Source organism: Poseidonocella pacifica, from assembly GCF_900111875.1.
Lineage (GTDB): Bacteria > Pseudomonadota > Alphaproteobacteria > Rhodobacterales > Rhodobacteraceae > Poseidonocella > Poseidonocella pacifica.
Genome location: NZ_FOJU01000002.1, coordinates 230,687 through 287,457 on the forward strand (window position 1 = coordinate 230,687; position 56,771 = coordinate 287,457).

Below are 56,771 nucleotides of genomic sequence, written 5' to 3' on the forward strand. Positions count from 1 at the left end.
AATCCGCAAGTCCTCGTGCTCGATGAGCCGACCGCGGGGGTCGACATCGAATTGCGGCAGATGCTGTGGGAGAATGTGCGTCGCCTGAATCGCGAACGCGGCATGACGATCATCCTGACAACACACTATCTCGAAGAGGCCGAGGAAATGTGTGATGAGATCGCGATCATCAACCACGGCGAAGTGGTTGCCCGCGACAGCACCGCGAACCTGCTGGGCGCGCTTGATGCAAAGACGATGGTGATCCAACCCGAAGGAGGGGTTTCCCGCTTGCCCGAGGGCTTGGGGCTGGAGGTCGAGCGGCGCGAAGGCGGCGCCATCGCCATTTCCTATCACTCGCAAGCCACGCCGGCAGAGGCCGTGCTGCAATCAGTGCGCGATGCGGGGATTCGAATCGATGACGTTCGGACCGAACAGGCGGATCTAGAAGATGTTTTCCTCGCTCTGACCCGGTCGCGCTAAGGGTTTCGTCACGGTTTGCTGCCATGGATGAATCCCAATTACGCGGATGAGGGCCGATGCGACCATTCTATCTCCATATCGGCACGCATATGGCCGGGACCGCAGGGCTGCACGGATGGCTGCACGATGCCGCACCGCGTCTTGCGGCCAAGGGCACGGGGCTTTTCATCGAAGGCCCTGCCGCCTCCGCCGGAACGCTTCCGCTTGCAAACGCAGTGCTGCGCCCCAGCCTTCGCACGCCTGCGCGCATGGCTGGACGAACCAAACCGCCGGGTCTTTGGGGGCGGCTGAAAGTGCTGGCCCGGCTCCGGGGCCTCTGCGCCAATCCAGACATCAAACGCTTTGTGGCAAGCGCAGAGTCGCTCTGTTTTGCCCGTGAAGATGTAGAGGCCGAACGCCTCCGCTGGTTTTTCAAGGTTGCGGATGTACAGATTGTTCCCGTCGTCTGCTTTCGCAACGAAATGCATTGGCGCGCCATGTGGGAACGCGAACTCCTGAAACATGGCAGTCACTGGCGATACGGCCTTGGCATGGATGATATCCGTGAAGACTGGGTATTTGATCGCGAGGAAATCGTGCGTTTCTGGCGTCGCTTCGGCTCTGTCCGGGTGGTTGATTACGACCGGGAAATTGAAGAGCGCGGAACAGTCCTCCCTGCTCTGCTCAATGCCGTCGGGGTAATGACCGAAGCCGACCAAGGTCGCATGTACTTGGATCGAAGCGCCTGACCACCTTTTTGCAAAGGTTCCTTTGACGAAGCCGCTGCAAGGCTTATTCTCGTTGCACGACCCCGGTGCAAGGAGCCCGACCATGCCCAACTTCAACAAAATGTTCGAACTCGACTTAGAGGATATCCGGCTGATCGAAACCGCCCTTCGGCATGCTGCGTCATCCGAGCGGGAAGACGGCATCGATCCCAAGGCAGCGCAATCCCTGCTTGGCCGGTTACACAACCAGAAAATCTTTTATCGACCGAAATCCGGGGTCTATATCTCCGGATAAAGGATCAGAGCCCGGCGTCAGCCTCGATCGCCTTGCGCGACTTTCGCGCGCGTTCGGTTGCGGACTTGAGCTGCCCGCAGGCCGCCATGATGTCTTCTCCGCGTGGCCTGCGAATGGGGGAGGCATATCCGGCGTGATAGATGATGTCGGCGAATGCCTTGATGCGATCCTGATCGGAGCGAACATAAGGGGCGCCGGGCCATTCGTTGAATGGGATGAGGTTGATCTTGGCCGGAATGCCCTTGATCAGGCTGACCAGCCGACGCGCATCAGCATCGCTGTCGTTCACATCCTTGAGCATGACATACTCAAAGGTGATCCGCTCGGAGTTGCTCAGGCGCGGATACTCCCGAAGCGCATTCAGCAAGGCTTCGATGTTCCATTTCTTGTTGATCGGCACGAGCTTGTCGCGCACTTCGTCCGTCGTGGCGTGGAAACTCACGGCCAGAAGGCACCCGATCTCCTCTGCGGTCTTGGCAATTTCGGGCACAACCCCGGAGGTAGACAGCGTGATGCGGCGGCGGGAAAGGCTGATCCCCTCCCTATCCATGGCGATTTTCATCGCGTCGCGCACGTTGTCGAAATTATAGAGAGGCTCCCCCATGCCCATCAGGACGATATTGGAGAGAAGACGCGTTTCATCCTTGGGCGCGCCGGGCTCTGGCCACTCCCCAAGATCGTCACGGGCCATCATGACTTGACCCACGATCTCGCCGGCTGAGAGGTTGCGCACCAGTTTCTGCGTACCGGTATGGCAAAAGGAACAGGTCAGCGTGCAGCCCACCTGCGATGAGATACAAAGCGTACCGCGATCCGTCTCGGGGATATAAACCACCTCGACCTCATGCCCCCCCGCAATCCGGACGAGATATTTCCGCGTGCCATCATTGCTGACCTGACGGGAAACCATTTCGGGGATCTCGATGACGAAGTTCTCCGCCAGTTGCGCGCGAAACCCCTTGGCGAGATTGGTCATGGCGTCAAAATCGCGTACGCCCCACTGATAGATCCATTGCCAAACCTGATTGACCCGCATCTTGACCTGTTTCTCGGTCACGCCAATCTCCAGCAGCGCATCCCGAAGCTGGGGCCGGGTCAGACCCACAAGATTGCGCCGCCCGCCCTCTGGGGACTTGCGGGGAATGGTCAGGACATCCTGCGTGATGGGGGCGCTGGCGGTCATGTCGGTCCTCCGGGACGGCGTGCAAAATGCCCCGGCGAGTATGCCCGGGCGCTAAGAGATAGCTCACATATAGGATTCGATGGGAAAGTCCAAAGGGAAACAGGTCAGGCCAGCGCGACCCCAAGCCCGACCTGCTCATCAAGATGGCGAATTGCTGCTTCAACTTTTAGCAGGTGAACGGCATCCAGGGGAAGAACAGGGCGCGGGGGCGCGAGACCCGTCAGGCCGACATGGGGCGCAATCGCGTAATTCACGCGGAAGCTGCCGAATTCCCGAAAAAGCGACCAGAGAGGTTCAAAGCCAGCTTCAAGCCGCATCACCTCCGCCCGATCTTCCGCTATGGCGGCCCGCGCCAAAGCAACGGCGGGCACCGGCAGCATCCCGGCAATTACGCTGAACCAAGCATCCGCACCAGCCAGCAGTGCCTTGGACGCCTCCCAATCCCCGCTGTAGCCGATCGTAAAGCCCTCTGGCAGGCGCGCGCGGAGCGATCCGATCTCACCGCGCACATCGCGCGAGGCGGGAAAGGGCATTTTCACAGCAACGACGTTAGGAAGCTCCGCCAGTCGGCCAATCAGCTCCTCGCTGAAAGTAAAACCAGTGGTCGTGGGATTGTTGTAGATGCAAATCGGCAGCGACGTCGCCGCGCTCAGATCGGCGAAGAGGCCATGGACTTCGGCACTCGTGAGTCGCTGATATGAAACCGGTGCCAGCAACACGCCATCCGCGCCGCCCTCTTCGGCATCACGCGCAAGGGCCGCGGCGTCTTGCGTGCCCATCGCCCCCACCCCGACGATGAGCGGAACCTTGCCGTCAATGACTTCGGAGGCGACCCGCAGGACCCGGCGTCGTTCCTCGGGGGTGAGGTAGACGTAACTTCCGGTGCTGCCCAAGAGTCCGACGGAATCAGCGCCGGCCGCCACAATACGTTCAAGGAGGATCGCCAAGCGCTCGGGGCGCAAGCGAAGCCCCTCGTCGCTTGGCGTCATCGGAAAGGCGGAGAGGCCGCGAAACAAAGCGGCCCCTTTCGTGCTCACTTGCACCGGCCTTGTGCTTCTTCCAACGCTGCGGTGAAGCCAAGAAGGGAGAAGGTGTCCTGCGTCTGGGTCCCACGGGAGGACCGCGCCGTCAGCACGGCTTCTGCCCCGCGCTTCATCGCCGCGACCATTTTGGCATCTTCTGCCGGCGACGTGGGCCAAGCCCATCCCACCAATTCGCCGCCCTTGTCGCGAATGTTTTGGGTGAACATCTCAAATTTCGTTCCACCGATATCGACCGTGACATTGGACCCGTCCGCGAAGGGATATCCGCCGGTGAAGGTGACCTGCCCCTCGGCCCCGGCTTCGGGACGATAGAAGACGAACAAGAGGATGTCTCCACGGCTCACCGATACGACGTTGCCGTTGCGGGTGTTGACCGTCTTTTCCGGTGCCGACACGCTCCAGCATGCCTTGGGGGTTTCTTCCATGAAGACCGCCCAATCGGTCTTGGCGGCGACTTGGTTGTCGCTCTGCTGCGCCCCAGCGATACTTGCCTGCAACCCAATGGTCGCCGCGACCACCGCACCTGCCACTCGTGACATCATGTGTCCTGCCTCCGCTGCCTTGCCTCAAATGTCGGGCCCGGCGCAGATATGCCGTTTGGCCCCTTTGCTCATTGCCATCGTTTGAATAGCCTGAAACACCGGAACTGGAAAAGGGCGATTGGCAGAAAATTGCCGAGCACGACGGAAAGGTGGCACATGACCGATTCAGTACCCCTCGTAGAACTCTGGCGCGGTGAATTTCTCGAGAGCGTGCACGCAGGCCATGCCGTGATAAGCGATGGCTCCGGCACCGTCGTGGAGGCTTGGGGGAACGCGGATGCGGTCATCCTGCCGAGGTCATCGGTAAAGATGATCCAAGCGCTTCCCCTTGCGACATCTGAGGCGGGACGAGGGCTGTCCACCCGCCAACTCGCCTTTGCCTGTGCTTCACACGATGGTGCCGCCCTCCATACAAATCAGGCCCTCAAGTGGCTGGAGGATTTGGGCCTTGCAGAGAGCGATCTTCGTTGCGGCCCGCAATTGCCCGCCGACCACAAGGCACGGCGCGATTTGATCTGTTCGGACGGTGCGCCGAACCAGACCCACAACAACTGTTCGGGGAAACACTGCGGGTTCCTGATGCTGAATCAGCACTTGGGCGGCGATGCAGAGTATGTCGACCCCTCCCACCCGGTTCAGCGCGCCGTTCGTGACGCTTTCGAAGAGGTTACTGGCGAAAACAGTCCCGGCTTTGGGATCGACGGATGCTCCGCCCCGAACTTCGCGACGACAATGACCGGACTTGCACGGGCGATGAGCCGGTTTGCCTCAGCCCGCGAGGGCTCCGGCGCGATGGCTGACGCCATGGTACGGTTGCACGGCGCCATGGCGCTTCATCCCGACCTCGTGGCCGGCGAGGGCCGCGCCTGCACCGAATTGATGCGGGCGATGGATGGGCGCGTTGCAATCAAGACCGGTGCAGAAGGTGTCTATACTGCCATGATCCCCGAGAGAGGGCTTGGCATAGCGGTAAAGATCTCCGACGGCGCTACCCGCGCGGCCGAATGCGTCATCGCGGCGCTACTGGTTCGGCTCGGGGTTCTGGCCCCGGATCATCCCGCGACCTTGCGGAGAATGGATGCCCCCCTCGTCAATCGGCGGGGGATCGACTGCGGTGCGATCCGCCCTGTGCAGGGCCTGTGGCCCTAGGCTGCAAACTCGTCGCGGGAATAGCCCTGTAGATAGAGCAGCGCCGACAAATCACCGTGGTTCACCCGCACGGCGCACTGTGCGGCAACGCTAGGCTTGGCATGCAGAGCCACACCCAATCCCGCCCGGCCGAGCATCCCCAGATCATTGGCGCCATCGCCAACTGCAATCACATCGGCGGGACCAATTCCAAGGTGTTCCGTGCTCTCGACCAACGCAGCGACCTTGGCATCGCGCCCAAGGATCGGCTGGGCGACCTCTCCGGTCAAGTATCCTTCTTTGACAAGGAGCGTGTTTGCGCGGGTCTCATCGAACCCGAGGGACGCGCCCACATGAGCGGTGAACGCTGTGAAACCGCCGGAGACGAGTACGCACCGCGCGCCGCGCGCCTTCATAGTTCCCAACAGCGCCCGCCCGCCGGGCATGAAGCTGATGCGCGTGGCAAGCACGTCGGTGATGATGCTCTCCGGCAGCCCCTTCAAAAGAGCGACCCGCTCGATCAGGGCCCCTTCGAAATCGAGTTCACCGTTCATCGCGCGGGCCGTGATCTCCCGCACCTTCGGGCCCACGCCCGCGACCTCGGCAAGCTCATCGATGCACTCCTGCTCGATCATCGTGCTGTCCATATCCGCGAGCAACAGGCGCTTGGCACGGCCCTGCCCGGTCACGATATTCAGGTCGATCCCCTGCCCGTCCAGTTCGGCGCGAACCGTATCGACATTGCCGGGGACCGCGCCGATTGCGAATTCGGCGGCTTCATCCGGCGCGAGCCAGATCAGATCACCGCCTCCCCACGCATTGCGCAGCGCCTCCGCCATTGCAGGGGCAAGCTCGCCGGGTCGCGCGATCATTGAAACCATATGCATGGGGCATCCCTTCCTCGTCACATCGCGGGACGATAAAGCACGCGCTCCGCGTCAGGACCAGACCCTGTGCAACATTCCCGCGTAGACCCTCTTGCAACCTGACCACAGTTGCGGATAAAGAGCGCCCCACGGACAGTTGGCCGAGTGGTCGAAGGCGCACGCCTGGAAAGTGTGTAGGCGGGAGACCGTCTCGAGGGTTCGAATCCCTCACTGTCCGCCACCTTTATCTCTGTTCCTCTTACCGCATACCTGCTCGCGCCCAGCGGCGGGGCGTTAAACTCGGCTGCACGGCTGAGGATGTAAACCAAGACCGAGCGCTAGAGAGATTTTCGATCCCAGTTCGAAGTGACATGGGCGCACCACCATGTGAACTCGTGAAGCGCCCACCGCCAACAGCCTCCGCTACACTCCCCTGACTTATCTATGCGGCACATGCTACCGGCAGCGCGGGTGTCGATCGCCAAGCGAACGCGCGCGATACTGTGCCGTCTATAGATTGCTCGCGCTTTTGTGCGCGTCTCGCGTCGCGCCGCGCTGGCATTTGGTAAACATTGCGGCGTATGGCATCACGGCATTCTGGTGCACAACCGCGTTGCCATCATGCCTAAACCGACACTCACGCGTCTTAAGAATTTTCGACGGAAGTGCCATGGGGCGGCGTTAAATGCCAGGTTTCAGACCGCCCTCAGGCGGAGATAGGTATTTGTCCGTTGCGAAAATTCGTCCTACTTCCCGTGTCACTCGGCATCTTGGTCGTCGCATACTTTGTGACTTTCGGCCTCCCGGATCAGGTTTCTCGTCTGATTGGGATCGCCACTGAGGAAACGGCTTCGGCGGACGGCGCGGCACAGGGCCGCGAGGGGGCGAGCCAGGGCCGGATCGCGCGGGCAACATCGGTGGTCATGGAACCGCTACAGTCCAGCAGCTATGCCCTGACCTTGCGCACCGTCGGCAACGCGACCTCGGCTCAGCGGGCCAACGTGACCATGAGCGAAACCGGCGAGGTGGTTGAAACCTTCCTGGAGGCGAATGCCGAAGTCGAAAAAGGCGATATCCTGCTTCGGCTCGACGATCGGACCCAGCATCTCTCGCTGGACATTGCGCAGGCCGAACTGGATCAGGCGCGGGATACGGTCGAGCGCTACCAAGCGCTTCAGGCGGGCGGCAACCTGACCATTACCGGCGTAACGCTGTCCGAGGCAGAGGTCGCCCTGCGGCTGGCCGAAGCAAACGTCGGGATGGCGGAACTCGCGCTCGAAGAACGCACCGTACTTGCGCCGATCTCCGGACGGCTGGGCCTGAGCGATGTGCAGGTGGGCGATCTGGTGTCCTCGGGCGAGGTCATCGTGACGATCGACGATTCCACATCACTCGTTGTCGAGTTTGAGGTGCCCGAACGCTCCATCGGTCTGCTGTCTGTCGGAAAGACCGTCCTTGTGGGAACGCCGACCTATGCAGGGCGCGTATTCGAGGGTCAAATCACCGCCTTCGATAGCCGGCTGGACAGCGTCACCCGAAGCGTGACCGTCAAGGCCTCCATCGACAATTCCGACAAGTTGCTCTGGTCAGGCATGACCTTTCTGGTGCGCATGATCGAAGAAACCGCTCCCCTCCCCTCCCTCCCGGCGACCGCCGTCACTTGGGACAGATCCGGGGCGGGTATCTGGGCTGTCGAAGATGGTCGCGCGATCCGTCATCCAGTCACCATCCTCTACCGCGAGGGCGATCGCGTCTGGCTTCAAACCGAGATTCCTGAGGGAACACAGATCGTCACAGAGGGCGCGTCGAAGCTACGCGAGGCCTCGCCAGTTACCGATGCCGATGCTCCCGAAGGTCCGAGCACATGAGTCTGGAACGACAGGCCCGAAAGGCCGGGTTCGCGGATATCTTCGTCGCCCGCCCGATCTTTGGCATTGTACTGAATCTTCTGGTCATCATTGCGGGTCTGGCGGCCCTGAGCAGCGTTGATGTGCGTGAGATGCCCGATGTGGATCAGCCGGTCCTATCCGTCCGCACCGATTATGAGGGGGCCGTCCCCTCCACCGTGGATACCCAAGTTACCCAAGTGCTGGAAGACGCGCTCAGCGCGCTCGAGGGGCTGAGCTATATCGAGTCTGAATCCGCGTCCGGGTCGAGCCGCATCACGATCGATCTTTCGGACGGCACCGATGTAGACGTAGCGGCCAACGAGGCACGAGAGATTGTCTCGAACACAATGAGATCGCTGCCGGACGATGTGGATGATCCAACCGTCTCCAAAAGCGACAGCAACTCCGACGCGATCATCCGGCTCGCTCTTTTGGGTGACGCGAGTTTTGATGAACTGACCCGCCTTGCGGAAGGTGCCGTCTATGAAAAGCTGTCAACCATCGACGGCATCGCCGAAGTTACGGTGCGTGGCAATCGGGCAAACGAATTCCGCGTGACGGTGGATATACCGTCGCTGATGAGCCGGGGCCTTACCGTTTTCGACGTCAATCAGGCCCTCTCGAGCCTGCGAGACGATACGCCTTTGGGTGAACTGGAAAGCACATCCCAGACGCTCGCCCTGAGTGTCGGCAATGAAGACGTCACGGTCGATACCATCAAGTCCTTGCGGATCAACGCCGCCACGTCGATCGCGGACGTGGCCTTGGTCCAGCTGTTGCCTGAAGAAAGCACGGTTTTCACACGGGTGAACGGACAGTCTGCCGTGAGCCTCGATATTACGCGGCAATCCGTCGGGAATACGCTGGATATTTCACGCGCGGTCAGTATCGCCGTGGAGGAACTGCAAGCGCAATTGCCTCAGAACGTCCAACTGGTCACGACCTCCGATGATGGTATCTTTATTGAAGGGTCCATTCAGGAGGTGGTCAAATCCATCCTGCTGGCCACCTGTATCGTGATCGCTGTAATCTTCCTGTTTTTGCGGTCAGTCCGCGCGACGCTTATTCCCGCGGTTACGATCCCCGTCGCGCTCATCGGGACGTTGGCGGCAATCTGGCTCGCAGGGTTTTCCGTCAACACCATCAGCCTGCTCGCCATGGTTCTGGCCACTGGCATGGTGGTGGACGACGCTATCGTTGTAATCGAGAACATCGTGCGTAAACGTAAAAGCGGCATGGGCGCCTACGCGGCCGCGGCGGCGGGTACGAACGAAGTTTTCTTTGCCGTCATCTCAACTACCGCCACGCTTGCTGCGGTGTTCATTCCGATTTCCTTTCTGCCCGGCCAAGCTGGCGGCGTATTTTCCGAGTTCGGCTTCGTCCTTGCCTTTGCCGTTACGCTTTCATCCGCCACGGCTCTGACGCTCGCGCCCGTGTTGGCCGCTCTTCTTGATCCCGGAAAACCCGGGAAAGGAGCCCCGATCGAGCCTGCCCCTCCGACCCGCTTTGCACGCGGGTTTGATGCCGTGATGGATTGGGCGATCAGGACACCGCTGTTTGTCTTGGCCGTTGCGATTGCTTTTGCGATCATCGCGTTTGGCGCTGCCTCCTCCCTGCCGTCCGCTGTGACCCCCTCGGAGGATCGCGGGTTCTTTCTCGTGCAGGCGCGGGGCGCTTCCGATACCACCGTGGACTATCTCGACGAACAGGTTGCCCAGATCGAGGAAATCCTCGCCCCGTATCAGGACCGGGGTGAAATCAGAACCGTGCAGAGCATCGTCGGCATTGGTGGCGGCACCAGCGCCTTCATCATCGTGCGCCTGCCCGACTGGCAAGAGCGTGATTTTGCACAGCAGGATCTGATCACCAAGATCAGCGGTCAGCTCAACTCTGTCCCCGGTGTTCAGGTCAGCGCACGCTCAACCAACTCCCTCAACATTCGCGGGGCGGGCAGCGGCCTTGGACTCGCGGTAACGGGCACCGATATTGAAGATATCACGGCGGCCGCGGATGCCCTCGTCGCGGCGATGAGTCAGGATCCGACATTCCTGAACCCACAACTGTCGAACGACAGTGTGGATGCCCAGTTGGAGGTAACCGTGGATGACGACGCAGCCAATGACATGGGCCTGTCTCCTTCCGAGGTCACGTCCCTGATCAGCGTCTTGGTTCGCGGAAACGAGGCCGTGACCGTATTTCAGGATGACACCGAAATCGCCGTCAACGTCGTCCCGGGCGGCCCCCCGATCGATGATCCCTCAGACATCGAATCGATGTCCATACGGCTCGATAACGGCTCTTTCGTGCCCCTTTCCACACTCGCAACACTGGAGACCGTAGTCAGCCAGGCCCAGATCGAACGGCACGGCGGCGCACTCTCCGTGGCGCTGCAGGCCAACCTCGGAGCGGGCGCGGACCTGTCAGATGCGATGAGCCGGGCGCAGCAGATTGCACAGGAGGTTCTGCCAGAGGGGATGGCCCTCATCTTCACCGGTGAGGCCGCGACACTCGATGAGAGCAACTCCTCCATCTACGTGGTGTTCGGGGTTGCGCTTCTGGTGGTGCTGCTTGTTCTTGCGGCGCAGTTCGAAAGCTTCGCCAGCGCAGTAGTCATCATGATGACAGTGCCCTTCGGCCTCGCCGCTGCCATTCTTGCGATTTCGATCACGGGGGGATCCCTGAACTACTACAGCCAGATCGGCCTCGTGATGCTGATCGGGGTGATGGCAAAGAACGGTATCCTGATTGTCGAATTTGCCAACCAGCTCCGCGAAGCCGGAGAGGATATCGACACCGCCATTCGGAGCGCACTGCGCTTGCGCATACGTCCTGTGATGATGACGATGGTCTCTACCGTCTTTGGCGGCCTCCCGTTGGTGCTCACCTCCGGCGCAGGGGCGGAAGCGCGCGTCGCCGTGGGCTGGGTCATCGTCGGTGGGCTTGGGTTTGCCACGGTTTTCACGCTGTTCCTGACGCCGATCTTCTATCGCTGGATCGCGGTCTGGGGTGCCGAACCCGGCGCGGCCGCCAGCCGCCTGCGCGCAGAGACGGAGCGGCAAGCCGCGCAAATTCCCGCCGAATAGCGCACGGGACTATGGCGGCTCGTCCCCGATCGGGCCGCCACCTTACCGGTCGGCATGTGGTGTGAAACCCTGATGCTGAATCGCTGGGCGACCACTGCTTGGCCGCCGGCATCGCGATCCGGCTTATCTTGCCTTCTCTCCTTGGCTACACGATGATGAAGTGCGGCCGGGCGATGGCGTCGCCAGCACCTTGGTGCGTTGCCGCAATCTCTTTCCTGAACGCCGGGACCTTTCTTTGCTGCAGGCATCGCGGGGCAAGGCTGGCTCCTTTGATGCGACAACAGCATTCGGATCTAGGGAGCCATGCAATGGATCGTCCAGAATTTCTCAGATTTCACCAAGGGGAAAAGGTACTCCCCTTCGCGCCGGCGGAGTATGAGGCGCGCCTCTCGACGCTGAGAGCAGAAATGAATGCGGCCAACGTTGATGCCTGCGTTTTCACGTCGATGCACTGCGTCGCTTACTATAGCGGCTTTCTCTACTGCTCGTTCGGAAGGCCATACGCGCTGGTCGTAACCCCATCTGAATCCGTCACCTTCAGCGCGGGGATCGACGCGGCCCAACCGTGGCGTCGGTGCCACGGGGACAACATCACCTATACCGACTGGCAGCGAAACAACTATTGGCGGGCTATTCGTTCCGTCGTCGGGACCGGCAAGCACGTTGGGTACGAAGCCGATCATCTGACCCTCGCGCAAAAGTCGCTTCTGGATGAATTGCTAAACCCCAAGTCAACGACCGACATCGCCCCTGCCGCCATGCGACAGCGCATGCATAAATCCGCCGCAGAGATCGCCCTGATCAAAGCGGGGGCTCAAATCGCCGACGTCGGGGGCTATGCAATCAAGGAGGCAATCAGGGTCGGTACGCGCGAGATCGATGTGGCGATGGCCGGGCGCGACGCCATGGAACTGGAAATCGCCAGACGTTTCCCCGACGCGGAATACCGGGATACCTGGGTTTGGTTCCAATCCGGCATCAATACCGATGGGGCGCATAACCCCGTCACCAGCCGCAAGTTGGAAACGGGCGACATCCTGAGCCTGAATGCCTTCCCGATGATCAACGGATACTACACTGCCCTCGAACGCACCCTCTTCGTCGGCACCGTCGATCCCGCGAGCCTCGGCATCTGGAACGCCAATGTCGCGGCGCATGAATATGGGATGAGCCTGCTGAAGCCGGGCGTGAGTTGTGCGGAGGTCACCGAACAGATCAACGCCTTCTTTGCGGAGCGTGACTTGCTGTCTTTCCGAACCTTCGGCTACGGGCATTCATTCGGCGTCCTTTCGCATTACTACGGGCGTGAAGCGGGGCTTGAACTGCGCGAGGACATCGACACGGTTCTGGAGCCGGGAATGGTGATCTCCATGGAACCGATGCTGACGATCCCCGAGGGCACTCCGGGCGCGGGGGGCTATCGGGAGCATGATATCCTCGTGATCACCGAAGACGGCCATGAGAACATTACCGGGTATCCCTACGGTCCGGAATTCAACGTGATCTAGGAAAGCGCGTGAGGGGGCAGTGCCCCGTGCCCGGCCGTTAATTGTCGTTTTCTTCCAGCCGGTTGTATCGGAGCATAGCTTGCCATACGCAAAAGGCCACGCTCAGTGCGTGGCCTTTCTCGAATACTTGGTCAGAACTGTCTGGGGGGCCGGGCTACGCGTCGCCGCCGATGCCGGTAGCGGCGCGTAGCGCCACCAAATCGGTCTTGATGTCGACAGACAGCCCGCTTTCCTCTTGGGGGGCGGGTGTCAACGTGATGCGTCGGATCAGCGCCGACATGTGCTCGTTGGCTTGAACGACGGTTTCGGGGCTCCCCAGGAGAGCTTCGAGTTCCTCAAGGGCCTGCGCAAAGAGCGCGGGCATGTCCGGAGCCGAGCGCGCCTTGGCCGCCTCGCGAACTTTTAGGCTCTCGAGATGGGCTTCCAGCGCCTTGCCCTCGGCTTTCAGCTCCTTGTCGCGCTCGCTATAGTCCGCGAAATCAGCACCGCCTTCGATGGCGGCCATGATGCCGCGGCGCGCTTTCTGGACGCCGGCGAGCTTGCGCGCAGTTGTCTTCAGGGCGGCCTTCGTGTCCTCACCCTCGAGTTGTTGCATTTCGGCGCGAAACGCTTGTTCGAAATGCTGTATCAGGTCCGGCGCCGACAGCACCTCCCTTAGCTGCTTGAAGGTCTGTCCTTCGATCGCAGCCTGAGCAATGGTCACGCGATTTCCACAGGCATGCTTGCGCGCCTCGCGGCATCCAAAGCGGTACTTGCCGACTTTCACGTAGCTATGCCCACAGGAGCCACAAAACATCAGACCCGACAGCAGATGCTTCGAACGGCGCGCCGACTGTGGGTTGCCCGAAACCCGGGCGCTGCGCGTTCGTTTTGCAGCTTCTGCCTGCGCCGTGTCCCAGACCTCCTGCGGAACGATGCGCAGGGCCTCAAACACCTTCACCTCGGCGTCTTTGGTGGGGAATACCGCCTTTTCGCCCGTCTCGGGATGGTAGCGTCGTCCGATTTTGCAGACTGACGCTTCACCTATGTAGAGCCGGTTGTTCAGGATGCCTTCGTGACGCGCCTTGTTTCCCCGGATCGTCGAAGCATCCCAGGTGCCGCCCCGCGGCGCCGGGATGCCGTCCTTGTTGAGGGCCACAGCGATGGACTTGGCGGAATGGCCCTCCGCGGCCTCGCGGAATATCCGACGCACGATTTCGGCTTCGGCCGGATCGACCTCGCGGTTCAGGCCTTTGTCGGTTTCAATTTTCCGATAGCCATAGGCACTGGTATGCAGTCGGCCGCGGGTGAGGCCGCCCTGCATGCCGCGCCGTGTATGCTCGCCGATCATTTCGGAGAACTGCTGCGCGGCATAGCTCCGAAGCAGCACGTTGACGAAATCCTGTGGGCCCTCGTCGAGGGAATAGAGTTCGACACCGCCAAACTGCGTCAGGTCGAAGAAATTCAGAGAGTCGACAACGCGCCGTCCGAGGCGGTCCATCGCTTCGACGATGATGATGTCGATTTCGCGACGCACGAGGGCTCCCTTCAGCTCAATCAGGCCCGGGCGACGCATGTTGCGGCCACTCATCTCGCCATCGGTAAAGATGGATACGAGTTCGTAGTTCTGGGCAGCGCAGTATTTTTTGCCTTTAGCGATCTGGTCCTCGAGCGAAGTCGGCTGTTGCAGTTTGGACGAATAGCGGGCGTAGAATGCGGCGCGCTTCATGGCTGCGCACTCCGAGAAGACGGTGCGCACGTCAGGTTCGCCGGCTCGATGGCCTCAGCAAGACGGCGCGCCTGGCTGCGCGCGAGAAGCCCGATGAGGCCGGTGATCGCGAGAGTGGCATCGCATGAGGGGCCAACGTCATTCGCGGCGAGAAGGGTGAGGGGCTTGGCATTGGTCATTGGTCTTGTCCTTTGGGTTCCGCCACGCTCACGGCGTGGCGAACAGGAGTTCGGTTCATTGGCGAAGAAGCGGAAAAGCTATGGTTCCGAGGGTCATGTGAGCTTCGACATCGTCAGAAGCAGAGCGATCCATCGGAGCGCCGGGCGCATGTCAGGTCCTTTTGTGTCGGCCACTCCAATCGGTGGCAGACGGAAAATCGGACCTCGGTAGCGATGACGTCGGAAGTTTTTCGATGGGGTGCAGATCTCCCCTCCGCCGTGCGCCCCATGACTAAATTCAGCTACAATTCAGTCAGCAGGAGCGCCGCGTGAGCCAGAAGAAGAATGAGGATCGCCACGCGGACGACGACATTGGGGCGGCGGCGAAAACAGAGGCGGCTCCGCCGGATGAAGTTCTTCATGAGAAGCTCCATGTCAGAGGTCAGATGGCGCGCCGGCGTCCTCGTAGCAGCGAAGGAGTGGTGATCATCACCGGCGCGCCGAACGACGGGGGATCCAATCCCGGCGCCCGGGGGCTTTGCGGCCCCTCAAGGAACGGCGCCCGAACGGGCGCCGTCGGTTTACTCGGCCTTGATCATCCGAATGCTCAGCCTGATCGCCTCGGCGAAGTCGACCGCCCTCCGGGCGGCCTGGTGCAGCTGCTCCAGACGCGGCAGCGCTGCTTGAAGCGCTTCCGCCTCGGGCGTGAGCCGCCGGTGCCGGTCGAAGGCGACAGAGCATCCGATCAGGCGCTCCGGAGGAATCGCGACCTTTTCCTCATATGTCCCGGCGGTGATCTCCTGGCGGGTTGCCCCGATGGCGTGATCGAGAACTGAGGGGAGGCTGCTGTCGATCCCGGTCTCCTCGTCGAGAAGCGCGATCACTTCCTCGACTGCCGCACGGGCGTCAGCCCCGACATGCGGCAGGACCTTGCTAGCCAGGTGCCGCGACATGCCAGGCCGCAGCTCGAGAACGACACGCACGAGTTCGACCTGCTGCTCGACCAGCGTATTCGGCGGAAGCGCGGTCATTGCTGCACCGCCTTCCGGGCCGCGGCCCCGCGACGCGGGGTTCGGCGCTCGGCCGTAAAGCTGTGCCCCCGCGCCACGGCCGCCCGGGACCGGCGCTCGGCCCGGCGGTCGGAAGCAATGTCGCGCTCCGCATGGATGCGGCCGCGGACCGCGTTCATCGCCGTGAACGGCGCCCCGCTGATGCGCCCGAGCACCGCCGAACCGGTGGCCCCGCACACGGAGAAGCCGCTGTGGTTCAGCGGAACGAGGAGCCGGCGCGCGCCGACGAAGCGGGTGGGCTCGTTGAGCCCCGCCGCGAGGTAGTCCGCCCGGCGACGGACATGCACCTCGTAGCCGATGTTGGACCGGCGCCGGGAGGTGGTGCCGTAGGCGAGTAGCGCGTAGCGCTTGCCGCCGTGCTCCTCCAGATCGAGCACGAGGCAGGGACGCGCTTTCGGGCGTCCGCTGTGGCCCTCCTCGGCCAGCGGGAAGCGGAACGAGACGATGTCGCCCGGGGTGATGAGATCGCGCCAGGCCGGCGTCATGATGAGGGTCGTCTGAATGCAGTCGAGCATTGTCGGTGTCCTTTGAATGGTTGGTGTCCGACGCGCCCGATCTTCTCCCTTCCTATCGGCCGGGCCCGTCCGTCGTGCGCGTCACAAGGCGCGCGCACGGCGGAAGGGGCTGGCCCTGCTCCCCTGCGTCGTCTTCCTGCGTGTGCTGTCGGGGAGAGCGTCGAGAGGGTGTCCCTATCGACCTCGTCTGGAGACGAGCAGAGATGGGCTCGGGAAGAGGTGCGGAATGCGCTTCCCGGGAGCGGGGGAGGTTCGGAGGCGAGCGCGGAGCGGCATCCTCCGGGAGCAGGGGGTGTTGGGGGAGTGCGGAACGATGACCCGAGCCTGTCAGGAGACGCCAGGGGGTGCAGGGGGAGTGGCGAACGACGACCCTGTCCTGGGTGTCCAGAGGGGCGGCGCGTCTTCTGGTCCGGCTGAGGGCCCCTGGCGGGTTCGGGAGGGCGGAGCGCCTCCCGAGCGGCGTGTCAGCGCCGCTGGGGTCCGGGGGCGTCAGCCCCCGGCGAACGGGTAGCCCGAGCACAAAGGCCCGAAGGGCCGACTGCGCGGGCTACTTAGTGAGTAGACAGGGAGGCGCAGCTATCGCTGCCGCAGAACTCTCCGACCAAGGTTTCCGCACTAGAACGGCCGCTTCGTTTGCCTGGATCGATGTTCAAATCCGTTTCCCGGTCGGCGGGGTAGATCGGACTAGACTGGCCAAGCCGGATGTGGGTCGTGTCCGCAAGGTGGGAGAGGGCGGGAAGCGGACCTTCTCTGCGTGTGCGAACGCTCCCTCGCCGGGATATGGAAGCGGCCCTTCCGCCAGGATCACGCCGCTGAACCCGGTGTGACCTACATGGCGGGCGGGAAGAGGAAGTTCGCTCCAAGCGCGAGCATGCTGGCGGTAAGAGTGTAAGGACATCTGGCAGTGAACGGATTTGCGCAACCGAACCGCTCTCCACTAGTAAACTATCGCTTGATTTCCAATACTCGCCAACGGAAGAGTGGTTTTGAATTGGACTGAAGGATAGTGTCTTGCCGCCGAAGAAAGATTTGAAGCTTGAGCTGCCGCATGCCCTGGTTGAGGCCGTGAAGGATAAGCGAGTTGTTTTGGTATTTGGCGCAGGGTCGTCAAAAGAAAGCACAAATGAATTTGGAAGCACGCCACCAGATGGCAACCAAATGCGGGACAAACTGGCCAAAAAGTTCTTGGGTAAGAATAAAGACGAAAGAGACCTGCAAACTGTTTCGGAGATCGCAATTTCAAGTGGCGCGGGGCAACCTCAAGTCTTTGAAGAAATTGCAAAAATGCTGTATGGATTCAAATCTTCTGCTGCGCATAGGTCAATTTCACAGTTCATGTGGCGCGGGATCGCTACTACCAATTATGATAAACTGATTGAACTCGGGTATTCTGACAGTCCAGATAGTAAACAAGTGTGCTTGCCGTTCGTAAAAGATCTTGAACCATACGATGATCGTTTAGATGCCGAGCAAAATCCCGTTGCACTACTCAAGTTGCATGGGTGCATAGACCACCGGTTGGACCGAGAAATACCTCTAGTGCTCTCACACGCTCACTATCATCGCCTTTCAGATAACCGCAAACTGCTAATGCAAAGATTACAAGGCTGGGCACAAAATTCGGTTCTAGTCTTCATAGGTTACAAACTTGCCGACAGTCATGTTCGGGCTTTGGTCTACGATATTGATCCCAAAAATCGCCCGCAGTGGTTTATGGTAACCCCGGGAGCGGACGAATTCGACATCAAAGATTGGGCAACTAGGGGCGTAGATGTAATACCCGCAACCTTCGGTGAATTTGCGAATGCACTCGAACGCCAGATCGATCCACTCTTCAGATCACTTTCAGCATTAACTTCTCAGGGTGATCAACCCTACCAAAAACACTTCCGAACAGATGACAAAGGCTCCGACTTTTTTCGCCAGTCTATTGTGGATGACTTAGAATATGTCTCTTCGGGTATACCGTTTGATGAGGTCGAACCAAAAAAGTTTTATTCCGGCTTCGATCACGGCTGGTGCGGGATTGTCAGGCAGTTGGACTTTCGTCGCATAGCTTCGGAGCGAATGCTCTACACGGCTTTAGCCGTCGAGAAAGACGAGCTGCTAAAGTTTGTTCTCCTCCAAGGCTCCGCAGGTGCCGGAAAAACGATTGCCCTCAAACGAGCGGCTTACGATGCGGCCACCGCGCTCGACGAAATGGTCTTTTGGCTGTCGTCAAATGGTAGCCCAAGGCCGGAGTTCTTTTCAGAATTGTTTAGCTTGACCGGAAAACGAGCCATTTTATTTGTTGACCAGATTTCATTGCACTCTGAAAAAATTCGGAGGTTGCTAGAGAGTGCTTCTTCTACGGGCATCCCACTCACAATCATTGCGGCAGACCGGGAAGCAGACTGGGGAAGCTACTGCAACGAATTAGAAGCAGAATTCCCCCCAGAAATTTTCAGCTTGCGCGGTTTGTCGGAGACAGAAGCAGAGGATCTTGTCGAACTGCTTTCTCGACACAAATGTCTAGGAATGCTGAAAGACAAAGAAAAAGGCGAGCAGGTCGCTGCATTTTTGGATGCGGATCGGTCCGATCGTCAGCTACTTGTGGCGCTTCATGAACTCACACTTGGCAAACCTTTTGAAAACATCATTCTCGAAGAATACCAGCGGGTTTTGCCCGCTGCCGCGCAGCGTCTCTATCTAGACATTTCGACCATGCATCAGTTTGGAGTTACCGCACGTGCTGGTGCAATCTCAAGGATAAGTGGAGTTCGATTTGAAGAATTCGAGAGTGATTTTTTCGAACCACTTCGAGACATTGTCAAGGTTACAACGAATAAAGGAACGGGTGACCGTGGATACCAGTGCCGCCATTCTAGGGTGGCTCAGATTGTTTTTGGTGTCGCTTGCGAAACCGATGAAGCAAAGGCAAGTCAGCTCAGTCGAGTAATCTCGGGCCTTGACGCTGGTTTCTCCTCTGATGCCCGAATAATAGAGGGCGTTTGTCGTGGTCGAGATATTGCTAATCAATTTACATCGATTGTTCCAGCGCGTCGGATATTTGAGATGGCATGCGAGACGTCGCCAAACTCTGCATTCCTTTTCCAGCAAGCAGCTATTCTAGAATATTCTCATCGACATGGTTCGCTCGTTGCTGCCGAGGCTCTGGCCAAGCAGGCACGAGAGAAAGATGATAACAATCATATTTACATTCATACTCTTGCGGAAATCTCGCGGCGCCAAGCGGTCGATGCCGATACGCGTGTTCGGAAAGATCAACTTCGCAGTCATTCCCGGACACTTCTTAACGAGATTTGGTTAAAGAATTCCCGCAAGGACCTGACATTTTGTAAATTGTTGGTGGATGAAGCTATCGATCTCCTCTTGGCACTGTCTGATGAACCAAAAGATCATGAGATCATTGAATTCGACGCCAAGGTAGATGATGCATTGGAGAGGCTGCAGCGGGCGTCACAGGACTATCCCGATCACGCCGAGTTCTCCGCTGAAGAGGCGAGATTATGGGAGCGACTGGGAGATGGTTCGAAAGCCAAGGGTGCCCTGAGAAAAGCGATCCGAGCTAGACCACGTAACGCCGGGGTTTTTCTAAGGTTGGCTAAGCTAGAGAAGAAAGAGGACACTGCGGAAAAATCTCTTACAGCCCTGCGGGAAGGTCTCGAGAAATTTCCAAATGACAAGTCGTTGCACCTCCAAATGGGGCTGAGGTTGCTGGAATTATCAGATACCCCATCTCAAGATGTCGAATTCCATCTCCGGTCTAGTTTTTCTGCAGGAGATCACAACTTTGACGCCCGCTTCTACTACGCAGGATACTTGTTTTGGACTGGTCGCGTTGATGAAAGCCAAATATTGTTTGAGGAAATCGATCGTAGATCAAATCAAGACTATCGAACTTCGGCTCCACGTTACGAAGATGTGGTTACAGTAAAGCTTGGAAATTTCTATGGGACGATTGAAAAGAAGAAGGAACGTTATTTCTTTGTTAGGTATGGCGGGTATCCTAAAGCTCTGTTCGGGCATTGGCGCTCTTTGCAAAATGAAGCGTATGACCTGTTGGCCGTCAATGACCCAGTTGCATTTCGAATAAGGTTCAATCGTAAGGGACCGGTAGCTGTAGAGGTAAAGAAGAACCCGACACCGAGAACTTAGGGATTTTAGAGGTCATGAAGCTGCGATGCCTTGTCTTTCGTGCGCCCCATCGACCTTGCTACTGTGAGACAGGCACAGACGTTGTGCTTTCCTGTGTCAAATACGGTGGGTCGTCCGCCCTGCCGTTATTGACTAATCCAAAATGCTGCGCCATCCACTGACCTGCCCGCCGGAAGGTTCCTCGATCTGATGTAGAGTCTGCCCAACCTGAAGGAGCAGACGAGATGAGGAAAAGCCGTTTCACCGATGCGCAGATAATCGGGATGATCAAAGAGCAGGAGGCTGGTTTGCCTACCGCTGATCTGTGCCGGAAGCATGGCCTGAGCCCTGCGACGTTCTACAAGCTGAAGGCCAAGTATGGCGGGATGGATTTGTCCGACGCCAAGCGGCTGAAGCAGCTCGAGGATGAGAACGCGAAGCTGAAACGCCTGGTGGCAGATGTCATGCTGGACAATGTTGTGCTGAAGGATCTCTTGGGAAAGCCCTGACGACGCCGATGCAACGGCGGGACGCAGCGCTGCGGGCGATGCGGGATCATCCGATCTCTCAACGCCGGGTCTGCGTCCTGATCGGTGTCGATCCGAAAACTGTGCGGCGCGAAAGGCCGCCCGATAACCCGGAGATCCGTCTGGAAATGAACAAGATTGCTGAGAAGCGTCGCCGGTTCGGTTACCGGCGCATTGGCGTCCTGCTGGAGCGCGTGGGCTTGATTATGAACGAAAAGAAGCTCTATCGGATTTACCGGGGAGAGGGCCTGTCAGTGCGCCGCCGTAGAGGCCGGAAACGGGCGCGAGGCAGCCGCACACCAATGCCAATGCCATTGCGCCCGAACCAGCGCTGGTCCTTGGACTTCCTGTCCGACACTTTCGGGGCCTGTCGCAAATTCCGCATTCTGGCGGTCAATGACGATTGCTGCCGCGAAAACCTATGCCTGGTCCCCGACACCAGCATCTCTGGGGCCAGGGTCGCACGGGAATTGCATGCGCTGGTCCGGATCTATGGGAAACCCGCTTGTATCGTTTCCGACAACGGAACGGAGTTCACCAGCAAAGCGATCCTGAAATTGGCAAACGACAACAAGGTCGAGTGGCATTACATCGATCCCGGCAAGCCACAGCAGAATGGTTACATTGAGTCGTTCAACGGCAGCTTGCGTGACGAATGCCTCAACGGAGAAATCTTCGACAGCTTGGCCGACGCACGCCGAACGCTGGCCATCTGGCGCTACGATTACAACAACGTCAGGCCGCATTCATCACTCGGCAACAAGACCCCCGCAGAAGCGCGCCGAGCGCTTGAGCTACTTGATGGCACCGCGCCCGGCGCGCTTGCCACAAGCGAAACCGACGAATATCAAACCCAAGGACTCTCGTTATGAACGAGGGACGAACGGGGGGCAGGTCAGGGGCAACGTCAAAGGCTATCCTGTTTTGATTTGTAGCTATCAAGTCTTCGACGATCATCTGAATTAATTCTCTTGTCTGTAGCTTGCTTGCTTTGAGGCATATCGCAGTGCAAGTGGCGCTGAGAGGTCGGTAGATGTTCTACATCCACTTAGGGCTGACACGGGTCATCCGCCGCGTCTGGCACGAATGTCGGCTCAGGGCCGAATTTACTTCGTGCCCTTGTCGGGGCTCTGCCTGCCATACGCTTCCAGAACCATCTTGAAGTAGGCCGTTGTCTTGTCAGTGTGCGCGCCGATACCCGGCCAGGCGAACGGGAAGGTTCCACTGGTCATCGACCAGTCAATCTCTAACCATAGCATTTTCGCGATTGCCTCGGCCTCACGTGCCTCTTTGTCTTCGGGCCAAAGGTCCATGTCCAAAGCTATCCAGGCATCGCCGTCATCATCGACATTGATTTCAGCGCTCAAAGCAGCGAACCGTTCTTCTACGTTACTTGCGTCGTCCAGTAATGCTGCGCGCAACAACAATTCGGCCTTTTTTGCGTCCATGTCCATTGTAAGTGCCATGTCTGTCGTTTCCCTTTAGATTAGAAATATGTATCGCATGGCTCAATAAAAGGGCATAATGGTCAAGGTCTGCTTCAGTGAAGTCGCCCCGTGGCGACAGCCCCTAAAACGAGTTACATCTCCGGGCCGTTAGGTGACCAGCCGTTCAAGATAGGTTTCCTGCTCCTCATACGCAATCTGAATCCACTCGTCAGCATCTTGAAACGATGGATATGCAGTATTTCTTTTTGGGCCGATTGAACGAATTAGTAGAGCCTCGAGGTCACCGATTGTAGTATTGGTGTCATCCGTTAAGTCTTCTGGGGGCTGGTTCAGTTCAAGAATGCCGCTTTTTTCGGATCGGCTCCCCAATGGGGCGAAAGCCAAACCAAGAGAAGCGGTCCCACTTCCCAGCTAATTTATCATCGAGGTGATCTTTCAGACGTTTTCCCAACCCCTGAGATCTCGTCAAGCCGACGTAAGACGGTCCATATTCATCGTAGAGAATATAGATGCCCTGCTGAAATCGAAAATCAGTAATCTGGATTGTGCCGCGATTGGCACCTTTTCTACCAAGTAGACGAAAGCTATCCTTGTATCCTTGGCCGGGGTTCCAATCTATTTCGCTTTCTCGCCAAAATAATCCGAAGCTTGTTACTTTCATTTGATCTCCTCGTGGTTTGGTGAAGAATATCCACGTGGAATATGAACGCAACAGTCAAATGGGAGCCTTCGGGACATGTCCGCTGTGGGGAAGCGGCGGGCGCTGTGTCGAAAGTCCGCAACGGGCCGATTTTGTGGAAAAACACCCGTTCGCGAGCGCAAAAGATCGATGGCTGAAAGGGGCGGGATCGCCTTTCGTATCAGGCATTCCGCGTTCGCTGCGGCGCAGGAAGGATCTTGGCCAGTTTCCGGAGGTTCTGGGCGGTGGCGGCGAGGAGGAATTCGTCGTTTGCACCACATGGTCCACGTAATCGGAGCCGGTTCAGTCCAAGTATCCGTTTGAGGTGGGCAAAGAGCATCTCGACCTTCTTCCTCAGCCTCATCGAGATCACGTATTGCTCGGTCTTGGCGATGTCGCGAGCGACCTGGCGGGCATCTTCATGTTCCTCACGGGTGATTTTGCGGGCATCCGCGTTCGGGCAACACTTTGCCTTTGAGGGGCATGCCTGGCAGATCTCTTTCAGGGCCCGATACCGGGCTGTGCCCTTGCCTGTCGGGCCCCGGTTGGGGTCCGAATAGTTCCGGCGGAATTGCTTCAGCTCGTGCCCCTCGGGGCAAATGTATTGGTCGTTCTCCGCATCCCATTCGAAGTCTGCGCGGGTCCAAGTCCCGTCGCTGCGCCCTGACTTGTCGAAGACCGGGATGTGCGGGGCGATCTTGCGCTCGACAAGCCAGCCGAGCATCGGTGCCGTGCCATAGGCGGTGTCCGCGATGAGCCTCTCCGGGTGGAGATCGAACCTGGCCTTGGCCCGCTCCAGCATGGTCTTGGTCGAGCCGACCTCGGCCTGCCGAATTGATCGGGTCGCCTCGACATCCACGATAACGCCATGGTCCGTGTCGATCAGATAATTGTCGGAATAACTGAAGAATGCTGGGCCCTTGCGGGCCGCTGTCCATTGGCTGGCCGGGTCTGAATGCGAGGTGAATTTGGGCTCGACCTCGCTGGCCGCACCAAACGCCGCCTTATCCAAGGTGTGGAGATACTCTCTGACCGCACGGGACGCGGCTGCGGGATCGACCTGCGCGGCGTCCCACTCCTCCTTTGGCGTCGAGTTCTGCTTGTTGGCATCCGCCTCGATCAGACTTGCATCCACCGCCATTCGCTGCCCGCTGACCAAGCCCTCTTCGATGCACCGCGCGACGGTCGTCTCGAACAGGTGCCGCAGCAACTCGCTGTCGCGGAAACGGCCGTGTCGGTTCTTGGAGAAGGTGGAGTGGTCCGGAACCCGGTCGCTCAGATCAAGGCGGCAGAGATGGAGTAGGCGGGCGGGTCCGCGCGGACCATCATCACTCTATCTAACTGGAGACCCGGAGGAAGAACCATGGCCTACTATGTGGGGATCGACGCATCCCTTGAAACCGTGAACATCTGCATCGTCGATGAAGACGGGGATGTGGCATTTGAGAGAAAGATCGAGGCCGAACCATCCGCGATCGTGGCATGGCTGAAGCGATTTGGGCGGCCAGTCGCCCGGGTCGGTCTTGAAGCGGGACCAACAGCTTCCTGGCTTTTCGCCGAACTTCGCGCCGCCGGATTGCCGGCCATCTGCATGGAGTGTCGGCACGTGAAAGCCGGACTGGGTGCGATGCGGAACAAGACCGACCGCAATGACGCACGCGGCATCGCCCAGCTTGTGCGCCTTGGCTGGTTCCGCCACGTCTTCGTCAAGAGTGACGAGGCACAACGCATTCGGATGCTCTTGGTCGCTCGCACCCACCTTGTGAGCAAATCGCAGGATCTGGAAAACTGCATCCGCGGATCGCTGAAAGTGTTTGGGTTGAGGATCGGCACTGTGACCCGCCAAGGCTTTGAAGCACGTGTTCTGGACCTGATCGACGGCAGCGCGGGCCTTGCTTTGATCGTGGAGCCACTGCTCCGGGCCCGCCGCGCAATGATCGAGGAGTTCGAGCGGCTCGATCGGCTCTGTCGAGAACTTGCCAGACGAGATCCCGTCTGCCGTCGGCTGATGAGCGTTCCCGGCGTCGGGGTGATCGTGGCGCTGACCTACAGGACCGATGTCGATGTCCCCGAGCGGTTCAAACGGTCCCGAGATGTCGGCGCCCATTTCGGTCTGACGCCCCGCCGATACAGCTCCGGACAGACAGACTACGACGGCCGGATCAGCCGATGCGGGGATGAAATGGTCCGCACGGCACTCTACCAAGCTGCCCATGTTCTGTTGCATCACGGCCGATGGTCATCGTTGCGGGCGTGGGCAATGCGGATCGCCAAACGCCGCAGCCTGAAGGCCGCGAAGGTCGCACTCGCGCGCAAGCTGGCAGTCGTGATGCACCGCATGTGGGTCGACGGGACCGACTTCCGCTGGTCGGACACAACCCCGGCCTGCGCTACGACAGCGGCTACCTGAGGAGAGCAATTACGTAATTCAGAGACCCGGTTCCGCCGTTCCGGCGGGAAACAGCGCCCGGGAGGGTGCGAGGGTCGGATGAGCCCGTATCGCTGGTTGCGGCAGCATGGCCCGGCGTCATGTGAATCGCGCGGCAGAGCTCGGCCATCCGATCCTTCCCAACCCATCCTGTCCGCCGGCACCTCCAAGGCGTCGAGCACGAAAAGAAGCCTGAACTCTCCCGCGCGCAATTCCCGAAGGAACGCTCAACAAAGGGATTGACGAACGATGCCCGCCTAAAGAAACCAGCGATACGCCAGGTTCAGATGCACTTCCTCGCAGAGCCGTCGTTCCGACCGGATGCCGAAGCAATAGCCGACCAGCAGCATCCGGATCAGCAGCTCAGGATCGACGGAGGGACGGCCGGTGTGGCTGTAGAAATCTGCAAGATGGGCGCGGATGCTTCTCAGGTCCACAAACCGGTCGATGGAGCAAAGCAGGTGGTCTTGCGGGACGTGATCCTCAAGCGAGAACTCGTAGAACAGCGCCGGCTGCGCCTCCTGCCGTGGTCCCATCATCGCAAATCCTCCCACCCATTGGCAGAATCGAATCAGCAGAATTCCCTTCGATCAAGCACGAGTTTTTCAACAAAATAGGCCGAAAGCGGTCGATTTCCGTCGCTACGTGCAGTGCCCGGTGCGGACCTGGGGCAAGCCGAGGCGGGTTCGGCAATCTGGCAATTTGGGCAGCCGACTGACACGGTATGCGCCCTATTCGGATCGCTATCGGTTGTTGCTGGGGAAGCCATAGCCCACATCCTCCCTCCCCCCGAAACCTTGCGTTTCCGCTCCCAATGCGATGATCCGATCTCCCGACCTCCCAAGCAGGAGGTCGAGAGATGGAAGCGGCGCAGCAGGAGCATCCGGTGGTCATGCGGATGCAGGGTCTTCGGCCGGAGAATCTTCCGGGCTACGAGAAGCATCGCAAGCGCGAAGGCGGTGATATCGGTCATGTTGATCGATCCCGATCGAAGCTGAACGAGCGCCTCATCGGGCGCGAGGACTGGGCGCAGTTCGTTCGCCGGGAGATCCAGCGGATGCGCCTCGCGAACTTCGATCGCGAGCTGGCGCGGCTCCGGAAACGGCGGCGCACGAGCGAGATCGAGCGGCGCCTCGTAGAAGGCGCCAAGGATCCCTGGCGACCGACGCGCCATGGTCCCCTGCGGGAAGTCATCCTGACGGCCAATGCCGAGTGGTTCGAGGGGACCAATGGTGATCCCTTCGACGAAGGCTACGAGACCCGCGAGCAGGCCTTCCAGAGGCTCGGTGTTGCCTGGCTCAGGAAGACCTTCGGAGACGACTGCGTCCATGCACGCGCTGACCGTGACGAGCAGGCCTATCACATCCATGCCGTGATCCTGCCGCGCGCCATCGCCAAGGACGGGCGCATGATGCTTCAGCCCTCGCAGCACCCGGTGATCCGCGACTACGAGAAGGGTCAGGACGATGTCGGCGCTTGGTTCGCGGCGGCCGGGATCGGGCTGAAGCGGGGCGAGCGCCGGAAGGAAAAGGTCCGCGAAGCCATCGCGCACAACATGCAACTGCGAAAGGACCAGAAGAAGGGGCAGCGGCTGGAAGAGGCCGAGGAGCCTCTGCTGGAGTATCGGCAGCATGTCAGCCCGCGCAAATGGCGCGAGGCACAGGAGCGCAAGCTCGCTGAGCGCGACACCAAGGTCCAGCGCCGCGAGGAGAGCGCCCTCAAAGCCGAGGCCGCCGTCGCCGAGCGCGAGGAGCAGGCGGAGCAGAAGGATCGCGAGGCGGACGAAGTGCTGGCGGTGGCGCAGGCCGTCGCGGACGGCGACCTCGCCGGGCTGGAACAAGACAAGAGGGGCGAAGGTGATGAAGGTTCCGACTCGGGCAAACAGACGCTGGCGAAGCGTCTCTTCGGAAAAGCGATTGATCTCCTGCGGACAGAACAGCGGACCGAGGCACGAGAGGAAGTCGCCGGGGCGTTCGAGGACATTCGCCGGGCGGACAATGCGATCGTGAAGATCGCGAACCTTTTGCCGATAGGCATGCGCCAGCAGGTGGCAGCAGCCCGCAAGTCGCTCATCCAAGCTATCGCGGCGCTGGGCGGAAAGGTCGATGACCCGGTGGAGCAAGGCAGGCCGCCGGAAGAATGATTTTTTTTCCCGGAATCGCTTCCGGACGAAATCGATCAGAACAAGATCATTCTTGGGTCGGGATGGCCCACCCCATATACCCCGAACGAGGAAGACCTGATGAACGACGAACCGAAGAAACAGCCCATGCCGGGCTCCCCCGAAACCGCACAGCCGCAGCCCGAGGCGAAGAAGCGCCGCAAGAAGCCGCCGCTCATCGACTTCAACGCGCTCGATGCCCACCAGCAGAAGACGATCCACAACATCGCGACGGCCGGTGCACGCGTCGCGAACGCACAGCAGAAGGTCCGAGAGGGCCAGCTGCGCGCGATGAAGGCGACACTCGCCGAGATCCTGGTCGATCCCGAGGGGACTGATCCGCGCTTTCTCGGCGTTCTATTCCGTGAACTGCTCGCAAACGCGACCGCGGCGAATGCGAAGAAGATCGCTGCGCACCCGCTCTGCCCCTCCGACCTGGCCGAGCGCCCCCAGCCCGCTGCCTGATAGGCCCGCCATCCCGTTCCGAACAGGGGCGCAGCGCTTGCTGCGCCCTTTTGCGTTGACGACTTCGTCCTCGCCCATGCACGCCACGTCGAACCCGCTGCTCAGCCGGCGCCGCCCCACGGGGTCGGCCCATCGGGCATGCCGCGGCCGAAGACGTTTTCACGGTGCCAGCGCAGGTTCTCTGGATTGGGCGCGTTCCGTGGGTCCTCAGGCAGCACCAGTTTGCCGTCGGGAGCAAGAAGCCGTCCCACGACATCGCCCGGCACCTTGTTGTGCGACACGAGGATCGTCTCGCAGTCGTCAGCGACGGAGACCAGGCCGCGGTCGAACATCCAGTGCAGCGTCCCCGACAACGCCAGCCCGTTGCGCACCGAGTCGCTGCCCTGGCTTTCCACCGGGCGAATATGGGCCGCCTGCACCTCGGGACGCCCACCGCCATTGCGTAGCATCAGGCCGGACATTGCGCAGCGGTGGCCGTAGGCCTCGCGCACCTTCCGGCGGAACGCCACATCGCGATAGGGCCGTCGGGTGAGCCGCTCAAGCACCGGCCGCTCGAAGGTCTGAGTCCCCTCGGCGAGCTCGGCAGGCTGCGGATCATAGCGGGTCGCCTCAATCTGCTCCAGCTCCTGAGGCAGGCCGCGGTTCACGATGCGGGCGAAATCCGCCTCCGGAAGACGGCGCACGGCAAGCTGCACGGCCCCACCCTTCTTCGGCGAGCCATCGGGCTCGGTCAGCGCGGCCTCCATAGGCCGGCCCTGCATCAGCCGCGGCACCTCCCGGTCGAAGGGAAGGAAGCTGCCGGGCGCGATCATCGCCAGAAAGCGCCCCTCAACCCCGGGCTTCGGGATCACACGGTCGATCTTCGCCACCGCGAAGTAGCCCCGTGGCCCGGCCTTCACCGGCTCGTAGTAGACAATCCAATCGCCAACGGCCGCCTCAACCGCCTTCAGGTAGGAGCGCGGAAAGTCATAAACGACGTCAGGCTCGTCCTCGTAGATCGAGTCGGCCTTGTGCAGGAGGACAAGCTTCACCATGCGCCCAGGAAAGCCGTAACCAGCAGAGATGCAAGGATTTCCTGTCGGCGCACGTGCATATGGCGCTGTGATTTTTTGAATGAGCCGCCCGCTGCCCCCCACAATCGGGCACCGGCTCAGATTAGCGCAATTAACGGCCGGGCAGCGCCCGATGCCCCCTTTCGAACCTCCGCGCGATAGATTGCGAGAGCGACGCCTCCGGTTCGAAAAATACAGCAGGATCAACAACTAACGGTCGGGCACTGCCCCTTCCGCCTCAAGCTTGGCGGCGCAAACGTGCCCAAAGATCACATTCGTGATCGTCCCCGAGCGCGGGTACCGGGAACCCGCGGCACAGGTGCACGTTGATGGGGTGACGCCGCATGACCGGCGAAACCCAAAAGGAGATGGACATGAAAGATCTGACCACCGATCAAAAGGATACGTTCTGGACGCGCCTCGACAAGGTACGCGCCGGTATGCTTCACACCGACCCGGATCGCGTCGTGCCAATGTCGCACTATGTCGATGTCGAACGGGGCGTCCTGTGGTTCATCACGGCGCAAGGCAATGATTGCCACGATGCGGCCGAGGCGGGCAAATCCGTCCATTTCGTGGTGGCGGATGCGTCCGCCAAGATCTACGCCCGCGTCGATGGCAAGTTGAGTTCGGAAAACGATCCCGACAAGCTGGATGAATTGTGGAGCCCGATCGCGGCGGCGTGGTTCGAAGATGGCCGAGAGGATGAGGACGTTCGCCTCGTGAAGTTCACCCCTTCCAAGGCAGAGGCGTGGCTGACAGACGGGGCGGCCGGGTTCCTCTATCAGATGGCTCGGGCGAACCTCGTGGAAAATGCGACCCCGGACATGGGTGAGCACGGTATCATCCGGTTCTAAGCGTATCGCCGGCCCTCACGGGGCCGGCCTGCTTCGGTGCCGCGACGCGTGCGAAACCCACACGTGGTTACAGTCTGACGTCGCGGCCCATGTGGCGCGATCAGAGCTTAGCCTTAGGGCTGCGGTCCCTTCGACCGCCCGATGCCTTCGACGCGGCCTGTCATCTCGCGAACCCCGCCTCTTCCAGCCTTCCTACCTACCCCAGCCCGATCTCTCGACGGATCGCCTCATCGCGCAGGGAAATTTCATCCCCAAGGAACCTGTCCGCCTCTGGCCCGCACATCCACAGAAGGGCCTTTGCCGGCCACTCGGCGGGGATATGGACGGACCAATCGAGTTGACTGACCGGATTGACACCGCTCGTCTTGATCTCTCGCTGCATCTGCGTGGCAACCGTTCCCGGCGACAGCCCGATGGCGCGAATCCCCTGCTCGCGCGCCTCGGCATCGAGGCACCGTGTCAGCATGGCCGCGCCCGCCTTGGATGCGCAATAGTGGCTCCACGCTTCGACCGGCCCATGTGCAGCCCCGGAGGAGATCGTCAGGATCGTCCCGCCCCCCTGCTCCAGCATGACGGGCATCGCCGCGCGCATTCCATAGAAGACACCCTTGAGGTTGATGTCGATGACCTTGCTCCACGCTTCGGGGTCGGCATCCGCCATGTGTGAAATCGGCTCGATCACGCCTGCGTTATTCACAAGAACGTCAAGCTGCCCGAAAGCCGTCATGCAGGCATCCACCGCGGCCTGCATCTCATAGAAGCGCGAGACGTCGCACGGTATCGCTATGGCGTCCGGTCCGATTTCACCCGCAATATCAGCGATGGCCCGTGCGCCGCGTGCCACCAGAGCGACTTTCGCGCCCGCCTGTGCGAAAATCCGTGCGGTATCCGCCCCGATCCCCCTGCTCGCACCCGTGATCAGAACCACCTTGCCGTTCATGTCCTGCATCTCGTGACTCCCTTGTACCGTTCTACAAGTTTCGTACTCTTGGTCGGAAGGACGGTCCAGCCCCTTGACCCTGCCCCTGCGGCGGTCGAAGTTCCCCCACAGACCAACATGAGGGAGATACACAATGCGCGCCTTGTCAGCGACCGTTCTGCTCGCACTGAGCCTCGCTGCGCCCGTGCGCAGCGAGGTGTCCGTAGAAGAGGTTTGGGAGGCCTGGCAAGCGCGGATTGCCGCCCAAGGCAGCAGCGTTGAGGGGTCCGTCTCAATCGATGGCGAGTTGCTTACGATCACCGATATGCGGATCGATCTCGACGTTCAGGATGGTCCCGATGTGGTCTTGGAAACCTCCGGCGTAGTTCTGCGCGATCTCGGCGACGGCAGGGTTGCGGTTGAGTTGCCGGAGACCTTGCCCATGACATTGACGCATGGTCTCACCAAAAGGACTGCGAACCTTAATTTGCGTCAGATCGGCCTTCGTATCATCGTCTCGGGCGAGCCGGACGATTTGCAGCAAGCTTATTCGGCGGAAGAACTCGCCCTCGACGTTCCTCCGGCGAGCGACCAGACGGGCGATACCCAGTTTGAAGGCGCGGAACTGATCATTCGCGAATTGGTTGGCGCGACACAATTGAAAGCTGAGGGGCAGTCAACCGATCTTCGCGCCGTGACTGCGCAAGCGCGGCTCAATTTCCGCTCGAAGCGGGAGGGAATACCTCTCACAACAGCAATCCGTGCCGGTTATCAGCGACTCGCGGCCTCCTCGTCTGTCTCGGCCGCGCCCGAGGGTGCTCCGGCCTCTGCCGCATCGCAAATGGCCCGTGTTTCCTACGACGGCGCCGAACTTGGCGTGATCGAAACCGGTGCGGATGCGACCTCGACCATCTCCCTCACCTCCGGGAGCGGAACGTTGGAGGCATCGAACGGCAATGGCCGGCTAAGCTATGAGTTGACCTCCGAGCAGGGCTCGCTCGATGCAGCCATCGCAGACGCTCCTTTCCCTGTCTCTGTGAGTTTCGACAACTCGCTCCTGCGAACCTCTTTCCCTATCGTCCCAAGCGACGAGGCCGAGGATTTTGACATAGCCCTGCAACTTGGTGCGCTTCAGGTTTCTGACATGCTCTGGCAGGCTCTTGATCCTCAAAACGCGCTCGATCACGGGCCTGCCTCTCTTGCCGTTGACCTGTCGGGCAAGATGAGAACATTGGTGAACCTGCTAGAGCAGCAGCAGCCAGTTCCGGGCGTGCCGCAGGCAGAAGTCTATGACCTCTCCATAAATCAGTTCGATTTCGCGATCGCAGGTGCATCTCTTGCCGCTGCGGGTACCTTCAGCTTTGACCATGACGACAAGAGCACCTTTGAGGGGATGCCGCGCCCCGAAGGTTTTCTCGACGTGACGCTGGAAGGGGCAGACAAGTTGCTCGACGGGCTGACCACGATGAAATTGCTGCCTGCGGATCAAGCGGCGGGAATCCGCATGATGCTTGGAATGTTCTCCACCCCCGCAGGAGAAGGGCGCGTGACATCACGTCTAGAGATCAACGAAGCCGGAGAAGTCAGCGCCAACGGTCAGCGATTGCGCTGAACCGTTGGCGGAGGCGCTTTAGGCCGTGAGCCCTTCGGGTTCGGACAAACCATGCGCACGGCAACAGGCCGTGACCGTGTTGGCCAGAAGGCAAGCGATGGTCATCGGCCCCACGCCCCCCGGCACTGGCGTAATGGCGCCCGCAACGGCGGCGCAGCTTTCATAGTCCACATCTCCGACGAGACGGGTTTTCCCCGCTTCGCCCTCGATCCGGTTGATCCCCACATCGATCACCGTCGCGCCCGGTTTGATCCAATCACCCGGCACCATCTCAGGGCGGCCAACCGCCGCAACCACGATATCCGCACGACGCACCACCTCTGGCAGATCCTTGGTGCGGCTATGGGCGATCGTTACGGTGCAACTGTCCCCAAGCAAGAGTTGCGCCATGGGTTTCCCAACGATATTCGAGCGCCCGATTACAACCGCGTCGAGCCCCGAAAGAGAGCCGTGATGCTTGCGCAACATCATGAGACACCCAAGCGGCGTGCAGGGTACCATGCTCTTTTGCCCAGTGCCGAGCAGCCCGACATTGGAGATGTGAAACCCGTCCACGTCCTTCGCCGGATCCACTGAGTTGATCACCAGATCCTCGTCTAGGTGCCCCGGCAGGGGCAGTTGCACGAGAATGCCATGCACCTTGGGATCGTTGTTGAGTTGTTCGATCAGCCCAAGAAGCGTTGCCTCATCGGTTTCAGGAGGCAGCTTGTGCTCGAAGCTTGCCATACCGGCTTCGACGGTCTGTTTCCCCTTCGAGCGAACATAGACCTGACTCGCAGGATCCTCACCCACCAACACCACGGCAAGACCCGGCACGATGCCATGCTCTTCACTCAGCCGTGCGACATGGCGTGCCACATCCTCACGGATCTCCGCGGCAAATGCCTTGCCATCAATAATCGTAGCGACCATTCCGCCCCCCCTTGCTGTCCCTGCGCAATACCGTCGCCAGCGTCCGATTGGAAAGCAAGGGATCCAGATGTCGCAGTCCCCCCGCTGGTATTCTCTCCAACGGCACCGGCGACGGTGATCATTCGTCGGGCTGCCACGCGCGTTGGTCGGGCAAATGCAGTCTGAGGGACGCACCGATCTCCAACTCTCCCGGCCGTTCGACCCAAGCGGTCACGCCGCGCAATCCTTCGGCCGCCGCCTTGAACTTCGCGGCCGCCTCCGGCGCTTCGGGCTTCATGGTGATCGCGGGCAGCTTGCACGGCCGGTTCTGCATATCGACCACCAATGTCACCCCATCTGGCCCTTGCAACCGCGCCGAGGGCGAAAGATGGCTGAGATCCGGCAAACCTTCGATCACGATGGAGGCGCCAATCCATTCGGGCAACAAGCGCTCCACGCCAATCTTCTCCGCGATCCGCGCCATTTCCTCAGCTGAGACGATGGAAATCTGCCGCACATTGGCGATCTCGGTTCCCTTGGGATGCTGCGCCAGAACCCGCGAGCAGGATGGCCGCGTGACGCCGGAATGCACGTCGCCCTCATACCCCCCAAAGCCGAGTCGCATCGTCTTGAGCGGTGTCGTGACGATCTGCGGGGCGTCTCTGTGCGGCACAACGCCAAGCCAGACGACACGCGCCTCATAGGCGGTCGGTTTCAATGCGGGCATATGGAAGGCTCCTTTTCTTCCTTGCGTCCTATCGCCTCGCCCTGCGCTAGGCCAGTCCCAGTGCGCGATTCGGGGCTTTCCAAACACGTCCGTTCCGTCTAAGGCAGGCCCTTCACGCGGGGATACAGCCTTGGAGGATCCCCGCCCTAGCTCATGGAGAGACAATATGGCTGGAGAAATTCCTGATCTTCACGCCCTGGAACGTACGGGGACAGGCAAGGGCGCCGCTCGTCAGGCTCGTCGCGACGGGATGGTTCCGGGTATCGTTTTTGGTGGCGACAACGATCCGCTGCCGATCAATATCCCGTTCAACGAACTGGTCAAGCGCCTGAAGGCCGGCCGGTTCCGGTCCACCTTGTTCAACCTCAAGGTTGAAGGGCACGACGACGTTCGGGTGATCTGCCGCGATGTACAGCGGGATGTGGTCAAGGATCTGCCGACACACCTCGACCTGATGCGCCTGCGCCGCACGACGAAGATCAACCTGTTCATTCCGGTTGAATTCATCAACGAAGAAACAGCGCCCGGCATCAAGAAGGGTGGCGTTCTGACCGTGGTTCGCCCCGAAGTCGAACTTATCGTGACGGCTGGCGACATCCCCGAGAAGCTCGTTATCGACCTCGGCAACGCTGACATCGGCGACACGCTGACGATCTCCGCGATCGAACTTCCCGCCGGCACCAAGCCGACGATCGACCGTGATTTCGTAATCGCCAACGTCTCTGCCCCATCCGGCCTCAAAGCCTCCGACGATGACGGCGACGAAGCGGATGCGGACGAAGTTCCGGCCATCGAACAGAACGACGACTGATCGCAGTTAGCCGTTTTACGGAACGCCCCGCCTTTGTGCGGGGCGTTTTGCGTTTGGGCGCTAGTCCTCGACCAGAACCGCACTGAAAACTTCAAGCTGCGGCGGGCCGACATACATCTCGCCACTGGATTTCGCACCCTTGTGCGCGGCTCGGAACGCCTCCGATTTCGTCCAAGCGACAAAGCTCGCCTCGTCCTCCCATACCGCATGGGAGGCATAGAGCACATGGCCCTCGCTTTCGGCTCCCTTGAGCAGATGGAACGCCCGAAAGCCGGGCACCTCCTTCAGGTGGCGATCACGAGTGCGCCATACCTCCTCGAAATCGTCTGTCGCCTCCGGGCGAACTTTGAAACGGTTCATCGTAAGATACATGCGCGGCTCCTTGTCGGTAGCGTGGGTTTGGCGTTATCACTGGCGGAAAGCTGGATCGGAGGCAGAGTTGCAGATTTTCGTGGGCCTCGGCAATCCCGGGGCGAAATATGCGGGGAACCGGCATAACATTGGCTTCATGGCGCTGGACCGGATCGCAGAGGATCACGGCTTCGGCCCATGGAAATCGAAGTTTCAGGGTCAGATTTCCGAAGGCCTGCTTGGGCCGGAAAAAGTCCTGTTGCTCAAGCCGGAAACCTTCATGAACCGTTCGGGGCAGTCAGTGGGTGAAGCCCTGCGGTTCTACAAGCTGGAACCGGGAGATCTGACCGTTTTTCATGACGAATTGGATCTGGCGCCCGGTCGGCTGAAGGTCAAGCAAGGCGGCGGGCATGCGGGCCACAACGGGCTGCGTTCAATCCATGAGCATATCGGCGACGCCTATGCCCGTGTCAGGCTCGGGATAGGTCACCCCGGCCACAAGGACCGCGTCGCGGCCTATGTGCTGCACGACTTCGCCCGCGCCGATGAGACATGGCTGGATGACCTGCTGCGCGGAATTGCCGATGGCGCGCCAGAGCTGGCCGCAGGGGATTCAGGCCGTTTCATGAACGCTGTGGCGTTGCGCACCGCGCCGCCCCGCTCGGGAACCGGCAAAAAAGCCGACCCCGTACCTCCTCCGCCGCCAAAGCAAGCGTCAATGCCGGAGGACAATCGCAGTCCGCTGCAAAAGCTTGCGGACAGGTTTCGTTGACCATGGAAAAAGATGACCCGATCAACGTGCTCGGCACCGCGCTCTCGCCCTGCTCCATGTCACCGGTCACGGGTTTCTTCCGTGATGGGCACTGCAACACTTGCGCCAATGATACCGGTAGCCACACCGTCTGCGCCGTCATGACCGCAGAATTTCTGGCCTTCTCCAAATACGTGGGAAACGATCTTTCGACCCCCCGGCCCGAGTTCGGTTTTGCCGGCCTCGTGCCAGGAAACAGCTGGTGTCTTTGCGCGTCACGGTTCCTGCAAGCGGCCGATGAGGGGTGCGCCCCCAAAGTGGATCTGGAGGCTACCCATCAGCGCGCATTGGACATCGTACCGCTTGAGGTACTGAAGGCCCACCGGGCCTAGCGCCCTTCGGTATCCCCCATGTCAAAGCCGAGATGCTTGGCGACGGTATAGATATCCTTGTCGCCCCGGCCACACATATTCATGATGATGAGGTGATCGGCCGGAAGCTCGGGCGCGATCTTGGCCACATGTGCCAGAGCGTGGCACGGCTCAAGCGCGGGAATGATGCCTTCGGTTTCACACGAGAGCGTAAATGCCTGCAGCGCCTCGGCATCGGTGATCGAGACATATTGCGCACGCCCCGTATCGTGAAGCCATGAATGCTCGGGCCCTATGCCCGGATAGTCCAGCCCCGCAGAGATCGAGTATCCTTCGAGGATCTGCCCATCGTCATCCTGCAAGAGATAGGTTCGGTTGCCGTGCAGCACGCCGGGCCGCCCGCCTGTGAGAGAGGCGCAATGCTCCATCTTGTCGTCGACGCCCTTGCCGCCAGCCTCGACTCCGATGATCCCGACATCCTTGTCGTCGAGGAAAGGATAGAACAGACCCATGGCGTTTGACCCGCCACCGATCGCCGCGATCAGCGTATCGGGAAGACGCCCTTCGGCCTCCATGATCTGCTCTTTCGCTTCCTTTCCGATGATCGATTGGAAATCGCGAACCATTGCCGGATATGGGTGCGGCCCTGCAACCGTGCCGATGCAGTAGAACGTATCGCGCACGTTGGTCACCCAATCGCGCAGCGCATCGTTCATGGCATCCTTCAATGTGCCGCGCCCAGAGGTCACGGGGATCACCTCGGCCCCCAAGAGCCGCATACGAAAGACGTTGGGTGCCTGTCGCTTGACGTCATGCGCGCCCATGTAGACCACGCATTTCAGGCCAAACTTGGCACAGACGGTCGCCGTTGCCACCCCATGCTGTCCCGCGCCCGTTTCGGCGATGATCCGGCTCTTGCCCATCCGGCGGGCAAGGATGATCTGGCCCAGCACATTGTTGATCTTGTGCGCGCCCGTGTGATTCAACTCATCGCGCTTGAAGTAGACTTTCGCGCCGCCCAGACGCTCGGTCAGGCGTTCGGCGAAGTACAGCGGCGAAGGTCGGCCCACGTAGTGCTTCCAAAGGAAGTTCATCTCATCCCAGAAACTCTGGTCGGTCTTGGCGTGCTCATACTGCTCCTCAAGCTCGAGGATCAGCGGCATCAGCGTTTCGGAAACAAACCGCCCGCCGAAATCGCCGAAACGACCCTTTTCGTCGGGACCGTTCATGAAGGAATTGAAAAGATCGTTCATCGCTCGGGGACCTCCATCGGTGGCACGCGCTCTTGGATAGGCGAGGCCGTGGGGCATTACCAGTCGAAAGACAATGGGGATCGTTACAGGGTCTTCTTGAAGCCGATATGCGACGCCTCGAAACCATTGGCTTCGTAGAAGCGCAAGGCGTCATCGCGGCTTTGGTTCGACGTCAACTGAAGTAGCTGGCATCCGGCGGCACGCGCCCGCGCCTCAGCATCCGCGAGGAGCGCTCGACCAAAGTTCTTCCCCCTCTCGCCGGAGGCCACCCGAACGCTTTCGATCTGCGCCCGGCGCGCCGCCCGCAATGACAAGCCCGAAATAAAGGTTAGCTGATATGTAGCCACCAAGCGGTTTTGGATTTCGCCCACGATTACGGTGTTGAAACCTTCGTCCGCCATTTGATCAAACGCCGCGTAGTAGAGCGCGATGTCGCGCGCCTCGCGGGTCTTCCCCAGAGTATCATCCGCGAGCATCGCGACAATGGCAGGAACATCCTCTCGCCGCGCGTCCCGGAACGTGATCACTGGCCTACGGCGGCGACAAAGGCCGCAATCTTGGCTGCATCCTTGATGCCCGGAGCGCTCTCCACACCCGACGAGACATCCACCTGACGAGCGCCGGTTTTCTGTACTGCCAAAGCCACGTTGTCTGGCGTCAGCCCCCCGGCGAGCATCCACGGTACAGCCCAGCGGCGCCCCGCGATCAAGGACCAATCGAAGGCGAGGGCATTGCCTCCGGGGCGATCCGCGCCTGCGGGCGGCTTGGCATCGACAAGGATTTGATCCGCGACTGCCCCGAAGGCATCCAACTGCGGAAGGTCGGCCGCCGTGGCAATTCCCACCGCTTTCATCACAGGCAAACCATATCTTCGGCGCACCTCGGCGACACGCTCTGGCGTTTCTGTCCCGTGAAGCTGGAGCATATCAAGCGGAACAGAATTCAGAATTTCATCGAGAGTGGCATCATCCGCATTCACGACCAGCGCGACTTTGGCCAATCCGGGTGGTGCGGAAATCGCCAGTTCGCGCGCCTGAGCGACACTTACATGGCGCGGTGATTTCTCGAAGAACACGAAGCCGCAATAGGCCGCCCCCGCATGGGACGCGGCCTCGACATCCGCCGGGCGACGAAGCCCGCAGATCTTGACCCGAACACTACCGCTCACTGGGATCAGCCCGCATCCTCAAGCAGCGCAAGCACATCGTCACGCTCCTTACGCGATTCGCCCTTCAGCTTGGTGACCTCACGGCGGAGCGTGTCGACTTCCTGTTCCTTGCGGCGCTTCTCTACGCGCAGGGCATGCTCCCGGAACCATTCCCAAACGAAACCGACGAGCAGGCCGGTGAGGATCGAGAAGAAGATCACCACAAAGAGCGGAAGCTGCACGGAGGGAGCGACCGCTGCGACCCCCATGAGTTCCTCAGGGACGAGTTGGAGAGTGACCGCGCCGCGATTGGCAAGGCCGATGGTGATGAGTGCGATGGCAAAGATCGCAATGCTCGCGTAGCGGATATAGCGCATCAGTCCTCTTGTCCGTTCAATCTGTCTCGGAGCAGCTTCCCGGTCTTGAAGAACGGCACATGCTTCTCTTCGACATGCACCGATTCCCCGGTCCGTGGGTTGCGCCCCGTCCGCGAATCCCGTTGCTTCACCGAAAACGCCCCGAAACCTCGTAGCTCGACACGATCCCCCCGCGCCATGGCCTCTGTTACCTCGTTGAAAACGGTATTTACGATCCGCTCCACATCGCGGTGATACAGATGCGGGTTCTCGTCGGCGATCTTCTGGATTAGCTCCGACCTGATCATCTGGTCCTGTCCCCCCGGGCGGTGAATTACTTGGTGTTTTGCCCGACTATAGGCAGAAAAGCTACAAACAGAGAAGCACAAGGTTGAGGGAAATCAGATAATTCGGGTGCTTGCCCCGCCTTTTTCCCCGTCACTCCACATCTCATGCCCAAGCTTCGCACTCAAAGGATGCGTTCAACATGCGCTGTGGGAGAATCGAAAAAGGGCCCCGCGGTTAAGCGGGACCCTCCGGTCATTGGTATCGAGAGAGCGGAAACTCAGTCGTCGCCCTTGAGCGCTGCGCCCAGGATATCGCCGAGCGAAGCACCGGATGCAGAGGAGCCATACTGCTCAACCGCTTCCTTCTCTTCCGCGATTTCACGCGCCTTGATCGACAGGCCCAGACGGCGGGTCTTGGCGTCGATGTTGGTCACGCGAACATCCAGCTTGTCACCGACCTGGAAGCGCTCGGGGCGCTGTTCGGCACGGTCACGGGACAGATCGGAGCGACGGATGAAGGATTTCATGCCCTCATACTCGACTTCGATGCCGCCGTCCTCGATCGCCGTCACTTCGACGGTGATGATGGTGCCGCGCTTCACGCCACCGACAGCCTCGGCAAAGGGATCGCCGTCAACCGCCTTGATGGAGAGCGAAATGCGCTCCTTCTCGACGTCGACTTCGGAAACCACGGCCTGAACGATATCGCCCTTGCCATAGTTGCCGATGACATCCTCGCCGCGGCCTTCCCATGTGAGGTCGGACAGGTGAACCATCCCGTCGATCTCGCCGGGCAGACCGACAAAGAGACCGAATTCGGTGATGTTCTTGACCTCGCCCTCGACCTGAGTGCCCTCGGGATGCGTTTCCGCAAAGACTTCCCACGGGTTGCGCATCGTCTGCTTGAGGCCGAGAGACACGCGGCGCTTGGCCTCGTCGATCTCCAGCACCATGACTTCCACTTCCTGCGAGGTGGAGACGATCTTGCCCGGGTGAACGTTCTTCTTGGTCCAGGACATCTCGGAAACGTGCACGAGACCTTCGACACCTGCCTCAAGCTCAACAAACGCACCGTAGTCGGTGATGTTCGTCACGCGGCCGGTGTGAACCGAATCGAGCGGGTACTTGGCAACCACGGTATCCCACGGATCTTCCTGCAGCTGCTTCATGCCGAGGCTGATACGGTGGGTGTCCTTGTTGATCTTGATGACCTGCACCTTGACCGTTTCCCCGATCGAGAGAATCTCGTTGGGGTGGTTCACACGGCGCCACGCCATGTCGGTCACGTGCAGCAAGCCATCCACGCCGCCGAGGTCGACGAATGCGCCGTACTCGGTGATGTTCTTGACCACACCGTCGACCGTCTGGCCTTCGGTAAGGTTGGCGATGACTTCGGCGCGCTGTTCGGCACGGCTCTCTTCGAGGATCGCACGGCGGGACACAACGATGTTGCCACGGCGACGGTCCATCTTGAGAATCTGGAACGGCTGCTTGAGACCCATGAGGGGGCCCGCATCGCGCACGGGGCGCACGTCAACCTGAGAGCCGGGCAGGAATGCCACGGCGCCGCCAAGATCAACGGTGAAGCCACCTTTGACACGGCCAAAGATCGCGCCTTCGACGCGAGCGTCGTCCGCATAGGCCTTCTCGAGACGATCCCAAGCTTCTTCACGGCGTGCCATCTCGCGGGAGATGACAGCTTCTCCGCGGGAGTTTTCAGCCGCGCGGAGGTAAACCTCGACTTCGTCGCCAACGGAGATGTCGGGCGTCTCGCCGGGGTTTGCGAATTCTTTGAGTTCGACACGGCCTTCCATCTTGTAGCCGACGTCGATGATGGCTTGGCCCGCTTCAATCGCGATGACCTTGCCCTTTACGACAGAGCCCTCATCGGGCGTGTCCATTTCGAGGCTTTCGTTAAGGAGGGCTTCGAATTCCTCCATAGATGTGTTCTGAGCCATGTGGCGGTCTGTTTCCTTTTAACGTCTATTTTCTGGCCGTGCGGTTGTCTCCGCCGGTCTTGGGTTGGTCAGGGGACGATCCCCGCAAACAAAGAAGGGCCGGTGCTCCCGACCCTGCTCGTTGTTCGCGGCTTTTTCGCCTTGTCGACGCGCGCTCTATAGGCCCATGGGACGCCCAAGGCAAGCCCCGCGTCCCATGTCAGCCCCTCAGCCCGCGTTCTGCGTCAGCTCCTGGATGCGGCGGACGATCTTGCGATTCAGGTCCTGATCCGTCGTCGCCGCGCGGTTGATCGCCATGTACTTGTCGAGCGAAATGCCATCCACTGCCTCGATCGCGGCCTTCATTTCGGCGTTTGCCTCTTCGACGATGGCCTTCTGATCCTGCTCATTTTGCGCCTTCTGCATCTGCGGCGCATATTGATCGCGGATCTCGGACACATCGATCACGGCCTCTGCGAACGCGTCGATCTCTTCTCCGGAGTACTCAGCCACCTCGACGCCGCCGGGCATTGAGGGTGCGGCACCATCAGGGCTCTGCGCCGTCTCATCACCAGTGGGCGGGGTCACGGGCGCTTCCTGCGCCGCCTGCGGCGCGCTCGGTGCGGTTGTGGCCTGCGCCATTGCGCCCATAGGGGCGGCTGCAATCGCCAGCACGGCGGCGGTTCCGGTCATCAGTCGCGGGAAAGTCATGATTGCTCCAATCTTTACGGTTTCTCGCTGTGCGTCCTCTCGGGACACGGCATCGATCTAGGCGCGCCCGCCGCGCACCCCAAATACCCCAGCGAGGACCCGCCGAAACCGCCGGCCCCGTTGGCGTCAGCCCGCCAATCGGGCGTCAATCGCCGCCACTGCCGCGGCGACGGCCTCTTCTATTGAAAATTCGGAGGTGTCGATGCGCACCGCATCCTCAGCCGCCAGAAGGGGCGCGGTCATGCGGGAACTGTCCCGGGCATCCCGCGCCTTCACTTCCGCCAGAACCTCGTCAAAAACCGCCTCGATGCCGCGCTCGACAAGTTCCTTCCAACGGCGGCGCGCGCGGACTTCGGCGCTTGCGGTCACGAACAGCTTTGCTTCGGCGTCAGGACAGATCACCGTGCCGATGTCGCGCCCATCAAGAACCGCGCCGCCCGACCGACGGGCAAAGGCCCGCTGGAAATCTACCAAGGCGGAACGCACATCCGGGATCGACGCCACCTTGCTTGCCTCGTCAGCAATGGCTTGGGTCCGTAGCCCCTCCGCCTCTAGATCTTCGGCAACAAGCGCCTGCGCTGCGGCGATGGGATCCTCGCCCGCGAGACTGCGAAAGGCGACGGCACGGTACAAAAGGCCTGTATCGAGATGCGCGAATCCGAAATGCGCTGCCACCGCCCGGCTGACAGTACCTTTGCCCGCCGCCGCCGGGCCATCGATTGCCACCGTGAACGCCATACGAGCTACCCCTTTTCAATCCGCGCGCCGAGCGCGCTCATCAAAGGCTCGAATATCGGGAAAGAGGTAAGGATCGGGCCTCCGTCATCGACTGATACCGGCGCCTGTGCCCCCATGCCCAGCACGAGGAAAGACATGGCGATGCGGTGGTCCAAGTGGCTTGCCGCGGTTGCGCCGCCGGGGACGCCCCGTGGCCCCCGCCCTTCGACAATCCACCAATCCTCACCCTCTTCAACCACAATGCCATTGGCACGAAGCCCAACGGCCATTGCTTCGATGCGATCGCTTTCCTTGACCCGCAATTCCTTGACGCCCCGCATTTCGGTCCGCCCTTCGGCAAAGCTCGCGACGACAGACAGGATCGGGTATTCGTCGATCATGCTCGCCGCGCGCTCCGGCGGTACAGCAATCCCGGACATCTGGGGAGAAAACCGTGCGCGCAGATCGGCGACCGGCTCGCCGCCCTCTTCACGTTCGTTCTCATAGGTCAGATCCGCCCCCATCTCGCGCAGCGTGGTAAAAAGCCCGGCCCGCGTCGGATTGAGGCCGATATTGGGAACCAGCACGTTGGATCCTTCGGTGATCAGTGCAGCACATACCGGAAAGGCAGCGGAGGAGGGATCGCGGGGAACGGCGATCTGTTGCGGGCGCAACTCCGGCTGCCCCAGAAGCGTGATCACTCGGCCCTCTTCCGTGTCTTCTACCGTAAGCGTCGCGCCGAAGCCCGCCAACATGCGCTCTGAGTGGTCCCTGGTCGCCTCCTTCTCGATGACGATCGTCTCACCCGGCGCATTGAGGCCTGCCAAAAGCACCGCTGATTTCACCTGCGCCGAAGGAACTGGGGTCACGTAGCGCACCGGGACCGGATTGGACGCGCCCACGATCGTCATCGGCAACCGCCCGCCAGAGCGGCCATGCGCCGTAGCCCCGAACAGGGCAAGGGGGTCGGTGATCCGGGCCATGGGGCGTTTGTTCAGGCTGGCATCGCCCGTAAAGGTCGCGGTGATCGGTGTCGTCGCCATCGCCCCCATGATGAGGCGCACGCCCGTGCCGGAATTGCCGCAATCGATTACTTCGCCGGGTTCCGCAAAACCGCCCGTGCCGACGCCGTGGATCGACCACTCGCCCTCCCCATGACGTGTGACTTCGGCCCCGAAGGCGCGCATGGCCTTGGCCGTATCCAGAACGTCCTGCCCCTCGAGCAAGCCCGTCACCCTCGTCTCGCCCACGGCCATGGCCCCGAGGATCAAGGCGCGGTGAGAGATCGACTTGTCACCGGGCACCTCCGCTGTGCCGACTAGCGGCCCGGAGGGATACGAGGTCATCGGGGTCGGAATGCCGTGGGAGGACATGGGCGGGCCTTCTCTTCGGGAGTGTGTCGGCTGCCTGATAGCGCAGGCCGGTGCCTGCGTCCATCCGAGGTGACTACAGCCGGCGGAAGGTCAGGTAGTGGGGCACCCGCCCCTCTCGCAGCGCCTTCTTCTCATAGCGCGTGCTGATCCAGTCGCCCCATGGCTCACGCCAATCGCTCGCGCGTTCCCCCAGCCATTCGAATCCGTGCCGTGGGACTTCTTCGAGCGTTTGACGTACGTAATCGGGAATATCGGTCGCCACCCGGAATACCGCCCCGGGCTTCATCACGCGCGACAGCGGCTCCAGATAGTCACTGGTCACGAACCGGCGGCGATGATGACGTTTCTTGGGCCAAGGGTCGGGATAGAGAAGAAACGCTCTTTCGATGGATGCATCGGGGAGAACATCGAACAGATCCCTCACATCACCAGGATGCACCCTGAGATTGTCCACCGCCGCTTGCCGAATCTTGCCGAGCAACATCGCGACGCCGTTGATGTACGGCTCGCAGCCGATGATCCCCACCTCTGGGTTCTGCTCGGCTTGATGCACCAGATGCTCGCCGCCGCCGAAACCTATTTCGAGCCAGACGGGGCGACCGCCAAAGAGCCCCGCGAGGCCAAGCGGGAACCGCTCAGGATTCACATCCCAGTCCACATTTCCCGGCGAGAGAGCCGCAAGGTCCTCTTCGAGATAGACCTCCTGCGAAGGGCGCAAGGTTTTACCCTTCATCCTGCCATAGAAGTTGCGCCACGGTGCGCCTTTGGGGTGCTTTGTCTCGGTCATGGCGGGCCTCGTAGCGCCTTGGCTCACGTATCGCAAGCCACAGCACGTGTGAGGCCGCGCGCAGCAGGCCCCGCCACTCGCGGGGTCTGCACCATTTCTACGGCCGCAAAATCAGACGGCTTTCTTCAGCGCCTCGGTCAGGTCCGTCCGCTCCCAAGAGAAACCACCGTCCGCTTCGGGCGCGCGGCCGAAGTGGCCATAAGCAGCGGTGCGGGCATAGATAGGACGATTGAGATCAAGATGGGTGCGGATACCGCGCGGCGTGAGGTCCATGACCTGATTTACCGCCCGCTCGATCGCCGCAGGATCCACCTCACCGGTCCCAAAGGTATCGGCATAGATGGACAAGGGCCGTGCCACACCAATTGCATAGCTAAGCTGGATCAGGCAACGCCGCGCCATCCCGGAGGCGACAACGTTCTTGGCCAGATACCGCGCCGCATAGGCCGCCGAGCGATCCACCTTGGTTGGATCCTTCCCCGAAAACGCACCTCCGCCATGCGGCGCGGCGCCTCCGTAGGTATCGACGATGATCTTACGCCCCGTTAGACCTGCATCCCCATCCGGTCCACCAATGACAAAGCGGCCTGTGGGGTTGACCCACCATTCGGTTTCGGCGGTGATCCAGCCTTCGGGAAGGACTTCGCGGATATAGGGCTCCACAATCTCTCGGATATCCGCGCTCGTCTGGCCCTCGTCCGCGTGCTGGGTCGACAGCACGATCGAAGACACACCGACCGGCTCGCCGTTTTCATAGCGCACTGAAATCTGGCTCTTGGCATCGGGGCGCAGCGTCGGTTCGGTTCCGTCTTTGCGCACCTCGGCGAGTCTGCGAAGGATGCGATGCGCGAACTGAATGGGCGCTGGCATCAACTCATCGGTTTCATCCGAGGCATAACCAAACATGATACCCTGATCGCCCGCGCCCTCTTCCTTGTCGTGCGCGGCGTCGACTCCTTGGGCGATATGAGCGGATTGCTCATGGAGCAGGTTGGTCACCTCGCAAGTGGCGTGGTGGAACTTGTCTTGCTCATAGCCAATGTCACGGATGCACTCTCGCGCAATCCCTTCGATCCGGTCCATATAGTCAGCAAGTTTGGCCTTGTCGGAGAGGCCGACCTCCCCGCCGATGACGACACGGTTCGTCGTGGCAAAGGTCTCGCAGGCGACCCGCGCCTCCGGCTCTTCGGCGAGCAGCGCATCAAGCACGGCATCGGAAATGCGATCACAGACCTTGTCTGGATGCCCCTCGGAAACGGATTCCGAGGTAAAGATATAATTCTGGCGAGACATGAAGGGCGCTCCAATGGATTGACGCCGTCACTTCAGGAAGCCGTTGTGACGGGGAAACACAGCGATTAAGGGGAATGCCGCCCGTCGTCAACGTTGCAACCTACGCGAGCGCAACACCACCGTACCGCACATAATGAAAAGCAACACCCCGTATGGCCCGTCCCCGGTGCGCGAATAGAGAGTGGGAGGCCGTACGTCCGGCAGAGGCAGATCGACATACCCCGCCTCATTCAGCGGTATTGCCCCCCGGATACGCCCGCGCCCGTCGATCAGTGCGGACACCCCGGTATTGGCCGCTCTGGCGAGCGGCAGCCCCTGCTCGATGGCCCGCATGCGTGCCTGCGCTAGGTGCTGATAAGGACCGGAAAAAGACCCGAACCAAGCATCGTTCGTGATCTGCAAAAGCAACCTCGGTCGACCGCCCTCAGTTCGGGCATGTTGCGGGAAAACGGCCTCGTAGCAGATGAGAGGCAGCGCGGCCCCAATCCCTTCGATATCGATCAACCTAGGACCGGGCCCCGGGCTGTATCCACCAAGCCTGTCCGTCGCCAAACCAAAGATACCCATCCGCGCGGCGAGTTCGGCAAACGGAACGTATTCGCCGAAGGGCACGAGATGGTGTTTGTCATAAAGCGGTGCGGATGGCCCACCCCCGACCACGCGGAGCGAATTGTAAAGCTTACCCTTTTCCATGCGCATCACCCCAACGACCACAGGAGTGCCGTTGGCAGCCTCCGCAATCCGCGCGAAGATTGGCTCCGCATATTCCATCAAATACGGCACCGAAGTTTCGGGCCAGACGATCAGATCGGGGCGGGGCATTGCGGCAGTATAGTCAAGCTTGCGCTGGAGAAAGCGCTCGGTAAGCGCCGGGTCCCACTTCTCGTGCTGCGCAGCGTTCGGCTGCACGAGGCGCAGGATCGGGCCGGTGCTCGGCTCTGGTGCAGGAAGGGAAACCAGACTTAGCGCGGAGACGGCCGCAACAGCCAGCCCCCCTCGCCGTCCGAAAAAGGCGGGCAAGGCTGCAACCGCAAAGAGAAGTATGTTCGCCCCGTGCGGGCCGACCCAAGCCAGAAGTTGACCGGCCTGACCGTCGATCAATGCCTGAGCGGGCATGGCCCATGGAAACCCAGTAAAAATATACGCTCGGGCCAACTCCAGAAGGGCCCAGAACGGCACGATAGCCCACCCGCCTCCGGCAAGACGTGCCGCACCAAAGGCCGCCCCCCAAAAAAGCGCCATTCCCCCCGACATCAAGACAAGAGCGAAAGGGGCCATCCACCCGTGACGCGCCACATCGACGAAGAAGGGTTCAACAATCCAAAACAGGACAAGCGCGAAATACCCGATGCCGGTACAGAGCCCCAACAGCGTCGCCTCGCGCACGGAGGTCGCACGATACCAGAGCCAGATTGCAGCGGAAAACCCCAATAGGCCAAGCGGCGGCAAGTCGAACGGGGCTTGCGAAAGCCCCGCCACCAGCCCCGCTCCAGCGGCCATCACCGCCTCGTGTCGTTTCACGCGGCGGGCACGTCAGGCAGCAGGACCCGCATACGCTTGATCCGCCGAGGGTCTGCGTCGATCACCTCGAATTCGACCCCGGACGGATGTTCGACCACTTCGCCGCGCGCAGGTACGCGCCCCGCAAGCATGAAGACGAGACCGCCAAGAGTGTCGATCTCTTCCTCATCGATATCCTCGTGCTCCGTCAGGGCCATTCCGATCGCTGTTTCGAAATCGCTCAGTGGAGTCCGCGCCTGAGCAAGATAGCACCCCGGCCGTTCCTCGCTCCAGAGTTCGTCTTCCTCGAGATCGTGCTCGTCTTCGATCTCACCGACCACCTGCTCGATCAAGTCCTCAATGGTCACCAAGCCGTCGACGCCGCCGTATTCATCAATCACGAGCGCCATGTGCCGCCGCTCAGTCTGCATCTTGGTGAGCAAGACGCCCAAGGGCATCGATGGCGGGACATAAAGCAGCGGCCGGAGCATCTTGGAGATGACAAACCGGCCGCTATCCCCGTTGAACCCGTGGCGCAGCGCAAAATCCTTCAGATGCACCATGCCAATCGGGGTATCCAATGTTCCCTTGTACACGGGCAGCCGGCTCATCCCGCTTTCGCGGAACACTTCGACAAGATCTTCGCGCGTGATGGTCGAAGGGACCGCAACGATCTCGACCTTGGGAATGGAGACGTCTTCAACACGCTTGCGTCGCAGGTTGAAAAGCCCGTGGGTCGCTTTCGGCTTCGGCGCCTGCTCGGCCCCGTTCACCTCGCCCGTCTCATCGGTTTCGGACGTGCCACCAAAAAGGCGGCGGAGGAATCCCCCTTGCGGAACGTCTATCTGGCCTTCCGGCTGCGCGCTTTGCGCAGCGTCAGAAGACTCATCAGTACTGTCGCCCATGAATCCTTTCCGTCGGGGGCATACCCCGGTTACATCGAGTATGGGTCAGGCAGACCCATTTTGCCAAGTATCTCACGTTCAAGCCCCTCCATCAGGGCCGCATCCGCGTTTCGAGTGTGATCATAACCCAACAAATGCAACGTGGCATGAACCAGAAGATGCGTCACATGGTCCGAAAGCGGTTTGTCGCCCACCTCTGCTTCGCGCACGCAGGTTTCCCAAGCGATGGCGATATCTCCCAGCTCCGTATCGCCGTCCGGATCGGGGGGGGCCGGCTCGGCCCCATCATCCTCTGCCCCCCGCTCCTCTGAGGGCCACGACAGGACATTCGTTGGTTGAGGTTTCTTGCGGAAGTCACCGTTGAGAGAGGCGATACGAGCGTCGTCACAGGCAAGCAGAGATACTTCCCAATCGTGCCCCAAACCCAAATGCGCCAAAGTTGCGGCAACGGAGCTCTCCGCAAGCGTTTCGAGCGCAACCTCTTCCCACCGGGCATCTTCGATCATGGTTTCGACGATCATCGCACTTCCTGTCTGTCGCGCATCCCCTATATGGCATGACGTAGAGCGCTAAGGAGTTCAGGTCATGGGATATGTCAAGACTGCCATGCTGATGGCCGCCATGACGGCCTTGTTCATGGGGATCGGCTATTTGATGGGCGGGACCGGCGGCATGGTGATCGCGCTGGTCGCGGCGGCTGCGATGAACGGTTTCACCTGGTGGAATTCCGACCGGATGATTCTGCGCATGCACAACGCCCAAGTGGTGACTCAAGGCGCGCTTCCTGATCTCGTCGCGAGCCTGGCACGAAACGCAGGATTGCCGATGCCTGCCGTATACCTGATCGACACGCCGCAACCCAATGCCTTCGCAACCGGGCGTAATCCCCAAAACGCGGCGGTGGCGGTGACCACCGGGTTGATGAGGACGCTGTCGCGGGAAGAGTTGGCCGGGGTCATCGCCCACGAGTTGGCCCATATCCGCAACCACGATACGGCGATCATGACCGTAACGGCGACCTTCGCCGGGGCGATCACCATGTTGGCCAATTTCGCCATGTTCTTTGGGGGTCGGCGCGACAACGGTGTGGGCCTTATCGGAACTCTCGCGCTGATGTTCCTCGCCCCGCTCGCAGCGGCACTCGTTCAGATGGCCATTAGCCGGACCCGCGAATATTCCGCCGACAAGGCCGGTGCGGAGATTTGCGGGCACCCGCTTTGGCTTGCCTCAGCGCTGGAGCGGATACAGATGGGCGCGTCGAGAATCGACAATGAGGCCGCGGAGCGCAATCCCGCCACCGCCCATATGTTTATCATCAATCCACTTCACGCCCACAAGCGTGACAATCTCTTTTCCACGCACCCAGCCACGGAAAACCGCGTTGCGGCGCTCCGTCAGATGGCGGGTGTGGCACGGACCCAAAGTGCGGGACCGTGGGGCTGATCAGGCCGGGTTGTCCGCGTCGTAGGCTTCGATGATTCGCGCGACCAGCGGGTGACGCACCACATCCTTGGCCGTGAAATAGCTGAAGCTGATGGCAGGAATATGCGCGAGGAGCCTCTCTGCATCGCTAAGGCCAGACGTGACCCCGCGGGGCAGATCGACCTGACTGCGATCACCGGTGATGACCATGCGGGATCCTTCACCCAACCGGGTGAGGAACATCTTCATCTGCATCGTCGTGGCATTTTGTGCCTCATCTAGCACCACAAAGGCGTTGGCCAGCGTGCGCCCGCGCATGAAGGCGAGCGGCGCGATCTCTATCTTCTTTTCTTCGATGAGTTTCGCAACCTGCTTGCCCGGAAGGAAATCGTTCAGGGCATCATAGAGCGGCTGCATGTAAGGATCGACTTTGTCCTTCATGTCACCGGGAAGGTAGCCGAGTTTCTCACCCGCCTCTACCGCCGGGCGGGACAGAACGATCCGGTCCACGTGGCCCTCGATGAACATCGACACGCCCACGGCGACGGCAAGGTAGGTCTTGCCCGTTCCCGCCGGTCCGATCCCGAAGGCCAATTCCTTCTCGAAAAGCGCCCTCACATAGGCTTTCTGAGCCTCTGTTCTGGGTTCGACCCGCTTCTTGCGCGTGTGGATCTCAATACGCCCGCCGCGGAACATCTCCAACTGATCGCCGTCCTGCGCACCTGACTCTTCGGTACTGGCTCCCATACGGATTTCGCGGTCGATGTCCCCAGTTTCTATGCCACGCCCGGTTTCCAAGCGTTCATAAAGGGCCTGCAGGACTTCGGCGGCCTCTCGCTGGGTGTCTTCGTCGCCATGGATCGCGAGCAGATTGCCGCGCCTGCGAATCTGTACCCCGAGCCTGCTTTCAAGCTCCGCGAGGTTACGATCAAACTCACCACATAATTCAATGAGTAGCCGGTTGTCGGCAAATTCAAGGAGGGCTTCCGGCGGGGTGCCGGTTTGCTTCAGCGGGGGCAGCACGGTGGTCGGCAATCAAAACTCCAGTGCGATAACCGTTTTTCTGGATCGTGCCCGGCGCAACCTCGTCTGGCAAGCGCCGGGATCGATTTGTTTTCGTTGCGAAGGCTGTTTTGGTCTCTTTCGCTCATCTAAGGCTCAACGGCGCGCTTGGCGCGGGCCGGAAATGGTGTCGGTGACACCGGCGGACCCTGAATCATAGTCGCCAAGGACAACCCCCGCAGGATAGCGCGAGTTGCAAACCGGCATGCCCGTGCTGGGATTGAACCGCTCCGTGGCATACCCTTCGACGCCATCATCGATCAGCCACACCTGACAGCCATCCGGCGTGATCGCCAGCGCGGCGCGTCCCTGCGCCAGCCCGCCCGGATCATTCCCTTGGTCCTGTCCAACGGCCACAATCGAATCCGCACCGCCATAGCTCTGGGTGCCTTCGATGGAGCATCCCGCCAAGGTCGCGCCGAGGCCCAAAATCATCCCGGATCGTGTCACGAGGTTCACCAGCCGTAGCATTGGATTTCCGTCCCTCCGCTCGCCGTTGCAGCCGCGCCTTCGTACGCGACGACTTTGCCAGATGCCCGGGCGAGCGCGCTGACCGCCTCTGCCCTTGCTTGCGAAATACGTCTGCGACGCTCGGCAGAGCCTTGGCTTGCGGAGCTGTCATAGATGGATATGGCAGAGTCTTTGCGGCCCTCAAAGAAGCGCCCAAGTTCCGCGCGACCCGTTTCGGAAAGGGTCGTAGCATCTCCCTGAAAGAGGGTACCGCTGACCAGACAGCGTGTTGGTTTCGAACAGATGGGGCGCCCAGAGCGGGGATTTCGCCGAGGGACCATATAGCCTTCGACACCGCCATCTGCCCACCAGTGCTGGCACCCGTCAGCATCGATCCAGAGGCTCCAGTCGATGCGGCCCGTCACACGGAGCCCCTCGCCTGTGGCCGAAATCGCCGGCGCGGCCATACCAAGCGCCGCACTGGCCCACACGGCCATGACAGCGATCTTTGTCGCAAATTTCATGATGTCCAGCCTCACAGTCTTCATTGCCGGGTCTTCAGCCTGCGACAGGCATCGGCATTCGGTCAATCGCTTTTGCGGTACATATGTGTCGAATGCCATCAATCGCGGCATAGCTCTCCGAAGAGGGAGTTGGTCCCGCTCTCGGTGATGCGCGCGCGTACCGTTTCTCCCTGAGCGGCCGTGCAATCGGCGATATGCACAGCGTGCAGGTAACCCGTCTTGCCAACCATCTGTCCGGGCTTCCGTCCCGGCTTTTCGATCAGCACGTCAAGCTCCCGGCCCACCATCGTATCCTGCACCGCACGCTGTTGCCGTGTGATCAATGCCTGCAACCGCTGAAGCCGTTCGGAGGCGACATCGGGATCTACCTGCGAGCGCTCGGCCGCGGGCGTGCCGGGCCGGGTCGAATACTTGAAGGAATAGGCATAGCCGTAGTTCACCGCCTCGACGATATCCAAGGTTGCCTGAAAGTCTTCCTCCGTCTCCTCGGGAAACCCCACGATAAAATCGCCGGACATCAGGATGTCGGGCCGCGCGCCGCGGATACGTTCGATCAGGCGCAGATATCCCTCGGCGGTATGTTTGCGATTCATTCGCTTGAGAATGCGGTCGGAGCCTGACTGTACGGGAAGGTGCAGATAGGGCATCAGCTTGGCGCAGGTCCCGTGGGCCTCGATCAGATCGTCCGACATGTCGTTGGGGTGCGAGGTCGTGAACCGGATACGCTCTAGCCCGTCGATCCCGTCGAGCGCCCAGATGAGACGCGCGAGCGACCAGTCGGCCCCATCAGGCCCCGTGCCATGGTATCCATTGACGTTCTGCCCAAGCAGTGTGATTTCCCGCACGCCGCGTTCAACGAGTTCGCGCGCCTCGTCGAGAATTCGCCCGACAGGACGGGAGACTTCCGCACCGCGGGTATAGGGTACGACGCAAAAGGCACAGAACTTGTCGCACCCCTCCTGCACCGTCAGGAACGCGGTGGGTCCCCGCTTTGATTTGGGGCGGCTTTTCAGGTGTTCGAACTTGTCCTCTTCGGGAAAGTCCGTATCGAGCGCCTTCTCCCCGCTGCGGGCCTTGGCCTCCAGCTCAGGCAGGCGGTGATAGCTCTGCGGACCCACGACCAGATCGACGAGCGGTTGCCGCCGCATGATCTCGGCGCCTTCGGCCTGAGCCACACATCCCGCCACACCGATCTTGAGGTCGGGCCGCTCGGCCTTGAGGCCCCTGAAGCGGCCAAGTTCGGAATAGACCTTCTCGGCGGCCTTCTCACGGATATGGCAGGTGTTGAGCAGGATCATATCCGCGTCATCGGGCGTAGCGGTCTCTACATAGCCTTGCCCGCCGAGTGCCTCGGCCATGCGCTCGCTGTCATAGACATTCATCTGACAGCCATAGGTCTTGATGAAGAGCTTCTTGGGGGCCGTCATTGGTTGGGCTCCTGCGGACAAGGGGATTGAGCGCGCGTTCTAACGCCTCGGCCTTGACCTTGCAATGGCACGCCCGTTGCCCCTATGTCGAAGCCTCCAGCAAATGATATGATCCAGATGTTGCGCCGATCAGACCCCATCTCCAACCCCAGCCTGCTCCGGACCCTGCAACGCGGGATCGCGGCTGGTCCCGTGGCGGTCTTGCTGATGGAGGACGCCATAGAGGCGACCAGCACCGTGGCGCATCACCTCAACCTCGGTTTCGGCGCCGTCCTTGTGCTTTCCCCCCCCGATCTCGCGCTCGACCTACCCGACGATCCACGGGTGCACCAGGTGGAATTCGACACCCGCGCAACCGGAGCATTGCCCGATGCGGTCAATCTGGCCGCGAACGCACTACCGGGCAGGTGGATATACTATGGATACAACGCCGAATACCTGTTCTTCCCCTTCAGCGAGACCCGCAGCATCGGAGAATTGCTGACGTTCCATGGAGAGGAGCGCCGCGAGGCCATGCTGGCCTATGTCGTTGATCTCTATGCGCCGGACCTTTCAGACCACCCCAATGCCGTGGATCTCCCTACTGCTCATCTCGATACCGCAGGGTACTATGCTCTCGCCCGTCAGGATGCGGTCACTGGGGCAACGCTGGAACGGCAGCTCGATTTTTATGGCGGCCTTCGCTGGCGCTTTGAAGAACACGTGCCGCAGGAGCGTCGGCGCATCGACCGCATTTCCCTGTTCCGCGCTCGGTCAGGTGTCCGCTTGCGCGCCGATCACACGCACACGGATGAAGAATGGAACACCTATGCATGCCCCTGGCATCATAACCTCACGGCGGTGATAGCGTCCTTTCGGACGGCCAAGGCGCTGAAGCGCAATCCCGGCAGCACCTTCGATATTCCCAGTTTCATGTGGCGAAATTCGGCCCCCTTTGAATGGCATTCCCAGCAACTGATGGACCTTGGCTTGATGGAACCGGGGCAGTGGTTCTGATCGGGGTTTCCCTCCGCTAGAAGACCCCTATGCTGACGCGGATTCAATGTACGGATACACCATGAGCCAAGACCCCCTCGTCATCTTCACACCCTCCGGCAAACGTGGTCGGTTTCCCGCAGGCACGCCAGTTCTGACGGCGGCCCGGCAGCTTGGGGTCGATCTCGACAGTGTGTGCGGCGGGCGCGGGATCTGCTCGAAATGTCAGGTGCAGCCCTCATATGGCGAGTTCTCTAAGCATGGTGTCACCGTACACGAGGACGCCCTCTCTGACTGGAACAAGGTCGAGGCTCGCTATGATGAAAAACGGGGGCTGAAACCGGGCCGGCGGCTTGGCTGTCAGGCGACCATTCTGCGTGACGTGGTCATTGACGTGCCCGCCGAAAGTCAGGTTCACAAACAGGTTGTCAGAAAGCGTGCCGAAGCGCACGACATCATCCTAAATCCCACCGTCCGGCTCGCCTATATCGAGGTGGCGGAACCCGATATGCACGATCCCGCTGGCGATCTTGAGCGGGTCAAGGCGGCGCTTGCGGAGCAATGGGACATTCCGACTGTTGACGCGGACCTGCATATTCTTGGACAATTGCAACCAGCGCTCCGAAAGGGCGCGTGGAAGATTACGGTGGCGCTGCATCAGGGGAATTCCGACCCGGCGCCGCGCATCATGCACCTTTGGCCCGGCTTTTACGACGGCACCATCTATGGGATCGCGGTCGACCTCGGCAGCACCACCATCGCGGCCCATCTGTGTGATCTGCGCACCGGCGCGGTGACTGCCTCCTCCGGCATCATGAATCCGCAAATTCGTTTCGGCGAAGACCTCATGAGCCGCGTGAGCTATGCAATGATGAACGAAACGGGTGCGGCGGAGATGACCGCCGCGGTCCGCGAGGGCATGAATACGTTGTTCGCGCGTATCTCCGAAGAGGCGGGGATCGAAACATCGCTGATCATGGATGCGGTTTTTGTCTGCAACCCGGTCATGCATCACCTCTTCCTCGGGATCGACCCCTATGAACTCGGTCAGGCGCCCTTTGCCTTGGCGACCTCCGGCGCGCTCCGCCTCATGGCCCGAGATCTGGACCTTTCGATTCATCCCGCCGCGCGCACCTATATCCTGCCCTGCATTGCGGGCCACGTCGGGGCCGATGCCGCCGCCGTGGCGCTTTCCGAAGCGCCTGACAAAAGCGAAGACCTCGTTCTGATCGTCGATGTAGGCACCAATGCCGAGATCCAGCTTGGCAATAAGACCCGCGTTCTTGCCTGTTCCTCCCCCACCGGCCCTGCCTTCGAAGGGGCGCAGATCAGCTCGGGTCAGCGCGCCGCACCGGGCGCCATCGAACGCGTCGAAATTGACCCCGTGACAAAGGCGCCGCGCTTCAAGGTGATTGGGTCCGATCTGTGGTCGACCGATGCAGGTTTCGCCGAGGAAACGGCCGTCACCGGTATCACCGGCATCTGCGGGTCGGGCATTATCGAGGCGATTGCCGAAATGCGAATGGCGGGCATCGTCGATGCTTCGGGCCTCATTGGCTCTGCGGAGCAAACGGGCACCCCCCTCTGCATTCCCGACGGTCGCACACATTCCTACGTGCTGCACGATGGACGCGCAGAGGATGGGCCGCTCATTACGGTGACCAACCCCGACATCCGCGCGATTCAGATGGCCAAAGCCGCGCTCTATGCCGGGGCGCGGCTTTTGATGGACAAGATGGAAGTGGAGACCGTCGACCGGGTGGTTCTGGCCGGTGCCTTCGGCGCACATATCTCCCCCAAGCATGCCATGGTGCTTGGCATGATCCCCGATGCGCCGCTTGAAAAGGTCACCTCGGCGGGAAACGCGGCGGGGACCGGGGCGCGCATCGCATTGCTTAACCGCGACGCACGGGGCGAAATCGAGGAAACGGTGGGCCGTATCGAAAAGATCGAAACCGCGATCGAGCCGCGGTTTCAGGAGCATTTCGTGAACGCCTCGGCCATGCCCAACGCGGCGGAGCCTTTCCCGTTACTGCGCGCGCTCGTTCCCCTGCCAGATCTGTCGTTCAATTCGGGCGGCGGAGGTGACGGCGCACCGACCAGACGTCGCCGCCGCGCACGCTGAGGCGGCGGGTTCAGGCCGTCTGCCTTTCTGCCTCCACATCCAAGTGATCGAGCAACCTGTTTACCATGGAAATGGCATAGGAGCGGCTGCCGTGTGTCGCATCCGTTTCCTGATTAGCGGCATCCTTTGGCGCACTCAGATACTCGCGGGCCTGAGGCCGTGGCAGCACCTCGCAG

The 56,771-nt window shown here is 60.7% G+C and carries 54 protein-coding genes, 1 tRNA gene, 2 pseudogenes and 1 riboswitch (2 of these 58 running past the window's edge); of the genes and pseudogenes, 21 read left to right on the forward strand and 36 right to left on the reverse strand.

Going from position 1 to position 56,771, the window contains the following annotated elements; genetic code table 11:
* The 3 genes from BM234_RS06245 to BM234_RS06255 form a co-directional block, all read left to right on the forward strand.
* Positions 1-462, forward strand: the 3' end of a protein-coding gene (locus tag BM234_RS06245; RefSeq protein ID WP_092061936.1) for an ABC transporter ATP-binding protein. 471 nt of this gene lie to the left of the window's left edge; the window shows 462 of its 933 coding nt (coding positions 472-933); its start codon lies beyond the left edge, outside the window; its stop codon occupies positions 460-462.
* Between the two features lie 56 nt (positions 463-518).
* Positions 519-1,190, forward strand: a complete 672-nt coding sequence (locus BM234_RS06250) for a hypothetical protein (RefSeq protein ID WP_092061939.1) — start codon at positions 519-521, stop codon at positions 1,188-1,190.
* A gap of 82 nt (positions 1,191-1,272) precedes the next feature.
* Positions 1,273-1,464, forward strand: coding sequence for a hypothetical protein (locus tag BM234_RS06255; protein WP_092061942.1), 192 nt, complete (start codon positions 1,273-1,275; stop codon positions 1,462-1,464).
* A gap of 4 nt (positions 1,465-1,468) precedes the next feature.
* Here the strand turns inward: BM234_RS06255 and rlmN are convergent, their stop codons facing one another.
* The 3 genes from rlmN to BM234_RS06270 all read right to left on the reverse strand — a co-directional run bounded on the left by rlmN (position 1,469) and on the right by BM234_RS06270 (position 4,232).
* Positions 1,469-2,647, reverse strand: a complete 1,179-nt coding sequence (gene rlmN, locus BM234_RS06260; protein ID WP_092061945.1) for a dual-specificity RNA methyltransferase RlmN — start codon at positions 2,645-2,647, stop codon at positions 1,469-1,471.
* A 104-nt stretch (positions 2,648-2,751) separates the two neighbouring features.
* Positions 2,752-3,684: a dihydrodipicolinate synthase family protein gene (locus tag BM234_RS06265; protein ID WP_092061948.1), complete on the reverse strand. Its 933-nt coding sequence runs from the start codon at positions 3,682-3,684 to the stop codon at positions 2,752-2,754.
* Positions 3,681-4,232 carry an invasion associated locus B family protein gene (locus BM234_RS06270; protein ID WP_092061951.1) on the reverse strand — a complete coding sequence of 184 codons (552 nt, stop codon included), beginning with the start codon at positions 4,230-4,232 and terminating at the stop codon, positions 3,681-3,683. Before BM234_RS06270 ends, BM234_RS06265 begins: the two co-directional genes overlap by 4 nt.
* A 156-nt stretch (positions 4,233-4,388) precedes the next feature.
* Here BM234_RS06270 and BM234_RS06275 point away from each other — a divergent pair, with 156 nt between their 5' ends.
* Positions 4,389-5,381: an asparaginase gene (locus BM234_RS06275; RefSeq protein ID WP_092061954.1), complete on the forward strand. Its 993-nt coding sequence runs from the start codon at positions 4,389-4,391 to the stop codon at positions 5,379-5,381.
* Here the strand turns inward: BM234_RS06275 and serB are convergent.
* Positions 5,378-6,247, reverse strand: a complete 870-nt coding sequence (gene serB / locus BM234_RS06280; RefSeq protein WP_092061957.1) for a phosphoserine phosphatase SerB — start codon at positions 6,245-6,247, stop codon at positions 5,378-5,380. The genes BM234_RS06275 and serB overlap by 4 nt on opposite strands.
* A 130-nt stretch (positions 6,248-6,377) precedes the next feature.
* Here serB and BM234_RS06285 point away from each other — a divergent pair.
* The 4 genes from BM234_RS06285 (at position 6,378) to BM234_RS06300 (ending at position 12,706) form a co-directional block, all read left to right on the forward strand.
* Positions 6,378-6,467, forward strand: a tRNA-Ser gene (locus BM234_RS06285).
* A 490-nt stretch (positions 6,468-6,957) separates the two neighbouring features.
* Complete coding sequence (locus tag BM234_RS06290) at positions 6,958-8,094, forward strand: efflux RND transporter periplasmic adaptor subunit (protein ID WP_092061960.1); 1,137 nt, start codon at positions 6,958-6,960, stop codon at positions 8,092-8,094.
* A complete protein-coding gene (locus BM234_RS06295; protein WP_092061963.1) occupies positions 8,091-11,198 on the forward strand; it encodes an efflux RND transporter permease subunit in 3,108 nt (1,035 codons plus the stop codon). Before BM234_RS06290 ends, BM234_RS06295 begins: the two co-directional genes overlap by 4 nt.
* A gap of 308 nt (positions 11,199-11,506) precedes the next feature.
* Entirely contained in the window at positions 11,507-12,706 is a 1,200-nt protein-coding gene (locus BM234_RS06300) for an aminopeptidase P family protein (RefSeq protein WP_092061966.1), read from the forward strand.
* Between the two features lie 154 nt (positions 12,707-12,860).
* Here the strand turns inward: BM234_RS06300 and BM234_RS06305 are convergent, their stop codons facing one another.
* The 4 genes from BM234_RS06305 to BM234_RS06320 form a co-directional block, all read right to left on the reverse strand.
* Positions 12,861-14,414 (reverse strand): recombinase family protein, encoded by a 1,554-nt coding sequence (locus BM234_RS06305; protein WP_092061969.1) that lies wholly within the window; start codon positions 14,412-14,414, stop codon positions 12,861-12,863.
* Positions 14,411-14,593, reverse strand: coding sequence for a hypothetical protein (locus BM234_RS06310; RefSeq protein ID WP_092061972.1), 183 nt, complete (start codon positions 14,591-14,593; stop codon positions 14,411-14,413). The genes BM234_RS06305 and BM234_RS06310 overlap by 4 nt, the downstream gene beginning before the upstream one ends.
* Before the next feature lie 560 nt (positions 14,594-15,153).
* Positions 15,154-15,603, reverse strand: a complete 450-nt coding sequence (locus BM234_RS06315; RefSeq protein ID WP_092061975.1) for a hypothetical protein — start codon at positions 15,601-15,603, stop codon at positions 15,154-15,156.
* On the reverse strand, positions 15,600-16,157 hold the full coding sequence (locus tag BM234_RS06320) for a hypothetical protein (protein WP_092061978.1): 558 nt from the start codon (positions 16,155-16,157) through the stop codon (positions 15,600-15,602). Before BM234_RS06320 ends, BM234_RS06315 begins: the two co-directional genes overlap by 4 nt.
* A 1,011-nt stretch (positions 16,158-17,168) precedes the next feature.
* Here BM234_RS06320 and BM234_RS06330 point away from each other — a divergent pair.
* Both BM234_RS06330 and BM234_RS06335 read left to right on the forward strand, forming a co-directional pair.
* Complete coding sequence (locus BM234_RS06330) at positions 17,169-20,315, forward strand: SIR2 family NAD-dependent protein deacylase (protein WP_092061984.1); 3,147 nt, start codon at positions 17,169-17,171, stop codon at positions 20,313-20,315.
* A gap of 224 nt (positions 20,316-20,539) precedes the next feature.
* A protein-coding gene (locus BM234_RS06335; protein ID WP_092061987.1) for an IS3 family transposase occupies positions 20,540-21,693 on the forward strand; the annotation gives its coding sequence in 2 pieces (ribosomal slippage) (positions 20,540-20,786 and positions 20,786-21,693; 1,155 coding nt in all).
* A 234-nt stretch (positions 21,694-21,927) separates the two neighbouring features.
* Here BM234_RS06335 and BM234_RS06340 read toward each other — a convergent pair.
* The 3 genes and pseudogenes from BM234_RS06340 to BM234_RS06350 form a co-directional block, all read right to left on the reverse strand.
* Complete coding sequence (locus BM234_RS06340; protein WP_092061990.1) at positions 21,928-22,287, reverse strand: hypothetical protein; 360 nt, start codon at positions 22,285-22,287, stop codon at positions 21,928-21,930.
* 316 nt (positions 22,288-22,603) lie between these two features.
* Positions 22,604-22,930 carry a GIY-YIG nuclease family protein gene (locus tag BM234_RS17545; RefSeq protein ID WP_217645954.1) on the reverse strand — a complete coding sequence of 109 codons (327 nt, stop codon included), beginning with the start codon at positions 22,928-22,930 and terminating at the stop codon, positions 22,604-22,606.
* Positions 22,931-23,129: 199 nt separating this feature from the next.
* A pseudogene (locus BM234_RS06350) lies at positions 23,130-24,239 on the reverse strand (transposase); the annotation flags it as partial.
* Positions 24,240-24,311: 72 nt separating this feature from the next.
* On the opposite strand from BM234_RS06350, the gene BM234_RS06355 reads away from it, so the two are divergent.
* Positions 24,312-25,358, forward strand: a complete 1,047-nt coding sequence (locus BM234_RS06355) for an IS110 family RNA-guided transposase (protein WP_092061993.1) — start codon at positions 24,312-24,314, stop codon at positions 25,356-25,358.
* Between the two features lie 281 nt (positions 25,359-25,639).
* On the opposite strand, the pseudogene BM234_RS06360 reads toward BM234_RS06355, so the two are convergent.
* Positions 25,640-25,915: pseudogene (locus tag BM234_RS06360) on the reverse strand (transposase); the annotation flags it as partial.
* A gap of 320 nt (positions 25,916-26,235) precedes the next feature.
* Between BM234_RS06360 and BM234_RS06365 the strand changes: the two are divergent.
* Together BM234_RS06365 and BM234_RS06370 are read left to right on the forward strand one after the other, a co-directional pair.
* Entirely contained in the window at positions 26,236-27,519 is a 1,284-nt protein-coding gene (locus BM234_RS06365) for a plasmid recombination protein (protein ID WP_092061996.1), read from the forward strand.
* 99 nt (positions 27,520-27,618) lie between these two features.
* On the forward strand, positions 27,619-28,002 hold the full coding sequence (locus BM234_RS06370; protein WP_092061999.1) for a hypothetical protein: 384 nt from the start codon (positions 27,619-27,621) through the stop codon (positions 28,000-28,002).
* A 101-nt stretch (positions 28,003-28,103) separates the two neighbouring features.
* Here BM234_RS06370 and BM234_RS06375 read toward each other — a convergent pair whose 3' ends face one another.
* The gene (locus BM234_RS06375) at positions 28,104-29,036 is read right to left on the reverse strand and encodes an HNH endonuclease (RefSeq protein WP_092062002.1); all 933 of its coding nucleotides are present in this window, start codon (positions 29,034-29,036) and stop codon (positions 28,104-28,106) included.
* 392 nt (positions 29,037-29,428) lie between these two features.
* Between BM234_RS06375 and BM234_RS06380 the strand changes: the two genes are divergently transcribed.
* Positions 29,429-29,911, forward strand: a complete 483-nt coding sequence (locus BM234_RS06380; protein WP_245752531.1) for a pyridoxamine 5'-phosphate oxidase family protein — start codon at positions 29,429-29,431, stop codon at positions 29,909-29,911.
* A gap of 196 nt (positions 29,912-30,107) precedes the next feature.
* Here the strand turns inward: BM234_RS06380 and BM234_RS06385 are convergent, their stop codons facing one another.
* Complete coding sequence (locus BM234_RS06385) at positions 30,108-30,860, reverse strand: SDR family oxidoreductase (RefSeq protein WP_245752532.1); 753 nt, start codon at positions 30,858-30,860, stop codon at positions 30,108-30,110.
* 124 nt (positions 30,861-30,984) lie between these two features.
* Between BM234_RS06385 and BM234_RS06390 the strand changes: the two genes are divergently transcribed.
* A complete protein-coding gene (locus BM234_RS06390; protein ID WP_092062005.1) occupies positions 30,985-32,442 on the forward strand; it encodes a DUF2125 domain-containing protein in 1,458 nt (485 codons plus the stop codon).
* Between the two features lie 18 nt (positions 32,443-32,460).
* Here BM234_RS06390 and folD read toward each other — a convergent pair whose 3' ends face one another.
* On the reverse strand, positions 32,461-33,354 hold the full coding sequence (gene folD / locus BM234_RS06395) for a bifunctional methylenetetrahydrofolate dehydrogenase/methenyltetrahydrofolate cyclohydrolase FolD (protein WP_092062008.1): 894 nt from the start codon (positions 33,352-33,354) through the stop codon (positions 32,461-32,463).
* Between the two features lie 118 nt (positions 33,355-33,472).
* Entirely contained in the window at positions 33,473-34,060 is a 588-nt protein-coding gene (locus BM234_RS06400) for an MOSC domain-containing protein (RefSeq protein WP_092062011.1), read from the reverse strand.
* A gap of 166 nt (positions 34,061-34,226) precedes the next feature.
* On the opposite strand from BM234_RS06400, the gene BM234_RS06405 reads away from it, so the two are divergent.
* The gene (locus BM234_RS06405) at positions 34,227-34,871 is read left to right on the forward strand and encodes a 50S ribosomal protein L25/general stress protein Ctc (RefSeq protein WP_092062014.1); all 645 of its coding nucleotides are present in this window, start codon (positions 34,227-34,229) and stop codon (positions 34,869-34,871) included.
* Positions 34,872-34,931: 60 nt separating this feature from the next.
* Here BM234_RS06405 and hmuQ read toward each other — a convergent pair whose 3' ends face one another.
* Positions 34,932-35,243 (reverse strand): heme-degrading protein HmuQ, encoded by a 312-nt coding sequence (gene hmuQ, locus BM234_RS06410; protein WP_092062017.1) that lies wholly within the window; start codon positions 35,241-35,243, stop codon positions 34,932-34,934.
* Between the two features lie 67 nt (positions 35,244-35,310).
* Between hmuQ and pth the strand changes: the two genes are divergently transcribed.
* Both pth and BM234_RS06420 read left to right on the forward strand, forming a co-directional pair.
* A complete protein-coding gene (pth, locus tag BM234_RS06415) occupies positions 35,311-35,994 on the forward strand; it encodes an aminoacyl-tRNA hydrolase (RefSeq protein ID WP_092062021.1) in 684 nt (227 codons plus the stop codon).
* Between the two features lie 2 nt (positions 35,995-35,996).
* Complete coding sequence (locus tag BM234_RS06420) at positions 35,997-36,365, forward strand: DUF2237 family protein (RefSeq protein WP_092062024.1); 369 nt, start codon at positions 35,997-35,999, stop codon at positions 36,363-36,365.
* On the opposite strand, the gene trpB is transcribed toward BM234_RS06420, so the two are convergent.
* The 14 genes from trpB to ybeY form a co-directional block, all read right to left on the reverse strand.
* On the reverse strand, positions 36,362-37,597 hold the full coding sequence (trpB, locus tag BM234_RS06425) for a tryptophan synthase subunit beta (RefSeq protein ID WP_092062027.1): 1,236 nt from the start codon (positions 37,595-37,597) through the stop codon (positions 36,362-36,364). The two genes, BM234_RS06420 and trpB, sit on opposite strands and share 4 nt — an antisense overlap.
* 83 nt (positions 37,598-37,680) lie before the next feature.
* Positions 37,681-38,124 (reverse strand): GNAT family N-acetyltransferase, encoded by a 444-nt coding sequence (locus BM234_RS06430; RefSeq protein WP_092062030.1) that lies wholly within the window; start codon positions 38,122-38,124, stop codon positions 37,681-37,683.
* Positions 38,121-38,765, reverse strand: a complete 645-nt coding sequence (locus tag BM234_RS06435; protein WP_092062033.1) for a phosphoribosylanthranilate isomerase — start codon at positions 38,763-38,765, stop codon at positions 38,121-38,123. Before BM234_RS06435 ends, BM234_RS06430 begins: the two co-directional genes overlap by 4 nt.
* 5 nt (positions 38,766-38,770) lie before the next feature.
* Entirely contained in the window at positions 38,771-39,121 is a 351-nt protein-coding gene (locus tag BM234_RS06440; protein WP_092062036.1) for a lipopolysaccharide assembly protein LapA domain-containing protein, read from the reverse strand.
* Complete coding sequence (ihfB, locus tag BM234_RS06445; RefSeq protein ID WP_483878459.1) at positions 39,121-39,435, reverse strand: integration host factor subunit beta; 315 nt, start codon at positions 39,433-39,435, stop codon at positions 39,121-39,123. The genes BM234_RS06440 and ihfB overlap by 1 nt, the downstream gene beginning before the upstream one ends.
* A gap of 230 nt (positions 39,436-39,665) precedes the next feature.
* Positions 39,666-41,345, reverse strand: coding sequence for a 30S ribosomal protein S1 (rpsA, locus tag BM234_RS06450; protein ID WP_092062043.1), 1,680 nt, complete (start codon positions 41,343-41,345; stop codon positions 39,666-39,668).
* 207 nt (positions 41,346-41,552) lie between these two features.
* Positions 41,553-42,035, reverse strand: coding sequence for a DUF4168 domain-containing protein (locus BM234_RS06455; protein WP_092062046.1), 483 nt, complete (start codon positions 42,033-42,035; stop codon positions 41,553-41,555).
* 126 nt (positions 42,036-42,161) lie between these two features.
* Positions 42,162-42,773, reverse strand: coding sequence for a (d)CMP kinase (cmk, locus tag BM234_RS06460; RefSeq protein WP_092062049.1), 612 nt, complete (start codon positions 42,771-42,773; stop codon positions 42,162-42,164).
* 5 nt (positions 42,774-42,778) lie between these two features.
* Entirely contained in the window at positions 42,779-44,125 is a 1,347-nt protein-coding gene (gene aroA / locus BM234_RS06465) for a 3-phosphoshikimate 1-carboxyvinyltransferase (protein WP_092062052.1), read from the reverse strand.
* Between the two features lie 73 nt (positions 44,126-44,198).
* Positions 44,199-44,912 carry a tRNA (guanine(46)-N(7))-methyltransferase TrmB gene (gene trmB / locus BM234_RS06470; RefSeq protein WP_092062054.1) on the reverse strand — a complete coding sequence of 238 codons (714 nt, stop codon included), beginning with the start codon at positions 44,910-44,912 and terminating at the stop codon, positions 44,199-44,201.
* Between the two features lie 111 nt (positions 44,913-45,023).
* The gene (gene metK, locus BM234_RS06475) at positions 45,024-46,205 is read right to left on the reverse strand and encodes a methionine adenosyltransferase (RefSeq protein ID WP_092062057.1); all 1,182 of its coding nucleotides are present in this window, start codon (positions 46,203-46,205) and stop codon (positions 45,024-45,026) included.
* Positions 46,206-46,211: 6 nt separating this feature from the next.
* A riboswitch (SAM-SAH riboswitch) is annotated at positions 46,212-46,260 on the reverse strand.
* 32 nt (positions 46,261-46,292) lie between these two features.
* Complete coding sequence (gene lnt / locus BM234_RS06480) at positions 46,293-47,705, reverse strand: apolipoprotein N-acyltransferase (protein ID WP_092062061.1); 1,413 nt, start codon at positions 47,703-47,705, stop codon at positions 46,293-46,295.
* Between the two features lie 17 nt (positions 47,706-47,722).
* Positions 47,723-48,610 carry a transporter associated domain-containing protein gene (locus tag BM234_RS06485; protein ID WP_092062064.1) on the reverse strand — a complete coding sequence of 296 codons (888 nt, stop codon included), beginning with the start codon at positions 48,608-48,610 and terminating at the stop codon, positions 47,723-47,725.
* A gap of 29 nt (positions 48,611-48,639) precedes the next feature.
* Positions 48,640-49,131, reverse strand: a complete 492-nt coding sequence (gene ybeY, locus BM234_RS06490) for an rRNA maturation RNase YbeY (protein ID WP_092062066.1) — start codon at positions 49,129-49,131, stop codon at positions 48,640-48,642.
* Between the two features lie 64 nt (positions 49,132-49,195).
* On the opposite strand from ybeY, the gene htpX reads away from it, so the two are divergent.
* A complete protein-coding gene (gene htpX / locus BM234_RS06495) occupies positions 49,196-50,053 on the forward strand; it encodes a zinc metalloprotease HtpX (RefSeq protein WP_092062069.1) in 858 nt (285 codons plus the stop codon).
* On the opposite strand, the gene BM234_RS06500 is transcribed toward htpX, so the two are convergent.
* From BM234_RS06500 to miaB, 4 genes are all read right to left on the reverse strand, one after another.
* Entirely contained in the window at positions 50,054-51,067 is a 1,014-nt protein-coding gene (locus tag BM234_RS06500; RefSeq protein WP_092062072.1) for a PhoH family protein, read from the reverse strand.
* A 123-nt stretch (positions 51,068-51,190) separates the two neighbouring features.
* Entirely contained in the window at positions 51,191-51,565 is a 375-nt protein-coding gene (locus BM234_RS06505; protein WP_092062075.1) for a hypothetical protein, read from the reverse strand.
* A complete protein-coding gene (locus BM234_RS06510; RefSeq protein WP_139226772.1) occupies positions 51,550-52,068 on the reverse strand; it encodes an OmpA family protein in 519 nt (172 codons plus the stop codon). The genes BM234_RS06505 and BM234_RS06510 overlap by 16 nt, the downstream gene beginning before the upstream one ends.
* A 98-nt stretch (positions 52,069-52,166) precedes the next feature.
* Positions 52,167-53,495, reverse strand: a complete 1,329-nt coding sequence (gene miaB, locus BM234_RS06515; RefSeq protein WP_092062081.1) for a tRNA (N6-isopentenyl adenosine(37)-C2)-methylthiotransferase MiaB — start codon at positions 53,493-53,495, stop codon at positions 52,167-52,169.
* 117 nt (positions 53,496-53,612) lie between these two features.
* On the opposite strand from miaB, the gene BM234_RS06520 reads away from it, so the two are divergent.
* Together BM234_RS06520 and BM234_RS06525 are read left to right on the forward strand one after the other, a co-directional pair.
* Entirely contained in the window at positions 53,613-54,491 is an 879-nt protein-coding gene (locus tag BM234_RS06520; protein WP_092063236.1) for a glycosyltransferase family protein, read from the forward strand.
* A gap of 61 nt (positions 54,492-54,552) precedes the next feature.
* A complete protein-coding gene (locus BM234_RS06525; protein ID WP_092062084.1) occupies positions 54,553-56,595 on the forward strand; it encodes an ASKHA domain-containing protein in 2,043 nt (680 codons plus the stop codon).
* 10 nt (positions 56,596-56,605) lie between these two features.
* On the opposite strand, the gene BM234_RS06530 is transcribed toward BM234_RS06525, so the two are convergent.
* A protein-coding gene (locus BM234_RS06530) for a hypothetical protein (RefSeq protein WP_092062088.1) crosses the window boundary here: on the reverse strand, positions 56,606-56,771 show its final stretch. 548 nt of this gene lie beyond the right edge of the window; the window shows 166 of its 714 coding nt (coding positions 549-714); its start codon lies beyond the right edge, outside the window; its stop codon occupies positions 56,606-56,608.

Excerpts from the sequence above, each read along its gene's own strand:
- aroA (WP_092062052.1), bottom strand. The coding sequence starts at position 44,125 with ATGTCCTCCCACGGCATTCCGACCCCGATGACCTCGTATCCCTCCGGG.
- folD (WP_092062008.1), bottom strand. The coding sequence starts at position 33,354 with ATGGTCGCTACGATTATTGATGGCAAGGCATTTGCCGCGGAGATCCGT.
- BM234_RS06275 (WP_092061954.1), top strand. The coding sequence starts at position 4,389 with ATGACCGATTCAGTACCCCTCGTAGAACTCTGGCGCGGTGAATTTCTC.
- BM234_RS06380 (WP_245752531.1), top strand. The coding sequence starts at position 29,429 with ATGAAAGATCTGACCACCGATCAAAAGGATACGTTCTGGACGCGCCTC.
- BM234_RS06485 (WP_092062064.1), bottom strand. The coding sequence starts at position 48,610 with ATGGGCGACAGTACTGATGAGTCTTCTGACGCTGCGCAAAGCGCGCAG.
- BM234_RS06525 (WP_092062084.1), top strand. The coding sequence starts at position 54,553 with ATGAGCCAAGACCCCCTCGTCATCTTCACACCCTCCGGCAAACGTGGT.
- BM234_RS06320 (WP_092061978.1), bottom strand. The coding sequence starts at position 16,157 with ATGCTCGACTGCATTCAGACGACCCTCATCATGACGCCGGCCTGGCGC.
- metK (WP_092062057.1), bottom strand. The coding sequence starts at position 46,205 with ATGTCTCGCCAGAATTATATCTTTACCTCGGAATCCGTTTCCGAGGGG.
- BM234_RS06440 (WP_092062036.1), bottom strand. The coding sequence starts at position 39,121 with ATGCGCTATATCCGCTACGCGAGCATTGCGATCTTTGCCATCGCACTC.
- BM234_RS06370 (WP_092061999.1), top strand. The coding sequence starts at position 27,619 with ATGAACGACGAACCGAAGAAACAGCCCATGCCGGGCTCCCCCGAAACC.
- BM234_RS06510 (WP_139226772.1), bottom strand. The coding sequence starts at position 52,068 with ATGAAATTTGCGACAAAGATCGCTGTCATGGCCGTGTGGGCCAGTGCG.
- BM234_RS06365 (WP_092061996.1), top strand. The coding sequence starts at position 26,236 with ATGGAAGCGGCGCAGCAGGAGCATCCGGTGGTCATGCGGATGCAGGGT.
- BM234_RS06400 (WP_092062011.1), bottom strand. The coding sequence starts at position 34,060 with ATGCCCGCATTGAAACCGACCGCCTATGAGGCGCGTGTCGTCTGGCTT.
- BM234_RS06505 (WP_092062075.1), bottom strand. The coding sequence starts at position 51,565 with ATGCTACGGCTGGTGAACCTCGTGACACGATCCGGGATGATTTTGGGC.
- BM234_RS06520 (WP_092063236.1), top strand. The coding sequence starts at position 53,613 with ATGTTGCGCCGATCAGACCCCATCTCCAACCCCAGCCTGCTCCGGACC.
- serB (WP_092061957.1), bottom strand. The coding sequence starts at position 6,247 with ATGCATATGGTTTCAATGATCGCGCGACCCGGCGAGCTTGCCCCTGCA.
- rpsA (WP_092062043.1), bottom strand. The coding sequence starts at position 41,345 with ATGGCTCAGAACACATCTATGGAGGAATTCGAAGCCCTCCTTAACGAA.
- ybeY (WP_092062066.1), bottom strand. The coding sequence starts at position 49,131 with ATGATCGTCGAAACCATGATCGAAGATGCCCGGTGGGAAGAGGTTGCG.
- hmuQ (WP_092062017.1), bottom strand. The coding sequence starts at position 35,243 with ATGTATCTTACGATGAACCGTTTCAAAGTTCGCCCGGAGGCGACAGAC.
- BM234_RS06295 (WP_092061963.1), top strand. The coding sequence starts at position 8,091 with ATGAGTCTGGAACGACAGGCCCGAAAGGCCGGGTTCGCGGATATCTTC.
- htpX (WP_092062069.1), top strand. The coding sequence starts at position 49,196 with ATGGGATATGTCAAGACTGCCATGCTGATGGCCGCCATGACGGCCTTG.
- BM234_RS06250 (WP_092061939.1), top strand. The coding sequence starts at position 519 with ATGCGACCATTCTATCTCCATATCGGCACGCATATGGCCGGGACCGCA.
- BM234_RS06255 (WP_092061942.1), top strand. The coding sequence starts at position 1,273 with ATGCCCAACTTCAACAAAATGTTCGAACTCGACTTAGAGGATATCCGG.
- BM234_RS06420 (WP_092062024.1), top strand. The coding sequence starts at position 35,997 with ATGGAAAAAGATGACCCGATCAACGTGCTCGGCACCGCGCTCTCGCCC.
- BM234_RS06455 (WP_092062046.1), bottom strand. The coding sequence starts at position 42,035 with ATGACTTTCCCGCGACTGATGACCGGAACCGCCGCCGTGCTGGCGATT.
- BM234_RS17545 (WP_217645954.1), bottom strand. The coding sequence starts at position 22,930 with ATGAAAGTAACAAGCTTCGGATTATTTTGGCGAGAAAGCGAAATAGAT.
- BM234_RS06310 (WP_092061972.1), bottom strand. The coding sequence starts at position 14,593 with ATGACCAATGCCAAGCCCCTCACCCTTCTCGCCGCGAATGACGTTGGC.
- miaB (WP_092062081.1), bottom strand. The coding sequence starts at position 53,495 with ATGACGGCCCCCAAGAAGCTCTTCATCAAGACCTATGGCTGTCAGATG.
- BM234_RS06305 (WP_092061969.1), bottom strand. The coding sequence starts at position 14,414 with ATGAAGCGCGCCGCATTCTACGCCCGCTATTCGTCCAAACTGCAACAG.
- lnt (WP_092062061.1), bottom strand. The coding sequence starts at position 47,705 with ATGGCCGCTGGAGCGGGGCTGGTGGCGGGGCTTTCGCAAGCCCCGTTC.
- rlmN (WP_092061945.1), bottom strand. The coding sequence starts at position 2,647 with ATGACCGCCAGCGCCCCCATCACGCAGGATGTCCTGACCATTCCCCGC.
- BM234_RS06315 (WP_092061975.1), bottom strand. The coding sequence starts at position 15,603 with ATGACCGCGCTTCCGCCGAATACGCTGGTCGAGCAGCAGGTCGAACTC.
- BM234_RS06390 (WP_092062005.1), top strand. The coding sequence starts at position 30,985 with ATGCGCGCCTTGTCAGCGACCGTTCTGCTCGCACTGAGCCTCGCTGCG.
- cmk (WP_092062049.1), bottom strand. The coding sequence starts at position 42,773 with ATGGCGTTCACGGTGGCAATCGATGGCCCGGCGGCGGCGGGCAAAGGT.
- BM234_RS06340 (WP_092061990.1), bottom strand. The coding sequence starts at position 22,287 with ATGGCACTTACAATGGACATGGACGCAAAAAAGGCCGAATTGTTGTTG.
- BM234_RS06385 (WP_245752532.1), bottom strand. The coding sequence starts at position 30,860 with ATGCAGGACATGAACGGCAAGGTGGTTCTGATCACGGGTGCGAGCAGG.
- trmB (WP_092062054.1), bottom strand. The coding sequence starts at position 44,912 with ATGACCGAGACAAAGCACCCCAAAGGCGCACCGTGGCGCAACTTCTAT.
- BM234_RS06405 (WP_092062014.1), top strand. The coding sequence starts at position 34,227 with ATGGCTGGAGAAATTCCTGATCTTCACGCCCTGGAACGTACGGGGACA.
- BM234_RS06375 (WP_092062002.1), bottom strand. The coding sequence starts at position 29,036 with ATGGTGAAGCTTGTCCTCCTGCACAAGGCCGACTCGATCTACGAGGAC.
- trpB (WP_092062027.1), bottom strand. The coding sequence starts at position 37,597 with ATGAACGATCTTTTCAATTCCTTCATGAACGGTCCCGACGAAAAGGGT.
- BM234_RS06270 (WP_092061951.1), bottom strand. The coding sequence starts at position 4,232 with ATGATGTCACGAGTGGCAGGTGCGGTGGTCGCGGCGACCATTGGGTTG.
- BM234_RS06300 (WP_092061966.1), top strand. The coding sequence starts at position 11,507 with ATGGATCGTCCAGAATTTCTCAGATTTCACCAAGGGGAAAAGGTACTC.
- BM234_RS06355 (WP_092061993.1), top strand. The coding sequence starts at position 24,312 with ATGGCCTACTATGTGGGGATCGACGCATCCCTTGAAACCGTGAACATC.